At 70.0% G+C, this 55,718-nt stretch carries 57 protein-coding genes and 1 pseudogene (1 of these 58 only partly in view); 42 read left to right on the top strand and 16 right to left on the bottom strand.

Annotated elements, in window-relative coordinates:
• Window positions 1-55: 55 nt before the first annotated feature.
• A complete protein-coding gene (gene trhA / locus SSP08S_RS37605) occupies window positions 56-769 on the bottom strand; it encodes a PAQR family membrane homeostasis protein TrhA (RefSeq protein ID WP_019072809.1) in 714 nt (237 codons plus the stop codon).
• 317 nt (window positions 770-1,086) lie between these two features.
• On the opposite strand from trhA, the gene SSP08S_RS37600 reads away from it, so the two are divergent.
• The 7 genes from SSP08S_RS37600 (at window position 1,087) to SSP08S_RS37570 (ending at window position 8,314) form a co-directional block, all read left to right on the top strand.
• The gene (locus SSP08S_RS37600) at window positions 1,087-2,910 is read left to right on the top strand and encodes a phosphoenolpyruvate carboxykinase (GTP) (RefSeq protein ID WP_019072808.1); all 1,824 of its coding nucleotides are present in this window, start codon (window positions 1,087-1,089) and stop codon (window positions 2,908-2,910) included.
• A gap of 213 nt (window positions 2,911-3,123) precedes the next feature.
• Window positions 3,124-4,107, top strand: coding sequence for a serine/threonine-protein kinase (locus SSP08S_RS37595; protein WP_026179170.1), 984 nt, complete (start codon window positions 3,124-3,126; stop codon window positions 4,105-4,107).
• A complete protein-coding gene (locus SSP08S_RS37590; protein ID WP_019072807.1) occupies window positions 4,094-4,555 on the top strand; it encodes a hypothetical protein in 462 nt (153 codons plus the stop codon). The genes SSP08S_RS37595 and SSP08S_RS37590 overlap by 14 nt, the downstream gene beginning before the upstream one ends.
• A gap of 80 nt (window positions 4,556-4,635) precedes the next feature.
• Entirely contained in the window at window positions 4,636-5,571 is a 936-nt protein-coding gene (locus SSP08S_RS37585; RefSeq protein ID WP_063739206.1) for a hypothetical protein, read from the top strand.
• Window positions 5,572-5,597: 26 nt separating this feature from the next.
• Complete coding sequence (locus SSP08S_RS37580) at window positions 5,598-6,359, top strand: vWA domain-containing protein (protein ID WP_019072805.1); 762 nt, start codon at window positions 5,598-5,600, stop codon at window positions 6,357-6,359.
• A 3-nt stretch (window positions 6,360-6,362) separates the two neighbouring features.
• Window positions 6,363-7,154, top strand: a complete 792-nt coding sequence (locus SSP08S_RS37575; RefSeq protein WP_019072804.1) for a PP2C family serine/threonine-protein phosphatase — start codon at window positions 6,363-6,365, stop codon at window positions 7,152-7,154.
• Entirely contained in the window at window positions 7,151-8,314 is a 1,164-nt protein-coding gene (locus SSP08S_RS37570) for a hypothetical protein (protein ID WP_026179169.1), read from the top strand. The genes SSP08S_RS37575 and SSP08S_RS37570 overlap by 4 nt, the downstream gene beginning before the upstream one ends.
• Here SSP08S_RS37570 and SSP08S_RS37565 read toward each other — a convergent pair.
• The 6 genes from SSP08S_RS37565 to SSP08S_RS37540 form a co-directional block, all read right to left on the bottom strand.
• Window positions 8,302-8,913, bottom strand: coding sequence for a hypothetical protein (locus SSP08S_RS37565; RefSeq protein ID WP_019072803.1), 612 nt, complete (start codon window positions 8,911-8,913; stop codon window positions 8,302-8,304). The genes SSP08S_RS37570 and SSP08S_RS37565 overlap by 13 nt on opposite strands.
• On the bottom strand, window positions 8,900-10,438 hold the full coding sequence (locus SSP08S_RS37560; RefSeq protein ID WP_019072802.1) for a vWA domain-containing protein: 1,539 nt from the start codon (window positions 10,436-10,438) through the stop codon (window positions 8,900-8,902). Before SSP08S_RS37560 ends, SSP08S_RS37565 begins: the two co-directional genes overlap by 14 nt.
• Window positions 10,435-11,652, bottom strand: a complete 1,218-nt coding sequence (locus SSP08S_RS37555; RefSeq protein ID WP_019072801.1) for a toxic anion resistance protein — start codon at window positions 11,650-11,652, stop codon at window positions 10,435-10,437. Before SSP08S_RS37555 ends, SSP08S_RS37560 begins: the two co-directional genes overlap by 4 nt.
• Before the next feature lie 13 nt (window positions 11,653-11,665).
• Window positions 11,666-12,745 (bottom strand): substrate-binding domain-containing protein, encoded by a 1,080-nt coding sequence (locus SSP08S_RS37550; protein ID WP_026179168.1) that lies wholly within the window; start codon window positions 12,743-12,745, stop codon window positions 11,666-11,668.
• Between the two features lie 174 nt (window positions 12,746-12,919).
• The gene (locus SSP08S_RS37545; RefSeq protein WP_019072799.1) at window positions 12,920-13,315 is read right to left on the bottom strand and encodes an SCO4983 family protein; all 396 of its coding nucleotides are present in this window, start codon (window positions 13,313-13,315) and stop codon (window positions 12,920-12,922) included.
• Window positions 13,316-13,417: 102 nt separating this feature from the next.
• The gene (locus SSP08S_RS37540) at window positions 13,418-14,629 is read right to left on the bottom strand and encodes a pyridoxal phosphate-dependent aminotransferase (RefSeq protein ID WP_019072798.1); all 1,212 of its coding nucleotides are present in this window, start codon (window positions 14,627-14,629) and stop codon (window positions 13,418-13,420) included.
• A gap of 126 nt (window positions 14,630-14,755) precedes the next feature.
• On the opposite strand from SSP08S_RS37540, the gene SSP08S_RS60825 reads away from it, so the two are divergent.
• The gene (locus tag SSP08S_RS60825; RefSeq protein WP_019072797.1) at window positions 14,756-15,400 is read left to right on the top strand and encodes a hypothetical protein; all 645 of its coding nucleotides are present in this window, start codon (window positions 14,756-14,758) and stop codon (window positions 15,398-15,400) included.
• 162 nt (window positions 15,401-15,562) lie between these two features.
• The gene (locus tag SSP08S_RS37530) at window positions 15,563-16,399 is read left to right on the top strand and encodes a trypsin-like serine peptidase (protein ID WP_019072796.1); all 837 of its coding nucleotides are present in this window, start codon (window positions 15,563-15,565) and stop codon (window positions 16,397-16,399) included.
• A 1-nt stretch (window position 16,400) separates the two neighbouring features.
• On the opposite strand, the gene SSP08S_RS37525 is transcribed toward SSP08S_RS37530, so the two are convergent.
• Window positions 16,401-18,008: an N-acyl-D-amino-acid deacylase family protein gene (locus SSP08S_RS37525; protein ID WP_019072795.1), complete on the bottom strand. Its 1,608-nt coding sequence runs from the start codon at window positions 18,006-18,008 to the stop codon at window positions 16,401-16,403.
• An 8-nt stretch (window positions 18,009-18,016) separates the two neighbouring features.
• Window positions 18,017-19,294 carry an amino acid deaminase gene (locus SSP08S_RS37520; protein ID WP_019072794.1) on the bottom strand — a complete coding sequence of 426 codons (1,278 nt, stop codon included), beginning with the start codon at window positions 19,292-19,294 and terminating at the stop codon, window positions 18,017-18,019.
• Window positions 19,295-19,432: 138 nt separating this feature from the next.
• Here SSP08S_RS37520 and SSP08S_RS37515 point away from each other — a divergent pair, with 138 nt between their 5' ends.
• The 5 genes from SSP08S_RS37515 to SSP08S_RS37495 all read left to right on the top strand — a co-directional run bounded on the left by SSP08S_RS37515 (window position 19,433) and on the right by SSP08S_RS37495 (window position 23,996).
• On the top strand, window positions 19,433-20,479 hold the full coding sequence (locus SSP08S_RS37515) for a sugar kinase (protein WP_019072793.1): 1,047 nt from the start codon (window positions 19,433-19,435) through the stop codon (window positions 20,477-20,479).
• Window positions 20,476-21,249 carry an IclR family transcriptional regulator gene (locus SSP08S_RS37510; protein WP_019072792.1) on the top strand — a complete coding sequence of 258 codons (774 nt, stop codon included), beginning with the start codon at window positions 20,476-20,478 and terminating at the stop codon, window positions 21,247-21,249. The genes SSP08S_RS37515 and SSP08S_RS37510 overlap by 4 nt, the downstream gene beginning before the upstream one ends.
• Window positions 21,242-21,646 carry a RidA family protein gene (locus SSP08S_RS37505; RefSeq protein ID WP_019072791.1) on the top strand — a complete coding sequence of 135 codons (405 nt, stop codon included), beginning with the start codon at window positions 21,242-21,244 and terminating at the stop codon, window positions 21,644-21,646. The genes SSP08S_RS37510 and SSP08S_RS37505 overlap by 8 nt, the downstream gene beginning before the upstream one ends.
• Window positions 21,647-21,760: 114 nt before the next feature.
• On the top strand, window positions 21,761-23,236 hold the full coding sequence (locus SSP08S_RS37500) for a GntP family permease (RefSeq protein ID WP_019072790.1): 1,476 nt from the start codon (window positions 21,761-21,763) through the stop codon (window positions 23,234-23,236).
• Between the two features lie 76 nt (window positions 23,237-23,312).
• Entirely contained in the window at window positions 23,313-23,996 is a 684-nt protein-coding gene (locus SSP08S_RS37495; RefSeq protein ID WP_019072789.1) for a hypothetical protein, read from the top strand.
• 16 nt (window positions 23,997-24,012) lie between these two features.
• Here the strand turns inward: SSP08S_RS37495 and SSP08S_RS37490 are convergent, their stop codons facing one another.
• Window positions 24,013-25,344 (bottom strand): M14 family metallopeptidase, encoded by a 1,332-nt coding sequence (locus tag SSP08S_RS37490; protein ID WP_019072788.1) that lies wholly within the window; start codon window positions 25,342-25,344, stop codon window positions 24,013-24,015.
• Between the two features lie 303 nt (window positions 25,345-25,647).
• On the opposite strand from SSP08S_RS37490, the gene SSP08S_RS62045 reads away from it, so the two are divergent.
• Complete coding sequence (locus tag SSP08S_RS62045; protein WP_019072787.1) at window positions 25,648-26,043, top strand: hypothetical protein; 396 nt, start codon at window positions 25,648-25,650, stop codon at window positions 26,041-26,043.
• A 1-nt stretch (window position 26,044) separates the two neighbouring features.
• Here the strand turns inward: SSP08S_RS62045 and SSP08S_RS37480 are convergent, their stop codons facing one another.
• Complete coding sequence (locus SSP08S_RS37480) at window positions 26,045-27,286, bottom strand: hypothetical protein (protein ID WP_019072786.1); 1,242 nt, start codon at window positions 27,284-27,286, stop codon at window positions 26,045-26,047.
• A 53-nt stretch (window positions 27,287-27,339) separates the two neighbouring features.
• Window positions 27,340-27,858: a SigE family RNA polymerase sigma factor gene (locus SSP08S_RS37475; RefSeq protein WP_019072785.1), complete on the bottom strand. Its 519-nt coding sequence runs from the start codon at window positions 27,856-27,858 to the stop codon at window positions 27,340-27,342.
• Window positions 27,859-28,006: 148 nt separating this feature from the next.
• On the opposite strand from SSP08S_RS37475, the gene SSP08S_RS56655 reads away from it, so the two are divergent.
• Both SSP08S_RS56655 and SSP08S_RS56650 read left to right on the top strand, forming a co-directional pair.
• Complete coding sequence (locus SSP08S_RS56655; protein ID WP_019072784.1) at window positions 28,007-28,507, top strand: hypothetical protein; 501 nt, start codon at window positions 28,007-28,009, stop codon at window positions 28,505-28,507.
• 144 nt (window positions 28,508-28,651) lie between these two features.
• On the top strand, window positions 28,652-28,915 hold the full coding sequence (locus tag SSP08S_RS56650; RefSeq protein ID WP_019072783.1) for an antitoxin: 264 nt from the start codon (window positions 28,652-28,654) through the stop codon (window positions 28,913-28,915).
• 63 nt (window positions 28,916-28,978) lie between these two features.
• Here SSP08S_RS56650 and SSP08S_RS37460 read toward each other — a convergent pair whose 3' ends face one another.
• Entirely contained in the window at window positions 28,979-30,667 is a 1,689-nt protein-coding gene (locus SSP08S_RS37460) for a chitinase (RefSeq protein ID WP_174479429.1), read from the bottom strand.
• A 378-nt stretch (window positions 30,668-31,045) separates the two neighbouring features.
• On the opposite strand from SSP08S_RS37460, the gene SSP08S_RS37455 reads away from it, so the two are divergent.
• The 8 genes from SSP08S_RS37455 (at window position 31,046) to SSP08S_RS37420 (ending at window position 37,977) form a co-directional block, all read left to right on the top strand.
• Window positions 31,046-31,855, top strand: coding sequence for a hypothetical protein (locus tag SSP08S_RS37455; protein WP_439654587.1), 810 nt, complete (start codon window positions 31,046-31,048; stop codon window positions 31,853-31,855).
• Window positions 31,856-31,958: 103 nt separating this feature from the next.
• Window positions 31,959-32,672: a Flp pilus assembly protein CpaB gene (gene cpaB / locus SSP08S_RS37450; RefSeq protein WP_019072780.1), complete on the top strand. Its 714-nt coding sequence runs from the start codon at window positions 31,959-31,961 to the stop codon at window positions 32,670-32,672.
• 9 nt (window positions 32,673-32,681) lie between these two features.
• A complete protein-coding gene (locus tag SSP08S_RS37445) occupies window positions 32,682-33,932 on the top strand; it encodes a CpaE/TadZ family protein (protein ID WP_019072779.1) in 1,251 nt (416 codons plus the stop codon).
• 5 nt (window positions 33,933-33,937) lie between these two features.
• Window positions 33,938-34,321, top strand: a complete 384-nt coding sequence (locus SSP08S_RS37440; RefSeq protein ID WP_019072778.1) for a TadE/TadG family type IV pilus assembly protein — start codon at window positions 33,938-33,940, stop codon at window positions 34,319-34,321.
• Window positions 34,322-34,343: 22 nt separating this feature from the next.
• The gene (locus tag SSP08S_RS37435; RefSeq protein WP_019072777.1) at window positions 34,344-34,721 is read left to right on the top strand and encodes a TadE/TadG family type IV pilus assembly protein; all 378 of its coding nucleotides are present in this window, start codon (window positions 34,344-34,346) and stop codon (window positions 34,719-34,721) included.
• A 57-nt stretch (window positions 34,722-34,778) separates the two neighbouring features.
• Window positions 34,779-36,119 carry a TadA family conjugal transfer-associated ATPase gene (locus tag SSP08S_RS37430; RefSeq protein WP_019072776.1) on the top strand — a complete coding sequence of 447 codons (1,341 nt, stop codon included), beginning with the start codon at window positions 34,779-34,781 and terminating at the stop codon, window positions 36,117-36,119.
• Between the two features lie 11 nt (window positions 36,120-36,130).
• The gene (locus SSP08S_RS37425; protein ID WP_019072775.1) at window positions 36,131-37,072 is read left to right on the top strand and encodes a type II secretion system F family protein; all 942 of its coding nucleotides are present in this window, start codon (window positions 36,131-36,133) and stop codon (window positions 37,070-37,072) included.
• Window positions 37,073-37,086: 14 nt separating this feature from the next.
• Window positions 37,087-37,977: a DUF5936 domain-containing protein gene (locus tag SSP08S_RS37420; RefSeq protein WP_019072774.1), complete on the top strand. Its 891-nt coding sequence runs from the start codon at window positions 37,087-37,089 to the stop codon at window positions 37,975-37,977.
• On the opposite strand, the gene SSP08S_RS56645 is transcribed toward SSP08S_RS37420, so the two are convergent.
• Window positions 37,964-38,434: a hypothetical protein gene (locus tag SSP08S_RS56645; RefSeq protein ID WP_043259963.1), complete on the bottom strand. Its 471-nt coding sequence runs from the start codon at window positions 38,432-38,434 to the stop codon at window positions 37,964-37,966. The two genes, SSP08S_RS37420 and SSP08S_RS56645, sit on opposite strands and share 14 nt — an antisense overlap.
• A 91-nt stretch (window positions 38,435-38,525) precedes the next feature.
• On the opposite strand from SSP08S_RS56645, the gene SSP08S_RS56640 reads away from it, so the two are divergent.
• The 9 genes from SSP08S_RS56640 to SSP08S_RS37375 all read left to right on the top strand — a co-directional run bounded on the left by SSP08S_RS56640 (window position 38,526) and on the right by SSP08S_RS37375 (window position 46,500).
• Window positions 38,526-39,716 (top strand): sensor histidine kinase, encoded by a 1,191-nt coding sequence (locus tag SSP08S_RS56640; RefSeq protein ID WP_043259976.1) that lies wholly within the window; start codon window positions 38,526-38,528, stop codon window positions 39,714-39,716.
• A gap of 57 nt (window positions 39,717-39,773) precedes the next feature.
• The gene (locus SSP08S_RS37410) at window positions 39,774-40,643 is read left to right on the top strand and encodes a response regulator transcription factor (protein WP_019072772.1); all 870 of its coding nucleotides are present in this window, start codon (window positions 39,774-39,776) and stop codon (window positions 40,641-40,643) included.
• A gap of 148 nt (window positions 40,644-40,791) precedes the next feature.
• Window positions 40,792-41,025, top strand: coding sequence for a Flp family type IVb pilin (locus SSP08S_RS37405; protein ID WP_019072771.1), 234 nt, complete (start codon window positions 40,792-40,794; stop codon window positions 41,023-41,025).
• Window positions 41,022-41,624 carry a pilus assembly protein TadG-related protein gene (locus SSP08S_RS37400; protein ID WP_026179183.1) on the top strand — a complete coding sequence of 201 codons (603 nt, stop codon included), beginning with the start codon at window positions 41,022-41,024 and terminating at the stop codon, window positions 41,622-41,624. Before SSP08S_RS37405 ends, SSP08S_RS37400 begins: the two co-directional genes overlap by 4 nt.
• A gap of 34 nt (window positions 41,625-41,658) precedes the next feature.
• On the top strand, window positions 41,659-42,240 hold the full coding sequence (locus tag SSP08S_RS37395) for a hypothetical protein (protein ID WP_026179164.1): 582 nt from the start codon (window positions 41,659-41,661) through the stop codon (window positions 42,238-42,240).
• A 55-nt stretch (window positions 42,241-42,295) separates the two neighbouring features.
• Window positions 42,296-42,880 carry an OmpA family protein gene (locus SSP08S_RS37390; RefSeq protein WP_245608033.1) on the top strand — a complete coding sequence of 195 codons (585 nt, stop codon included), beginning with the start codon at window positions 42,296-42,298 and terminating at the stop codon, window positions 42,878-42,880.
• A gap of 128 nt (window positions 42,881-43,008) precedes the next feature.
• Window positions 43,009-45,177, top strand: coding sequence for a Tox-REase-5 domain-containing protein (locus SSP08S_RS37385; protein WP_026179163.1), 2,169 nt, complete (start codon window positions 43,009-43,011; stop codon window positions 45,175-45,177).
• Between the two features lie 79 nt (window positions 45,178-45,256).
• Window positions 45,257-45,970, top strand: coding sequence for an Imm52 family immunity protein (locus SSP08S_RS37380; RefSeq protein WP_043259960.1), 714 nt, complete (start codon window positions 45,257-45,259; stop codon window positions 45,968-45,970).
• Window positions 45,967-46,500, top strand: coding sequence for a hypothetical protein (locus tag SSP08S_RS37375; RefSeq protein ID WP_019072766.1), 534 nt, complete (start codon window positions 45,967-45,969; stop codon window positions 46,498-46,500). Before SSP08S_RS37380 ends, SSP08S_RS37375 begins: the two co-directional genes overlap by 4 nt.
• Before the next feature lie 6 nt (window positions 46,501-46,506).
• On the opposite strand, the gene SSP08S_RS37370 is transcribed toward SSP08S_RS37375, so the two are convergent.
• Window positions 46,507-46,866 (bottom strand): DUF192 domain-containing protein, encoded by a 360-nt coding sequence (locus tag SSP08S_RS37370; protein WP_019072765.1) that lies wholly within the window; start codon window positions 46,864-46,866, stop codon window positions 46,507-46,509.
• Between the two features lie 144 nt (window positions 46,867-47,010).
• Here SSP08S_RS37370 and SSP08S_RS37365 point away from each other — a divergent pair, with 144 nt between their 5' ends.
• The 4 genes and pseudogenes from SSP08S_RS37365 to SSP08S_RS37350 all read left to right on the top strand — a co-directional run bounded on the left by SSP08S_RS37365 (window position 47,011) and on the right by SSP08S_RS37350 (window position 50,134).
• Window positions 47,011-47,760 carry a prepilin peptidase gene (locus SSP08S_RS37365; RefSeq protein WP_019072764.1) on the top strand — a complete coding sequence of 250 codons (750 nt, stop codon included), beginning with the start codon at window positions 47,011-47,013 and terminating at the stop codon, window positions 47,758-47,760.
• A 39-nt stretch (window positions 47,761-47,799) separates the two neighbouring features.
• A pseudogene (locus SSP08S_RS37360) lies at window positions 47,800-48,373 on the top strand (dihydrofolate reductase family protein).
• Between the two features lie 40 nt (window positions 48,374-48,413).
• On the top strand, window positions 48,414-49,286 hold the full coding sequence (locus SSP08S_RS37355; protein WP_019072762.1) for an LLM class flavin-dependent oxidoreductase: 873 nt from the start codon (window positions 48,414-48,416) through the stop codon (window positions 49,284-49,286).
• Window positions 49,287-49,348: 62 nt separating this feature from the next.
• Window positions 49,349-50,134 carry a class I SAM-dependent methyltransferase gene (locus SSP08S_RS37350; RefSeq protein ID WP_019072761.1) on the top strand — a complete coding sequence of 262 codons (786 nt, stop codon included), beginning with the start codon at window positions 49,349-49,351 and terminating at the stop codon, window positions 50,132-50,134.
• 12 nt (window positions 50,135-50,146) lie between these two features.
• Here SSP08S_RS37350 and SSP08S_RS37345 read toward each other — a convergent pair whose 3' ends face one another.
• Window positions 50,147-51,307, bottom strand: coding sequence for a winged helix DNA-binding domain-containing protein (locus tag SSP08S_RS37345; protein ID WP_019072760.1), 1,161 nt, complete (start codon window positions 51,305-51,307; stop codon window positions 50,147-50,149).
• Between the two features lie 641 nt (window positions 51,308-51,948).
• Here SSP08S_RS37345 and SSP08S_RS37340 point away from each other — a divergent pair.
• The 4 genes from SSP08S_RS37340 to SSP08S_RS56635 all read left to right on the top strand — a co-directional run.
• Window positions 51,949-52,722 (top strand): isoprenyl transferase, encoded by a 774-nt coding sequence (locus tag SSP08S_RS37340; protein WP_019072759.1) that lies wholly within the window; start codon window positions 51,949-51,951, stop codon window positions 52,720-52,722.
• Between the two features lie 310 nt (window positions 52,723-53,032).
• Complete coding sequence (gene phoH2 / locus SSP08S_RS37335) at window positions 53,033-54,358, top strand: RNA 5'-3' helicase PhoH2 (protein ID WP_019072758.1); 1,326 nt, start codon at window positions 53,033-53,035, stop codon at window positions 54,356-54,358.
• Between the two features lie 402 nt (window positions 54,359-54,760).
• Window positions 54,761-55,450, top strand: a complete 690-nt coding sequence (locus tag SSP08S_RS37330) for an aggregation-promoting factor C-terminal-like domain-containing protein (protein ID WP_019072757.1) — start codon at window positions 54,761-54,763, stop codon at window positions 55,448-55,450.
• A gap of 140 nt (window positions 55,451-55,590) precedes the next feature.
• On the top strand, window positions 55,591-55,718 hold the start of the coding sequence (locus SSP08S_RS56635; RefSeq protein ID WP_019072756.1) for an AI-2E family transporter. Its footprint extends 1,186 nt past the window's final position; only the first 128 of its 1,314 coding nucleotides appear in the window; the start codon lies at window positions 55,591-55,593; its stop codon lies off the right edge, out of view.

Here is a 55,718-nt window from a genome sequence, read left to right as displayed (position 1 = left end):
TGAAAAATGGCCACGGCTCGAAAGCCGTGGCCATGAACAGGAGGTGTCCCAGCTGCTACCCGTGCTGGTAGGCCACCAGGGAGATCCCCACGTAGTGCACGAGGAAGGCCGCCACCGTCAGGGAGTGGAAGACCTCGTGGAAGCCGAACCAGCGCGGTGACGGGTTCGGACGCTTTATGCCGTAGATCACTCCGCCCGCGCTATAGAGCAGTCCGCCGACGATGACCAGGACCAGGACGGCGATGCCGCCGGTGCGCATGAAGTCCGGCAGGAAGAAGACGGCCGCCCAGCCCATCGCGATGTAGCAGGGGGTGTAGAGCCAGCGCGGGGCGCCGACCCAGAAGACCCGGAAGGCGATGCCCGCCAGTGCCGCGCCCCAGATGCCCCACAGCAGCCACTGACCCTTGGCGCCCGGGAGCAGCAGCATCGTCAGGGGCGTGTACGTGCCCGCGATGATCAGGAAGATGTTGGCGTGATCGAGTCTGCGCAGGATGCCGTCCATGCGCGGGCTCCAGTTGCCCCGGTGGTACAGCGCGCTGACCCCGAAGAGCAGGCAGGCGGTCAGGGCGAAGATCCCGCAGGCGATGCGGCCCCGGGCCGAGTCGGCGAGAGCGGTGAGCACCAGGCCGGAGATGAGCACGGCCGGGAACATGCCGAGGTGCAGCCAGCCGCGCAGCTTCGGCTTCACATGGTCGGGGATTGAGAGCGCGGAGGGACCGTGGCCGGCGATCGGCGTGTCCGTGGGCGCGTCGGGGACGGACGCAGTCATGCGCGCAAGCGTACCTACGGAACCGTAAGTTACGTGTCAGTGCGGCGAGATGGGGGTCCAGAAGTGGCCACTCTCTCATGCGTAGCCGACGTGCGGGTACCCGGGGTGAAGCGACGGTGACGCACGGAAAACATCTCGATACGTGGCGATCCTCACGTCGCTCGTCTGTGAGGCCCTCTGGACAGATGGGCGGACGAGTCGGATGATCAAATGAGTGCGGTCGGCACCGGATGAGCGCCAAGATCGACCATCTGAAGCATCCGGGTCGCAGCCCCCACGGGGCAACAAGGACAAAATCCCTCACCATAGGAGCAATCGTGGCGCGCGACATCGCGGCTCCCCCCGTCATCCCCACCGAACACAAGGAACTGGTCTCGTGGGTGAACGAGATCGCAGAACTGACCCAGCCGGACAGCGTGGTCTGGTGTGACGGATCAGAAGCCGAGTACGAGCGGCTGAGCGAGGAGCTCGTCCGAAAGGGCACCTTCCAGAAGCTCGACCCGATCAAGCGCCCCAACTCCTACTACGCCGCCTCCGACCCGACCGATGTCGCCCGGGTCGAGGACAGGACGTTCATCTGCTCCGAGCAGGAGCAGGACGCGGGACCGACCAACCACTGGAAGGCCCCCGCCGAGATGCGGGAGATCTTCGCGGGAGAAAAGGGCATCTTCCGCGGCTCCATGAAGGGCCGGACGATGTACGTCGTCCCGTTCTGCATGGGCCCCCTCGGCTCGGACCTCTCCGCGATCGGCGTCGAGATCACCGACTCCGCCTACGTCGCCGTCTCCATGCGCACGATGACGCGCATGGGACAGCCCGTCCTCGACGAACTCGGTACCGACGGATTCTTCGTGCGTGCTGTGCACACGCTCGGAGCGCCGCTGGCCGAGGGCGAGGCGGACGTGCCGTGGCCGTGCAACTCCACCAAGTACATCTCGCACTTCCCCGAGAGCCGCGAGATCTGGTCCTACGGCTCCGGCTACGGCGGCAACGCGCTGCTCGGCAAGAAGTGCTACGCCCTGCGCATCGCCTCCGTGATGGCGCGGGACGAGGGCTGGCTGGCCGAGCACATGCTGATCCTCAAACTGACGCCCCCGCAGGGCGAGTCGAAGTACGTGGCCGCCGCCTTCCCGAGCGCCTGCGGCAAGACCAACCTCGCCATGCTGGAGCCCACCGTCTCCGGCTGGACCGTGGAGACCATCGGTGACGACATCGCCTGGATGCGGTTCGGCGAGGACGGCCGGCTCTACGCGATCAACCCCGAGGCAGGCTTCTTCGGCGTCGCGCCCGGCACCGGTGAGCACACCAACGCCAACGCGATGAAGACGCTGTGGGGCAACTCCGTCTTCACCAACGTGGCGTTGACCGACGACAACGACATCTGGTGGGAGGGCATGACGGAGGAGACTCCGGCCCACCTCACCGACTGGAAGGGCAACTCCTGGACACCGGAGTCCGGTTCGCCCGCCGCCCACCCCAACGCCCGCTTCACCGTGCCCGCTTCGCAGTGCCCGATCATCGCGCCCGAGTGGGAGGACCCCAAGGGCGTGCCGATCTCGGCGATCCTCTTCGGCGGCCGGCGCGCCTCCGCCGTACCGCTGGTGACGGAGTCCTTCGACTGGAACCACGGCGTCTTCCTCGGCGCCAACGTGGCCTCCGAGAAGACCGCCGCCGCCGAGGGCAAGGTCGGCGAACTGCGCCGCGACCCGTTCGCCATGCTGCCGTTCTGCGGCTACAACATGGGCGACTACATGGGCCACTGGATCGACGTGGCCAAGGGCAAGGACCAGGCGAAGCTCCCGAAGATCTACTACGTGAACTGGTTCCGCAAGAACGAGGCGGGCAAGTTCGTGTGGCCGGGCTTCGGCGAGAACAGCCGTGTCCTGAAATGGATCGTGGACCGCCTCGACGGCCGCGCCGAGGGCGTCGAGACCCCGATCGGCGTGCTGCCGGCCAAGGGTGCCCTCGACACCAAGGGCCTCGACCTCTCCGAGGCCGACCTCGACTTCCTGCTCACCGTCGACAAGGACGTGTGGCGCGAGGAAGCGGCCCTGGTCCCCGACCACCTCAACACCTTCGGCGACCACACCCCGAAGGAACTGTGGGACGAGTACCGCGCGCTGGTGCAGCGCCTGGGCTAGTCCCCGTAGGACTCCGCGGCCGGTCAACCGAATGTGCCCTGACCAGCAGATCGTCACGGCCGGCCGCGGTGGCAGTAGCACGGTGAGGGCCCGCACAACGGCGTGCGGGCCCTTACCCGTTGGCCTTCATTTCTCCCATCACCTCTGCCCAGACCGGCATTTCGGGGGACACTCGGGACAACCTGCAACGAACCCCGAAGTGAGGTGAGCGGGGTGCGCACTCCGGTCAGCGATCCGCTGAGCGTGGGGCCGTACCGGATCACCGGGCGGCTCGGCTCCGGCGGTATGGGATGGGTGTATCTCGGCCGTTCCCCGGCCGGCCGCGAGGTGGCGGTGAAGGTCGTACGGCCCGAACTCGCCGCCGAGCAGGAGTTCCGCGAGCGCTTCGCCCGCGAGGTCGCCGCCGCCCGGCTGGTCAGCGGCGCCTACACGGCGGCGGTCGTCGACGCGGACACCGAGGCCGAACTCCCTTGGCTGGCGACGATGTACGTGCCCGGGCCCTCCCTCGCCGAGGCCGTCCGCAGCGACGGGCCGCTGCCCGAGGCCCAGGTCCGCAGGCTCGGCGCGTTCCTCGTCGAGGCGCTCCAGGCGATCCACGCGGCCAACCTGGTCCACCGCGACCTCAAACCGGCCAACGTGCTGCTCGCCTCGGACGGCCCCCGTGTCATCGACTTCGGCATCTCCCGCGTCGAGGGCGCCCCGAGCCTCACCCAGGCCGGCATCGTGGTCGGCACCCCGCCGTTCATGTCGCCGGAGCAGATGACGGCCGCACCGGTCGGCCCGCCCACGGACGTGTTCTCCCTCGGCGGTGTCCTCGTCTACGCGCTGACCGGCCGCCCGCCGTTCGGCTCGGGCGAGGCGGTGAGCCTGCGGGTGGTGCACCGCGAACCCGACCTGGACGGCGTACCGGCGGGGCTACGGCCGCTGCTCGCGCGGTGCTTGGCGAAGCGGCCCGGTGAGCGGCCCCGACTGGACGTCCTCCTCGGTGAGTTGCTGGCGCAGCCGCGCGCCGCGGTCTGGCCGCCGCCCGCCGTGGCCCGCACGATCGAGGTCCGGCGCAGCGAGCTGGTGGCCCGGCGCGGGGGCGGTACGAGTCTGCCGGTGCCGTCCTGTCTGCTGCTGCACGCGCAGGCCCTGCTGGACGCGGGCCTCACCGACGACATGGTCACGCGGGCGGTGGTCCGTGGCGACGCCTGAGGCCTCGATCCCGCCCGGCCGGGACTACGACATCGCCTCGTCCTGGCGGCAGTTGACCCACACCTGGGGCGCCCGCCGGAATTACCACGTCGAGAGCGAGGTCGATTCCCTCTCCCTGCAATTCGATCTAGAAGGGTCGGGGCGCACGCTCACCGTGCGTTTCATGACCACGAAAAGACTTCTCGTCGCTTTTGTCACCGACGGTCATTCTCTGCGCAAGGATCAATTGGCGATCGCCGCCGCCGCGTCCAACGCGTGGAACACCGAACAGCTGAATCCCATGCTGTCGGTGTGGGACGTGCGCGGACCGAGCCCCTGCCTCGCCGGAGTCTGCGACCTCCCGCTGACCTGCCGGATCTCACAGGCCGACTTCGATGTTCTGGCCAGTGATTGGGTGGAACGGGCGCGACAGATGTTCACCCGTTGTCATCAGGTTTTCCAGCTGTAGAAGTGAATTGAGCATTCTCAGTCAACCCCTTTCGGCCACGGCCCTGTTGCCTCCACTATGGGCGCCAACGGGGGGTCGTCATGAGACGTACGTTGTGCACTGCCTTGCTGTTCGGTCTGTTGATCGCGGTGATTCCGGCGGGGACGCCGGCTGCCGCCGATGATCCCTGCGGCAAGGATTTCCCGACGCGGCTGGAGTGCTGGAACGACGCGCTCGACGACGGGGTCGTGGTCACCGTCAGGCTGAACAAGTCCCTGGACCTGGAGGGCAGTCGGCGGATCGGCCAGGCCGCCGTCCGTCAGAACCTCAAGAACCTTCAGGTACAGGTACCGGCCGGCGTCCACACCGGCCAGGGCGGCACCTTGCTGTTCATCCTGGCCGGCCAGCGGCTCGTCGACCCGGACGCCACGATCGACCGGCTGGACAAAGAGACGCTGAAAGCCCTCGGCAGCTGCGGCGACGACGAGGTGTGCACGGCGCTTCAGGGATCCTCGCGGACCGGCAGCCAGCTGATCGGCAAGCAGGGCGTCGCCGAACTCGGCAAACACACCTTCACCGTCGGAGAACCGAAGTCCAAGGGCTACCCGCTGCCCCTCCTCCTCGCCCTGACCGCCGTACTCCTCCTCCTGCTCCTCGGCCTCTTCCTGGCCGTCCGCCGCTCCCGCGCCCCGGCGACAGCCATGGCCACCGCCGCAGCGGACGCAGGCCCGGAACCCGCCGAGACCACCGCCAGGCTCCGGCCCGTCCCGCCCGCCCCCGCACCGCCCCCGTCCCCCGGCCGCCGGGTCGGTCCCCGCACCGGTCCGTCCCGAACGGCCGTAGTCCGTACGGCACTTCACCCGCAGGGCTACGTCGAACTCGACCACGTCCTCTACCGGGCGGTGTGGGCCGAGCCCGACCGCACCCCGCCCGAGCCCGGCGCGCAGGTCGAGGTCACCGACGCCCGCGAACCCGACTCCGACGTCCTGTACGCCTTCCCACCCGCCGCCCGGCACCACGCCCGCGGCAGCTCGTGATCCCCGTACTACCGCCAGGAGAAGTCATGCACAGCGAATACCCGCCCACGCTGCCGGCGGAGTACGCCGACATCGAGTTCGAGAACAACGCGCAACGGCTGCCGCTGGTGCTGTGCCTCGACACGTCGAGTTCCATGGCGGGGGCGCCGATCCAGACCCTCAACGACGCGCTCGCCGACTGGACCCGCGAACTCCACGACGACGTCTCCCTCAGCTACAGCGTCGAGGTCGCCGTGATCACCTTCGGCGGCCGGGGCGTCGGCGCCTGGCGCGGACCCCAACTCCTCGACCCGCGCACCCCGATGAGCCCCTTCGTGCCCGCGCACGCCTTCCAGGCACCCCGCTTCACCGCGTCCGGCGTGACGCTGATGACGGAGGCGCTGGAGCTGGCCATGCAGGTCGTGGCGGCCCGCAAGGCGGAGCTGCGCGCCTCCGGACTCCAGTACTACCGCCCGCAGATCTGCCTGGTCACCGACGGCCTCCCCACCGACGGCACCGGCCATATGACCGACTCCTGGCACCGGCTGCTGCCCGTCCTCGCCGAGGAGCAGCAGGCCCGCCGCTTCCGGCTCTACGCGATCGGCGTCGGCGGCATCACCGACCGCGGCGAGCAGGTGCTCCAGGCGTTCGCGCCGAAGTTCAACGCCCGCATCCAGGGCTTCCCGTTCCGCGAGCTGCTCCAGATGATGTCGGCCAGCGCCAACGCCGAGCAGAAGGGCGCGGGCGACGAGGTCTTCGAGAAGATCTTCAGCCAGTTCAAGACCCAGCGCCCGGCCTGGGAGAGCTGAGCGGTGGCCGCGTCGCCCTGGCGCATCCACGGCCTCAGCGTCGAGGGCTACCGCCACCGCCGCACCGGCACCCCCTGCCAGGACGCCTGCACCTATGTGGCGTCCGCGCCGGTGACCGTGCTCGCCGTCGCGGACGGCGCGGGCAGCCGCCCGCACTCCGACCAAGGGGCCCTGCACGCCGTCGAGTTGGCGGCCGAGCACTTCCGGCGCCGGGCCGCCGCCGCGTCCGGCTGCCCGCCCGGCATCGAGGTCCACGACCTGCTCGCCGACGCCTTCCACGACGTAGCGAAGATCTTCCTGGACACCTACGGCGCCGCCGCCCCCGACTACGCCACCACCCTCACCGTCGTCGTCCTCACCCCCGGCTGGCTCGGCCATCTCAGCGTCGGCGACGGTTTCGTCGTCGTACGCGCCGGAACCGAGGACGGACAACGGCAGTTCCACCTCCTGCCGCAGCCGCCCGCCGTCAGCGAGTACAGCAACGAGACCGTCTTCCTCACCTCGCCCGACGCGCCCCGCCGACTGCACACCGACTGCGTGGCGGACCCGCGCGTCGACGGAGTGCTCCTGTCCACCGACGGCCTCGCCCAGGCCGCGCTCTCCACCCCCGGCGGCGGCCCGCAGCAGCCCAACACCTCTTTCGTGGAAGCCGTGTTGCGCTCCCTGGACACCCCGGGACCGGTGACCGACAGCGCCAGCGAGAACATCGCCGCACTCCTCCGCTCCGACCGGCTGACCAGTCTCAACGGCGACGACAAGACGCTCCTGCGGGCCGTGCGCGCGGTGACCCCGTGACCGGCCGCACCGTCCACCTGGACGGCAAGCCAGTAGTCCTCGCCGAACTCCCGCTCAAGGGCGGCGGCCAGGCGGCCGTCTTCCCCGTCGAGGGCGACGACACGATCGTCGTCAAGCTCTACCGCGACCGCCCGGGCCCGGACCTGGAGCGCCGCCTCGCCCGCATGCTGACCATGTCACCGCTCGCGGCCCGCCCCACCGACGCCAACCAGTCGCCCGAACTCGCCTGGCCCACCGCCATCGCCCGCGGCCCCGACGACGCCTTCCTCGGCTACGCCATGCGCCGCTTCGGCGAACCCCAACACGTCCAGCTGGTCGGCCTGTTCACCCGCGCCCAGCGCCTGCGCCTCTTCCCCGACCGCGCGGACTGGCGCTTCCTGCTCGGCGTCTCCTGGAACCTGGCCTTCATGACGGCCCGCATGCACTACGACGGTCTCGTCATCGGCGACTTCTCGTCGAGCAACGTCGTCGTCGACGCCAACGGCTTCGTCACGTTCCTCGACTGCGACTCCATCGCCTTCACCGACCCGGGGACCGGCGAGCACTTCCCGTGCCTGATGCACACCACCGACTACTCCTCACCGGAACGCCAGTCGGGTGCGGCGGCCACCCCGGAGAGCGACAACTTCGCGCTGGCGGTGCTCATTTACCAGCTCCTGACGGCCGGCAACCACCCCTTCGGCGGTGTCCCGCACGACAGCACCTCCGAGTCGACGGTCAAGGACAACATCGCCGCGAGCGTCTCCTACGTCGTCCGCCCCGAGGCGGTCGTCATCCCGCGCGGCACCGTGGACCCCTCGGTCCTCCCGCCCGGCCTCCTCACCCTGGCCCACACGGCCTTCGGCCCGGGCGTCCACGCCCCCGCCGCCCGCCCCACCCCGGAGGTCTGGCTGCGCGCCCTCGACCAGGAACGCTCCCACGTCCAGGCCTGCCCGACCCGCCCCCTGCACACCTACGGCTCCCACCTCCCGACCTGCCCGTGGTGCACCCGCGCGGCGGTGACGGGACACGACGTGTTCAACCCGCCTGTACGACAGCCGGTGCCGGTCCCGGTGGCACCGCCGGAGGACACGCGTGGCTCCCGGTTCGGCCCCCTGAAGGTGGTCGGCGTACTGCTCCTGGTCGTCCTGCTGCTGATCCTGTTGGATCACCTGTCCTGAGTACGCCCGCGCTCCTCCAGGAACCGGGTGTGCGTCTCCTGCCGCCGCTCCTCAGCCTCACGAAGCCCTCTCGCCAGCCCCTGAGCCTCCTCCTGAAGCACCGTCAACTGCCGTTCCAGATGGCGTTCCGGCGGTTCGGCGCCGGGCGCCAGCCGCGTCCACCACCGCGTCCGTACGAAGGTGTCGACCGCCTCCGGTACGTCCTGCCGGATCGCCCGCGACAGGATGTGCACGCCCTCCGGGTCCTGCGCGAGATCCTGGGTGACCTGCGGATCGAGCAGCCCGGCGAGGAGCTGGTTCAGCTCGGTGAGCCGTCCGTCGGCGGCCGGCGGCAGCTCGATCGCGCCGAGGTATCCGCCCAGCCTCTCGAAGTCGTCGCGCAGTTCCGCCAGTTGGGCCGACGGATCGGGGAAGTCGGGCAGCGGCGGCCGTTCCGGCGGCGCGATCAGCGCGCCCGCGCCGTACAGCCCGACGACCACGACCGGCCAGTACGGCCCCGCCACCCCCACGAACGTCAGCACCAGCCCGACGAGCCCGCACGCGCTGCCGGTGAGGTTCTTGCGGGACTCCAAGTAGCCGAGGAACTTACTGGTAGCCACGGATCTCCTCGAAGGCGCCGTCCAGCGAGCCCTTCTGGGCGTCGAAGAGCCGGCCGCCGGTCAGGTCGGCGATGTGCTGGAGCTCCGCCTTGTCCGAGTCGCCGAAGAGGATGGGAAAGACGGGGATCTCCCGCTGGGCGGCGGGCAGTTGGCCGTAGAAGCCGTCGAACTCCTTCGCCTTCGCGCCGGTCGTGTTCTCGCCGTCCGTCATCAGCACGATCGACGTGAATGTGTCGCCGCCGCTCCCGAGATGCTCGTACGCCTTCTCCAGCGAGGTGTAGATCGCGGTGTTCCCGTCGGCGCCGAGCGCCTTGGTGTCCGCGCGGATGGCGTCCAGCCCGGCCTGCGGATCACCCGGGCTCACCACATGCGTCCTCACGCTCTTCACGCCCGACCCGAACGGCATCAGCGTGACTTCTTCCCGCTGCCGGAAGTCGCCGGTCAGAGCGGTGAGGGCCTTCTTCAGCCGGGACAGCCGGTCGCCCGCCATCGACCCCGAGGTGTCCAGGACGTACACGGTCCGCGAGGGCCGGCGCAGCTTGTTCTCGTACGACTCGAGCAGCCCGTCGGCGACGGACCGGCTGCCGGGGAACGGGAGTTCACGCCGTCGGCTGGTGTCCAGGCCGGACGCGGGAGGTACGGAGGTGACGACCGGGCGGCGGTGCGTGCGGGTGGTGATCAGCTTCTGGAGGGCGGCCGTGCGCAGGTCGGTCGTCACCCGGCGGACATTGTCGCGGGTCGTGGTGTCCGTCGAGGCGAGGGAGGTCAGCGGGTAGTCGGCGGTCACGACCCCGTCGCTCGGGCGGATCACGGTCAGCCCTGGGATGCCCTTGAGGACGGACTCGTAGTTGAGCAACGCGTCGACGTTCCCCCGGCGTTGGTACGCCTCCGCGAGCCAGCCCGACGAACCCGACGTCAGCTTCTGCCCCTTGAAGAACTCCTTCAGCCGGGGAGTCGCCTTGGTGACGTCCGCGTCGGTGAGCGCCGACTGGGCGCCGGAGAGCGCGGAGGCCACCGAGATCAGCGTGGAGAAACCGGAGTTGGAGCGGGCCGGGTCGGTCATGCCGTAGGTCAACCTGCCGTCCTGGACGGCCTGTTCGATCTGGGACCAGGTCACCTTGTCCGGCTGCCAGCCCAGTGCCGTGACGGTGGCCGTCTTCACCCCGATCGCGACCGGGCTCGACATGATCGACGTCTCCGAGACGACCTTCTTCGCCGCGTCGGGCCGCAGCCGCAGATAGTCGTTCGACGACAGCCACAGCGCGTCGTACTGACCGTCGACCTTGCCCTTCGCCAGCAGGTCCACCGCGTCCAGGGTGCCCATGTAGGTGGGGCGGATCGTGATGCCGGTGTCCTTGCGGACCTGGTCGAACACCGGGGTCATGTCGCTGAGTTCGCTGGAGGCGAGGACACGGAGGGTGCCGGGGCGGGGTGCGTTGTCGGTCTCGGTCTTCGTGTCCTGCGTCGACGTGCAGGCGGTCAGCAGCGCGGCCGTGCCGAGGGCGAGGGCGAGGAGGCGTCTCATCCGAGACCCCCTTCCAGCGCGCTCTGCGAGCGGCTCCGCTCCAAGTACGAGCTGGCGTTCTGGAGTTCGGAGGTCAGGGACTCCACGGTCGCCGCCATCACCTCGGTCGCCTGGACCTTGTAGGTGTCGATGGCGTCGAGGGTGCGGTAGATCTGCTGGAAGGCGGTGCGCAGTGTCTCCGCGCCCACCGCGGGGTCGGCCGCGATGCGCTGGATCTCGCCGCTCTGGGTGGCGAGCATCTCCGCGTTGCCCCGGATGAGGTCCTCGGTGGTGCCCCGCAGGGCGTTGACCTGGTCGACGACCTTGCGCTGGTTCTCCAGGGCGGAGGCGAGCATGACCGAGATCCGCAGCGCCGAGACGGTCGTGGTCGCCGCCCGGTCCACGCCCTTGATGAGTTCGTCGTTGTTGCGCCGTACGACGTCCATCGCCAAGTAGCCCTGCGCGCACACCGCGAGCTGGGTCAGCAGGTCCTGGTGCTTCTGCCGGACCGGGAAGAGGACGTCCGCGCGCAGGGTGTCGGCCTGGCTCGGGTCGGCGGCCTCGACGCCGGTGATGTGGTGCTCGACGGCCGAGTCGAGGGCCTGGGTGAGGACCACGTACTCCTGGAGCTTGCCCATGGTCTCCCAGAGGCGGACCCGCTCGGTCTGCAACGCGGCGTTGTCGCGCCGGAGTTCGTCCTGGCCGCCGCGCAGCGAGCCCACGATCTTGTTCAACGTGCCCTGCGCGGAGGCGTACTTGGCGACGTGGTCGCGCAGCTTGTTGCCGCCGGGCAGCCGGGACAGGAACTTCCGCCCCTTGGAGGCGGGCAGGTCACGCGGGTCCAAGTCCTCGACCACGCGCCGGAGTTCGACGAGCGATCCGGCGACCTGCGACTGGGCGTCCCCGCCCTTCGAGGGCAGACTGCGTACCGTCCGCTCCAGCATCCGGTTGGACTGCGCGGTGGCGCTGCGCATCTCCCCGGCGCCGAGCGCGGTGATCTCGCCGACCTTGCCCGCGAACTCGGGCGACCGGGCGTCCAGCGCCGCAAGCCCCTCGACATAGGCACTGGCCTTGCGCTCCATGTCCGTACGGACGGAGTCGTCGACGGGCACGAGCCCGCCGGCCTTCTCTCTCGGCACGGGCTTCACGGCCTCCGGCGGAGTGAGCGTGAAGACGTCGTCGCCGCTGAGCGTGTTCTCACTGCTGTTCTGGCTGGTGTTGAAGCTGCTGCTCATGTGGTCCCCCCGATCAACCGCGCGCCCGGCGCGCCATGTCGTGCAGCACCGTGGAGGTGGGCACGGGCGCCTGCCGGACGCCGGTCAGCGTCTGGTTGAGATAGCTGGAGTGGGCGGCCGTGGCCGCGACGAACTCGGCGGTGTCGCCCTGCGGCCGGAACCCGTGCCGTACGGCGAGCTTCCGCAACGTCGGTTCGGAGCTGAGGAGTTCACCCAGCGCCCGGCCCTCCGGAGTGAGCGGTACGACGGTGTGGTCGCTGTTGGCCGTGGTGTCCGGGTAGAGGACGACGAGATCGCCGACCGGCTGCTTCTCGAGGAGCAGCGAGGCCACCTGCGACTCGTACACCAGGACCAGCGGATTGCCGGCGCCACTGATGAAGTCCCTGAACGGCCCGTCCGAGCTGGACTGTTGGGCACCCTGCACACTGATCAGCTTGTGCATCAGGGGCGCGGTGCGAGCGACATCGGCGCTACTGGCGGCCACCCGACCGCCGTTGGCGACGTAGGAGGCCGCGGCGAGATAGAGCGCACCCGAGTTGGAGGTCTCAGGGTCGGTGGTCGCGATGTAGAGGGTGCCGGTCAACTCCCCGTGTTTGTCGGCCCCTTTGAGCTGCTGCCAGGTCCGGTCGGCCTTGGCCGCGTCCAGATACGCACCCATCTTCAGGGTGCCGCGGTCCTGGCTCTTGTCCAGCGTGGCGAGCCCGTTGTCCGCGAGGACCTGGGCGGCGCTGCGATGGGCCACGACGACGAGCGGCGAGTAGAAGGGCCGCGGCAGCGGCTGCCGCACCTTGTACTTGGCGGCGAGCGCGTCCGCGGGCGCCTGGCTGGAGGGGAAGGCGAAGTCGTACCCCTTGAGGTCGCGCCCCTCCATGGCCCAGGACCCGGAGGTCTCCGTCTTCACGGTGAAGCCCTTGGCGGCGAGGGCCTTCACCACATCGGGATCGGCGAAGAAGTCCGCCTTCTCCGAACCGATCACTCCACGCACGGTCTTCGTTGCCGTGCCCTTGTCCCCGTTGTCCCGGCCCGCTACGACGGCTGCCACCACTCCGCCGATCAGCAACACCGCGAGGACGATTCCTGCGATACGTCTCACGAGGGGCAGCGTGCTCGCGGAACCCAACATTCCCCGCGTAAAGGGATGAACGGAGGGTGTCGGACGGGTCCCGGATCAACACGGTTGAGGAAAGCGCCCCTTCAGGGGCGCGGGGAACTGCGCGATCAGCCACAACGGGCGCGCACTCGCAGGAAGTCAGAACCCCTACGGCGATCAGGCGACCGCAGTCCCCGCATGCGCGTCCATCCGCTCGGCAGACAGAATCGCCGCAGCCGTATCCGCCCGGGACGCCGCAACAACCAACGCCCGCCCGGCAAGCGCATGCGCCCGCTGATGCAGCGCATCCAGTCGGGACGTGGGCGCGGTCGCAGCTACACGAACCGGCGAAGCCCCCCGCAACCGCGTCAACTGCCCGGCAAGCCGCTCGGCGGCAACATCCAGCTCGGCCGAAGGCTCAAGCGCCCGCAGCTCATCGGTCACCGCAAGCAGTGCGGCGAGGTGCCCCGCCAGCTGAATGTCCAGCTCCTCCTCACGCGACCGATGCGGAAAGTCGGAGGAGGGGCGGGCCACCGTGCTGTGGACCGACTTCGTGCGGATCGGTTCGTACATGGCATGGTCTCCTGTGCTCAGACAGGAAACCATCCTAGCTTAGATTGCGTCTAAAGTTGTGCTGGCCGAAAAATTGGCCGGAAGAAATCAGGTCCACGAGGTTTACGGCTGGCTGTACCCGTCCAGGAAGTTCCCGATTCGCGTCACCGCGTCCCGCAGATCCCCGACCGTCGGCAGGGTCACGACCCGGAAGTGGTCGGGCTCGGACCAGTTGAACCCGGTGCCGTGAACGACCATGATCTTCTCGCGGCGCAGCAGGTCGAGCACCATCTGCCGGTCGTCCTTGACCTTGAAGACCTGCGGATCGAGCCGCGGGAACAGATACAGCGCCCCCTTCGGCTTCACGCAGGTCACACCCGGGATCTGGGTCAGCAGGTCGTACGCGACATCCCGCTGTTCCTTCAGTCGGCCACCCGGAAGCACCAGGTCGTTGATGGTCTGCCGCCCGCTGAGCGCGGCGACGACCCCGTGCTGGCCGGGCATGTTGGCGCACAGCCGCATGTTCGCCAGGATCGTCAGACCCTCGATGTACGACTCGGCGTGCGCGCGCGGCCCGGAGATCGACACCCACCCGACCCGGTAACCGGCCACCCGGTACGCCTTCGACATCCCGTTGAACGTGAGCGTCAGCAGGTCCGGGGCGATCTTCGCGGTCGGGGTGTGCGTGGCGCCGTCGTAGAGGATCTTGTCGTAGATCTCGTCGGAGCAGACGAGGAGGTTGTGGCGGCGCGCGATGTCGGTAAGGCCGCGCAGCATCGCCTCGTCGTAGACGGCGCCGGTCGGGTTGTTCGGGTTGATGATGACGAGCGCCTTGGTGCGGTCGGTGATCTTCCGCTCCACGTCGGCGAGGTCGGGCATCCAGTCGGACTGCTCGTCGCAGCGGTAGTGGACGGCGGTCCCGCCGGAGAGCGAGACGGCGGCGGTCCACAGCGGGTAGTCCGGGGACGGTACGAGCACCTCGTCGCCGTCGTCGAGGAGCCCCTGCATCGCCATGACGATCAGCTCGGAGACGCCGTTGCCGATGAAGACGTGCTCGACGTCCGTCTCGATGCCGAGGGTCTGGTTGTGCATGACGACCGCGCGGCGGGCGGCCAGCAGGCCCTTCGCGTCGCCGTACCCGTGCGCCGACGACACGTTCCGGAGGATGTCCTCGAGGATCTCGGGCGGGCACTCGAACCCGAACGCGGCCGGGTTGCCCGTGTTGAGCTTCAGGATGCGGTGGCCGGCCGCCTCCAGACGCATCGCCTCTTCGAGAACCGGGCCCCGGATCTCGTAACAGACGTTGGAGAGCTTGGTCGACTGGATCACCTGCATGTCCGTGAGCTTACGGCCCGGTAACGCGGTGCGGGCCGTGTTTTCCACCACGTGAGACGCATCGGTTTGGGCCGTTATCGTCGGTAGCTGTCTCCGGCGCAGGTCCTGTCTCTACACTCTGCCGCCATGTCCAGCCCGCTCCACGACGAGAACGGCGCGTTCGGCGAGTCCGACGCTCCGCCGAACGTGTACCTCCCGCGCGTCGACGCGACGGTTCCGTCGTACGACGGCTACGTCGATCCGGCGGCCGCCCACGGCTGGCAGAACGCGTACGACGAGACCCGCGAGCTGCCGCCGGTACGGGACGACGACGGCGTCGCGGGTGCGGGTGCGGGTTCGGGCGTGGGTTCGGGCGTGGGCCGGGCCGAGCTGCGGAGGCAGGGGACCCGGCGGTCGCGCCGGGTCGTGGTCGCCGTCGGAGCCCTGGGAGCCGTGTCTGTCGCCGTCCTCGTCGTCGGCTTCGCCGTCTCCGGTACTTCCTCGGACGGATCGCCGGGCAAGGGCGACCGGGCGAGTGCCACGACGGGTTCGACGGCCGGTAGGTCGACGGCGGGGGAGTCCGCCACCCGTTCGCCCGGGGGGTCCGTGACCGGTGCGCCCGCCGTCGGTTCGTCGGTGTCCGCGCGATCCTCGGCCTCCGCCGCGACCGTCCCCACGACTGCGGGGTCCACGACCACCGCTCCGGCCGCCACGTCGGCCGCGCCCACCACCGCCACCCCCGCGCACGGCAACGCCGGTCACGGCCGCGGAGCAACCAAGCACCCCAAGTAAGCCATCTACCAAGCCGCGTCGCCGAGTTGGGCGCGCGGCCGTGACCTGCGGCCGGAAACAGTTCCTTGCCCCTCGTGCATCCACGCCATCACAATGCACATGACAAGACAAGAAGCGACCGGAAGATCTCCGTTCGCTCACGTCTCCAGAGGGGACCCCCACATGAACAAGCCTCTCCTTGCCGCACTCTCGGGCCTGGCCATCGCCGGGGCGGGTGTGGTACCCGCCGTCGCCGCGCCGCAGGCGGCACCGAAGGCGGCGGCCGTGACCGTCGACTTCGCCGGCACCGTCTCGCTCAGCAACTGCTCCGGGTCGGTCATCCGCTTCCCGAACTCGACCGACACCTCGCCGGCCCTCGTGCTGACCAACGGCCACTGCCTGGAGACCGGCTTCCCGGCGGCCGGCCAGGTCATCACCGGTCAGTCCTCCACCCGCACCTTCGGGCTGCTGAACTCGGCCGGCACCAAGGTCGCCACGCTCCGCGCCAACCAGGTCGTCTACTCGACGATGACCGACACGGACGTGACGATCTACCGCACCACCACCACGTACGCGGCCATCAAGAGCGCCTACGGCATCAGCCCGCTCACCGTGAGCGCCACGCACCCGACCGCCGGCACCGCCATCAAGGTCGTCTCCGGCTACTGGAAGACGATCTACAGCTGCAACATCGACGGGTTCGTGTACCGGCTGAAGGAGGGCTCCTGGACCTGGAAGGACTCGGTCCGCTACACCTCCGCGTGCAACACCATCGGCGGGACGTCCGGCTCCCCGGTCATCGACACCAGCACCGGGCAGGTCGTCGCCGTCAACAACACGGGCAACGAGGACGGGGAGACCTGCACGGTCGACAACCCGTGCGAGGTCGACGAGAACGGCACGGTGACGGTCCGCGAGGGCATCAACTACGCCGAGGAGACGTACAACATCCCGGCGTGCTTCACCTCGGCGAACGTGCTGAACCTGAGCGCGAGCGCTTGCACTCTGCCCAAGCCGTAAGTCAGGTAAGGGGGTTGGCGTTCCGTCGCACGGGACTGCGACGGACCGACCGGCCCGCCAGTACGTCCGTCCGCCGGCCGTCCTCGATCACGAAACGGCCGTCGATCAGGACGTGGGGGATGCCGGTCGGCAGCCGGCGCGGTTCCTCGAAGGTCGAACCCGCTGCCACCGTCTCCGGGTCGAACAGGACCAGGTCCGCCTTGTAGCCCTCCTTGACCAGGCCCCGGTCCGGCAGGCGCAGGCGGGCCGCCGGGCGGGAGGTCAGATGGGCCACGCACTCCTCCAGGGAGAGCACGCCCAACTCCCTTGTGTACCGGCCCAGATACTGCGGGAACGTGCCGTACGCCCGCGGATGCGGCTTGGCGCCCTGGAGGATGCCGTCCGAGCCGCCCGTGTGGACGCGGTGCCGCATGATCTGCCGGACGTTCTCCTCGTGGCCCACGTGCTGGAGGATCGAGGGGGCCAGACGGTCGGCCAGGAGTAGCTGCCGGGCCGTGGCCCAGCCGTCGAGGCGGCGGCCGACGTGCTCCGCCAGCGCGGGGTCCGCGACCCCCGAGATCTCGATCGTGTCCCAGTCCATCGGCACCCCGTGACAGCCGTCCGAGCCGATCACCTCCAGGTGGTGGCGGATACGGTCGGCCGTGTCGTCGTCCGCGAGCCGCTTCAGGATCGCCTCCGGGCCGCCCTCGCTCGCCCAACTCGGCAGCATCGCCACGAGAGTTGTGCAGCCGGGCGTGTAGGGGTAGGTGTCGAGGCTGATGTCCGCGCCGGTGGCCAGGGCCTCGTCCAGGAGGGTCAGCAGCTCCGGTGCCCGGCCCTCGTTCACGCCGAAGTTCATGGTGGCGTGGGCGAGATGGAGAGAACAGTCGGCCTCCCTCGTCAGCTCCACCATCTCCGCGTAGGCCTCCAGCGCGCCCGCGCCGTAGGAGCGGTGGTGCGGGCAGTAGTAGCCGTCGTACGAGGCCACCACCCGGCAGAGTTCGGTGAGTTCGGCGTCCTTGGCGTACATGCCGGGCGTGTAGGTGAGCCCGGACGACATGCCGACCGCGCCCTGCTTCATGCCCTCCGCGACCAACTGCCGCATCCGGTCCAGCTCTTGGGGCGTCGCCTCCCGGTCCTCCCAGCCGACGGCGAGCATCCGGACCGTGCCCTGCGGGATCAAGTAGGCCGCGTTCACGGCGATCCCGCGATCCAGGCGGTCCAAGTACTCGCCCACCGACCGCCAGTCGAAGTCGATGTCGTCGCCGTACCCGTTCCACCCGGCGATCGCCCGGCGCACCTCCGCGAGCGTGCGGTCGTCGACGGGGGCGTACGACAGCCCGTCCTGGCCGATGACTTCGAGGGTCACCCCCTGCGCGGCCTTGGCGCTGTGGTCCGGGTCGCGGAGCAGGGCAAGGTCGCTGTGCGCGTGCATGTCGATGAAGCCGGGGGAGAGGACAAGACCCTCCGCGTCCAACTCCCGCCGCGCCTTGGGCCGTTGACAGCCCGCCTGCGCCGCCTCCCGCACGATCGAGACGATCCGGCCGCCGTCCACGACCACATCGGCGCGGTACGACGGTCCACCGCTGCCGTCGACGACGTCCGCGTCCCGGATGACGAGCTGCTCCACGACTCCTCCTAGAAGAACGTACGGATGTAGTCGACGACCGTCCCGTCCGCCTCCGCCACCGGGATCAACTGCCACTTGTCGAAGGACGTGCAGGGGTGGGACAGGCCCATCCCGATCCAGTCGCCCACCTCGAGGTCCGCCTCGGCCGTCGTCCGCAGCCAGGCGTGCTGGTCCGACAGGCCGGTGATCTCGACGCCGGTCGCCGGACGTTCGGCGCCGTCCCGGCGGACCACCTGGGCGAAGGGGAGGTCGAGGTCGTAGGCCGCGTCCCGCTTGCCCGCGTTGGCGAAGGCCTGCTCCGGGGAGGGGCGGGAGACGATCTGCGCCCAGAGCCTGAACGCGGGCTCCAGGGCGCCCTCTTCGGGGACGCGGGTGAAGGGGGTCAGCTTGCGGTAGTGGCCGTCGTCGTGCGAGACGTAGGCCCCCGAGCGCAGCAACTTCAGCGCGGGGAGCGAGAGTTCGGGCAGTTCGGCGAAGACGTCGGCCACCGCGTCGAACCAGGCGCTGCCACCCGCGCTGACGACGATCTCGTCAACTCCCTTGAAACGCCCGCCCTTGTCGAACTCCACGGCCAGCGCGGTCAGTCGGCGCAGCCACGCGTGCACCCGCTCCGGGTCCGCCTGCGGCACCTCCCCCTCGTACCCGGCGACCCCGACCAGCCGCAGTGTCTCTACGGCGGCCACCGCGTCCGCGACGGCCGCGCACTCCGCCTCCGTGCGGGCGCCGGTGCGGGCGCTCTCGCCGGCGGCCAGCTCCACGACGACGTCCAGCGGGCGGGCGGCGCCGCGCAGGGCCGCGTCCATCAACTCGACCCCGCGCACGGAGTCGACGTAGCAGACGAAGCGGAAGCCGTCGTCGGCGTCGAGCTGGGACGAGATCCACTTCAGGGCCGCCGCGTCGATGAGTTCGTTCGCCAGGAAGATCCGGTCGATTCCGAACTCCCTTGCCACGCGCACCTGGTGGGGGACGGCGAGGGTGATGCCCCAGGCGCCGTGGGCGAGTTGGCGGTGGAAGAGCTGGGGGGCCATGGAGGTCTTGCCGTGCGGGGCGAAGGCGAGGCCGTGGCGGGTCGCGTAGGTCTCCATGAGGCGGAGGTTGTGCTCCAGGCGCTCGGCGGAGAGGGCGAGGACGGGGGTGGTGAAGCCGCCGGTGAAGAGGTTGCGGCGCTGGGCGGACAGTTCGGCGACGGTGAGGCCGTCGGCGTCCGGGGGGAGGCCCTTGAAACGGTGGTCGACGCGTTCCCCGGCGAGCCGGGCGAGCGCTTCGGTACCGGTGTCGCGGACCATGAGGCCTCCCTGAGCTGGAGTGTTGCAATCTCTGCAACCTTCATTGCGTATATCGCTTACCGCTGTCTAACATCTCGCCCAACACCGGGTCAACGGAGCCGCCGCAAACCGGTGCACCGACGAGGAGCCATCACCATCGTGACCGCCGACGGACAGTCCACCGCCGCCCGTGACGTCGTCGACGTCGTAGCGCTGGGCGAGTCCATGGTCACCTTCCTACCCGGCCGCCCCGGCCGCCTCGCCGACGTGCCGTCCTTCGACCGCGCCATCGGCGGCGCCGAGTCGAACGTCGCCTGTGCGCTGGCCGCCGCCGGGCACAGCGTCCGCTGGGTCAGCCGGGTCGGGGCCGACGGCTTCGGGGACCATCTCGTCGAGACCATCGGCGGGTACGGGGTGGACGTGTCCGCCGTGGAGCGCGATCCCGTGCGCCCCACCGGCATCTACTTCCGCACCGCCGGGGACCGGGCCACCGACGCGCACGAGGTGGCGTACTACCGGGCCGGATCCGCCGCCTCCGCGATGGCCGCGACGAACGTGGACCTGGCCGCCGTACGGGCCGGGCGGGTGCTGCACCTGTCAGGGATCACCCCGATGCTCTCCGACGGCTGTCTCGGCCTGGTCCGTGAGCTGACCGCGCTGCGCGCGCACCGCCCGCTGATCTCCTTCGACGTCAACCACCGCCCCGCGCTGGGGCGTTCGGCCGACGGGCCTGGCGTGCTGCTGGAGCTGGCGCGCGGCGCGGACCTCGTCTTCGTCGGCGAGGACGAGGCGGCCGAAGTGTGGGGGCTGGTCGGGGCCGACGCCGTACGGGCCGCGTTCCCCGACCCCGAGACGCTCGTCGTCAAGCAGGGCGGGCGCGGGGCCACCGTCTTCCACAAGAAGCACGTCACCTTCGTGCCCGCGCCGCACGTCGACGTCGTCGCCGAGGTGGGTGCCGGGGACGCCTTCGCCGCCGGGTTCCTCTCCGCGACCCTGCGGGGACTGCCCGTACGGGACCGGCTGCGGCACGGCCATCTCACGGCCGCCGCGGCCCTCACCGTCCCCGGCGACCTCGCCGCACCCCCGGCCCGCGACCACGCCGACCGCCTGGTCGCCCTCGACGACACCGCGTGGGGGAGACTTCGACTCGGCCCCGGCTGGACCGACGCCGCCGACTGGGCCGACGAGGAGGTATGTACGCCATGAGTCAGACCGTCGACCGCGCGCTCAGCATCCTGCCGCTGCTCGCCGAGGGCCCCGCCGACCTCGGCCAGGTCGCCGAGCGCCTCGACGTCCACAAGTCGACGGCCCTGCGCCTCCTGCGCACCCTGCACGAACACGGCCTCGTCTACCGCCAGTCCGACCAGCGCTACCGCCTCGGCGCCCGCCTCATCGCCCTCGCCCAGGAGGCGATGGAGAACCTCGACATCCGCGAGATCGCCCACCCCCATCTCGTACGCCTCAACGAACAGTGCGGTCATACCGTCCACCTCGCGGTGTACGAGGAGAACGAGGTCCTCTACATCGACAAGGTGGAGAGCCGGTATCCGGTGCGCATGTACTCGCGGATCGGGAAGCCGGTCGCGATCACGGTCGCGGGGGTCGCGAAACTGCTGCTCGCCGACCTTCCGGAGGCCGAGCGGCGGGTCCTCGCCGACAAGCTCGACTACCCCATGTACACCGCCCGCTCCACCCCCAACGCCCCGGCATTCCTAAGGGAGTTGGAGAAGGTGCGGGAACAGGGCTGGGCCACCGACCTCGGCGGCCACGAAGAGTCCATCAACTGCGTCGCCGCGCCGATCCGGGGCGCCGACGGACGCGTGGTCGCCGCGATGTCGGTCTCCGCGCCCAACGTCGTCGTCACCGCCGACGAACTCCTCACCCTGCTCCCGCTGGTCCGTCGTACGGCGGACGCCATCAGCGGGGAGTACTCCGGCAGGACCCCAGTGCCATCATCAAAGGACCCGCATGACTGACAAGACCGCGCTCACGCCCAAGACCCACACCGCCCCGCCCGCGAAGTTCTCGCACGGCGTCCGCAAGGGGAACATCCTGCAGGTCGCCGGGCAGGTCGGCTTCCTCCCCGCCGAGGAGGGCAGGCCGCCGACGCCGGCCGGCCCGACCCTGCGCGAGCAGACCCTCCAGACCCTCGCCAACGTCCGGGCGATCCTTGAGGAGGGCGGCGCGAGCTGGGAGGACGTGATGATGATCCGCGTCTATCTGACGGACGTGGACCACTTCGCCGAGATGAACGCGATCTACAACGAGTACTTCGAGGGCCTCGTCGAGGTCCCCGCCGCGCGCACGACGGTCTACGTCGGCCTCCCCGCCGGCCTGCTCATCGAGATCGACGCGCTGGCCGTTCTGGGCTAGTTCCCCTGCAACTCCCGCACACCGTACGACGGTTCGGCGCCCCCAGGGGTGCCGCGCCGCGATCCCCCCTGCCCGAAAGCCCCATGCTCTTACGACGATCAAGAGGACCCCCACATGTCGCTACCGCTCGCCGCAACCGCCCCCGCGACACCACCCCACACCGGAGGACTGCTCCTCCTACTCGACGGCACGGCAGGCCTGTTGACGGTCGCCGCCATCGGGATCGCGCTCCTGCTCTTCCTGATCATCAAGGTCAGACTCCAGCCCTTCGTGGCCCTCCTCGCGGTCTCGATAACCGTCGGCCTGCTGGCCGGCCTGTCCGTCACCGAACTCTTCGGCACCGTCCAGCGCTCCGACGCCGTCTCCACCATCGAGTCCGGCATGGGCGGCATCCTCGGCCATGTCGCGATCATCATCGGCCTCGGCACGATGCTCGGTGCGATCCTCGAAGTCAGCGGCGGGGCGGAGGTGTTGGCGTCGAGGCTGCTCGGGTTGTTCGGCGAGAAGCGGGCGCCCCTCGCCATGGGCCTGACCGGCCTGATCTTCGGCATCCCGGTCTTCTTCGACGTCGGCATCTTCGTCCTCGCGCCGATCGTGTACGCGGCCGCCAAGCGCGGTGGCAAGTCGATCCTGCTCTACTGCCTGCCGCTGCTCGCGGGCCTGTCGATGACCCACGCGTTCCTGCCGCCGCATCCCGGCCCGGTGGCGGCCGCGGGTCTCCTCCACGTCCAGCTCGGCTGGGTCATCCTCATGGGCATCGTGGTCGGCATCCCCGCCGTGCTCGCCGCGTGGGCCTACGCGGCCTGGATCGGCAAGCGGATCTTCGTCGCCGTACCGCAGGACATGGTCGAGGCGGCGGCCGAGGCGAAGCAGGCGGTCATCGAGGAACAGCGCGCCTCCGGTGTCGTACCCCAGGAGCAGCCGGTGGCGCTGGGCACGGTCCTCGCGATCATCGGCACGCCCCTGGTCCTCATCCTCGCGGCCACCTTCTCGTCGATCGCCTTCGACCCGTCCACCGGCCGCTCGGTGGTGGAGTTCTTCGGCAGCCCGTTCGTGGCGCTGACCATCGCGCTCCTCCTCGCGTACTACCTCCTGGGCATAAGGCGAGGCTGGTCGCGCAAGTCCCTGGAGACCGTCTCCACCGCGTCCCTCAAGCCGGTCGGCAACATCATCCTGGTCGTCGGCGCGGGCGGGGTCTTCGGCGCCGTCCTCAAGGCGAGCGGCGTCGCCCAGGCCCTCTCGGACACCTTCCACGACGTAGGCCTGCCGGTGGTCGTCCTGGCGTACCTGATCTCGCTGGTACTACGGGTCGCACAGGGCTCGGCGACGGTCGCGATCGTGACGACGGCAGGCATCGTGGCCCCCCTCCTCGCCGAGGGCGACCACTCCCAGGCCTTCGTCGCGCTCGTCATCATGGCCATCTCGGCGGGCTCCATCTTCGCCTCGCACGTCAACGACGGGGGCTTCTGGATGGTGGCGAAGTACTTCGGGATCACCGAGCGGGACACGCTGAAGACGTGGACGGTGCTGGAGTCGGTCTTGTCGGTCGCGGGGTTCGCGGTGGCGGCCGTATTGAGCGTCTTCGTCTAGAAGTTCGTGTAGGCGTCTGATAACGAAGTAGGGGCTGGCTGTGTCCGACACAGGATCGTCGACCATACTTCGCGCTGTGGAGCAGCGCATAGGTTCGAGCAGCCAGCCCCTGGAGGGCGCCGGATTCGACCCGGCCTTCGTCCCCGGGCTCACCGCACCCGCCGTGTCCTCCGACGCACCGGAGGACACGAAGTCGCGGGACGCGGAGCCCGAGGACGCGACGGCCGAGGCGGCGGAGCCGGAGGAGTCGTCTGCCGAGAAGGCGGACGTCGAGAAGGCGGACGTCGAGAAGGCGGACGTCGAGAAGGCGGACGTCGAGAAGGCGGATGCCGGGGAGGCGGAGGTCGAGCAGGCCGTCGCTGAGGACGACGACGCCGAGGAAGCCGGTGACGACGAGTCCGACGGGCCCGTCTTCGAGGCCTCCGACCGGCGCGCGGAGATCGTCGCGGACGAGAAGGGCGTACGACTGCGCCTGGACGACCAGAGCTGCGAGTTCCGCTGGGACGAGATCGGCGCCGTCGAGACCGAGACCCCGCGCTTCGGCAAGCGGTTCACCATCACGGTGCACACTCCCGACCGCCGCTGGTACCCGATCGAGATCGAGGCGGCGGCCAGGAGCCGGTTCGCCGAGTGGGAGACGCAGCTCGACGCCGTCCTCGACGCGTACTTCGAGGACGGCGACGAGGACGCCGACGACGAGTCCGCCGAGGTGGACGAGGCGGCGCTCGCCGAGGCGGAGGCCGAGGTCCGCAAGGACTAGCCGGCCGGAAAGGCAGCTAGCTGCAGTACTGGGCCTGCTTGCCGATGGACCGGTACATGCAGTCCGCGTTCTCCAGCAGTTGGAACACCGCGTCCCGGTTCCGCGAGGTCTCCCGCTCGATGACCTCGTCGGGCGGGTAGAACCCGCCCGCGGAACTGGACGTCGGATACATCTCGAAGGTGTAGTCGAAGATCTTCTGGGTGCCCCAGAGGTAGTCGTCGATCGAACCGTCCGTGATGTACAGGTCGCTGGACTGCTCGGCCGTGTACCCGTTGCTCGCGGCCATCTTCTGCCCGACCGCCTTGAACGCGGCGGCGTCGTCCGCGGTCATCCCGGTGGCGGTGTCGGAGTACGTGTAGCCGAAGGGCCACAGCACCAGTTCGCTGTACGTGTGGAAGTCGATCCCCGCGGTGATCTGCTGCTTCCCGCCGACGACCCGGCTCCGCACGAAGTCCGCGACCACCTTCACCTCGGGCGCCGACTCGGCGGACGCGCCCCGGTAGGTCTCGGACGAGGTCGAGCCCGAAGAGCCGCCGCAGCAGCCCCACTTGTAGTTCCAGTTCCGGTTGAGGTCCGTACCGACGTAGGAGGAACCGGAGTTGGGCTGCCGGTTCTTGCGCCAGGACCGGTAGGCGCCGGTCGCGATGTCGTACTCGCCGCCGTCCGGGTTGAGGTCGGGCACGATCCAGATCTCGCGGCTGTTGACGATGCTCGTGACCCGGGAGTCGGTGCCGTAGCCCGCGCCCAGCTCGCGCAGCAGGTACAACGCCATCTCCACCGTGAGGTGTTCGCGCGCGTGCTGGTGGAAGGTGAGGAGGACCTCGGGCTCGTTCTCGTCGGTGGCCACGTTGTCGCTGACCTTGATGGCGACGATGTCGCGGCCCTGGTACGACTTGCCGATCACCTTCTTGCTCATGATTCCGGGGTAGGCGGCGAGCCGCTGGTCGATCTCCGCGTTCGCCTCGGCGTAGTTGTGGTACTTCGAGTCGGCCGAGGGGAAGTCGAGGAGCCGCGGGGCGTCCGCCGCCGAGGACCGGTCGGGCGCCGAGCCCAACAGCGAGACGTCGTAGCCCAGTTGGCGCAGCTGCTTGATCTGGGCGGCGCGGCCGGAGACGACCACGGTCTCCTCGTCGGACTCGTCCACGGTGACACCGGCCGCCGCGATGGCCGTACGGGTGACCGGGGTGTTGTGGTCGACGTGGATCTCGTACTGGCGGATGTCGTCCGCGGCCGGGGAGGCCTGGTGCGCGCTGTCGGCGGTGGCGTTCGCCGTGACGGGTGCCGCGAGGGCGAGGGCCATCAGGGCGGCGAACGCGGCGGTGCGTCTGCCGCGTATACGAAGTCGCATGAAATCTCCTTGCTGGAGTTGGGGGGTGTTTCAGTGCGACGTGCGTGAAGTACCGCGTGCGGGTGGGGTGTTCCTGTGTGGCGCCTATGTTGATGTGTTGGCATGGTCAGGTCAAGGGTGTCCAAAGTCGGTGGCCGGATTACCGCCACTTCGGGCTCAGGACGACAGGACCTCGGCGAGGTCCCACACCACGGCCACCCCGACTCGGTGCCCCCGGACGGATGCGCGGTCCCTGCCGTGAGGGCGGGGGAGGCCGTCCCGGACGGCTGCCCGGAGGCGGCGTAGGCGGCGGAGGACGGGGCGGTGGATGTCGCGCCGCTCGTGGCCGGCGTGGCGGTCGTGGTCTGCCGGGCGGGCCGGGCGCTGCTGCTGGCCTGGTCGGACCGGGTCGCCGCGGCCGATCCGGGTGCGACGGGCGCCGGGTGGACCGAGGCCGCACTCGCCTCGGTCTGCGGGCTGCCAGCGATACCCGTGGTGCTGTGGGCCGGAATGCGGCTCCTCGGCGAGCGGCGGAGTCATCTCCTCGTGCCGGCCGGGGTGACCGTCTGGTGGCTGATCGGCGGGCATGTCGTCGAGGACGCCGGCGTCGGCCCCGCGGCCACGGCCCTGTGGCTGGTCCTGTTCGTGCTGCTGTGCGGAGTGCTGTCCCTCGTCGAGGTGCCGTCCGGCCGACCGGGGAGTGCCGCCGACTCCGGTTGAATCAGAGCCAGTTGGGGCTGAGGGCGATCGCCCGGAGCTGCTTCATCGTCAGGGCCGGGGCGGTACGGGTCGAAGGGGTGTCCTGGGCGCCGGAGTTGAAGGCGCTGATCACCACGCGCGAGCCGTCGGTGCGGATGGTGTCGACCGTCCACATCACGACACCCGAGCCGCCCTTCTCGCCGGGACCCTGGTGCGTGGCGACCTTCGTACCGTCCGACAGGACCTCGGCGTCCGAGCCGAAGAGGTCGCCCTCGACGTCCGACATGTTCGCCTGGACGTTGACCTGGACGAGGCTCTTGCCCTTGCCGTCGTCGACGACGAGATAGCCGAACCCGGTGTCGTCACCGCTGCTGTCGGAGACGGTGAGTCCCTTCGGCAGCAGGCTCTTGAGGGTCGGGGCGACGGGAGCGCCGAAGGCTGTGTCGCCCGGTGCCGGGGTCGCTGCCGGCGTCTGCTCGGGAATCGCGTCGATGACCTTCCGCCACGCCTTCGAAGCCACGAATTTCGTCAACCGGGCGGGGGACAGCGGCGGTTGGGGCCTGGTGATCGGTGAGTCCTTCTCGGCGGCGGCGTTCCACTCGCTCAAGCTCACGTGCTGCCCCTCGGGGGTGACGAGTTCCGCGCTCCACAACTTGGTGTCCACCCGGCGGTCGGGATACTCGTACCCCTGAAGGACCATGACCAGCGACCCGTCCGCCAGCCGGCTCGTGCGGCACGCGTCGTAGTGCGTGAACACCTTCGCCGGGCACGTGGTGGCCTGCCGCGCCTCGTCGCTCCCCGGCTCCAACCGGCCCAGGCTCAGCTCGACGGCCGACTTGCCCTTCCCGTCGTCGTAGACGGCATGGACGTACGGCGCCGGTCCCTCGTCCGTCCCACGGGTCTCGATCTTGGTGTACGAGCCGTCGCCCATCAGGTGTCCGAACGTCATGAACAGGTCCTTGCCGGAGACGGGAGCGGGGGCGGAGGAGGTGGCGGAGGCGTGGGTGGAGGTGGCCGGGGAAGCCTGTGTGCCGGAGCCGCTCGGCAGGAGCACCGCCGTGCCGACGCCGACGAGGGCGATACCGGCGGCGCCGCTCATGACGGCCGCGTTCCGGCGGCGTAGCAGCCGCCGGCGGCCCTTGAGGGCACCCGCGGTGACGAGTGCGGCCCGGTCGGTCTCGAAGGCACCGCCCGCGTCCCGGAGACCGGCCGCGAGCCGTGTCTCGAAGGGGTCGGCGCTGTCGCTGGAGTGTGCGTCGGGCATGGCGAACCACCGTTTCGCATAGGGGGTGTTGGCGAGATGGATGGGCGGGGCGGTCAGGGGCGGGCGTACTCGTCGAGGTTCTCGCCGAGGAGTTCCCGCAGCCGGCCCAGCGCGCGGACGCAGCGGGTGCGTACGGCGGCGGAGCTGACGTGCATGACGTCGGCGGTCTCCTCGACGGACCGGTCCTCCCAGTAGCGCAGGACGACCACGGCCCGGTCCTTCGCGGGCAGCCGGGACAGGGCCTGGAGCAGGGTCAGTCGCAGGGGGGTGTCACCGCCGGAGCCGCCCGGGTCGGGCCGGTCGGGCAGGACGTCGGTGGCGCGCTCGGTGCTGCTGCGGCGCCGCTGGTGCGCGAGGAACGTACGGGTGAGCACGGTCTGCGCGTACCCGGCGGGGTTCCCGATCCGGGACATCCGCCCCCACCCGACGTACAGCTTTCCGAGGGTCTCCTGCACCAGGTCCTCGGCCAGATGCGTGTCCCCTGCGGTCAGCAGACAGGCGGACCGATAGAGATGCCCGGCGCGCGCGGCGGCGAACTCCGCGTACTCGTCGGCGCGTCCCTGTCGTCTCATACCGTCTCCCCCTGCCCCCGCGGGCTGTTGCCCGTGCCACCCTCACTTCATTGATGCGGTGGACCCACAGGAATGTTTCAGACCGGGTCGGCCAGGCGTACGGTCGGCTCGCCCTTCATTGTCAGTGGCGGCTGCTACGCATGCCGCTATGACGGAGGACGAGATCATCCAGGCGGTACGAGAGCGGTATCCGGCAGGTGAACGGCCGCCGACCGCCCCGCCGGAGGCCGTGGCCGAGTTGGAGGCCGCGGTCGGGTATCCCATGCCGCCGCTTCTCAAACGGATCCATCTCGAAGTCGCCGACGGTGGGTTCGGTCGCTGGGGCGAGGCCCTGTCCCTCACCGAAACGGAGTTCAGGTACAGCGACGGCGAACGGCTGGTGGAGGAGTACCTGGGCTGGCGCGGGGCACCGGGCCACCCGCCTTCCGTCGTGCCGCTGTTGACATGGGGCTGTGCGATCTGGTCCCTCGTCGACTTCAGCACCCCGGAGGGCCGGATGTGGGGCTGGGACCCCAACGCCCGGTGCCCGGAGCACGGAGAGGCGCTGTTTCCCGAAGACCTCACCCTGGCCGAGCGGCTTCAAGGGTGGCTGGACGGGACCGCGGCCTTTCCGAGGGCACCCGCCGGGCCGTACTGCACGGAGCGCTGACGCGGGACGAACGCGCCCCGAACACGCCCGCCCCGCGCCTCCGACCGCCGGGGCGGTTGCGCGGGGGCCACCTTGTTCTGTGGGGGCTGTCGTGAGGACCATGTCCCTGACCGCGTACGGGCGTTGCAGCGAGGGGGATCTGCCGTGTTCGACAACCTGGGGGACCTGGGGAAGCTCAAGGACAAGGCCGAGGAGATCGCCGAGGAGCACGGGGACGCGATCTCCGACGGGCTGGAGAAGGCCGGTGAGCTCGTCGACGAGAAGACCGGCGGCAAGCACAGCGAGCAGATCGACGGCGCGGTCGACAAGGCGCAGGCACTGCTGGACAGGCTCGCCGAAAACGCGGGGAACCCGGGGAACCCGGGGAACGCGGGGAACGCCGACGGCAACGACCGGCCGGCGGAGTAGGCACAACGCGGAGGAGTGCGACCGGGCGGCAGTCCGGTCGCACTCCTTGTTCAGCAGGATCCGCTACGGCAGCGCGTGCACATGCGCCCCCACCGAGTTCGACCACGAACTGCCCGCCGCCGCGTCCCAGTTCGTCGACCAGGTCATCGCGCCCCGGAGGTCGGGGTAGGTCTTCGACGGCTTGAAGGTGCCGCAGTTGGTGCCGGCGGTCAGGCAGTCGAGGGCGTTGTTGACGATGGTGGGGGAGACGTAGCCGCTGCCGGCCGCGCTCGTGGAGGCCGGGAGGCCGAGGCCCACCTGGGACGGGGAGAGGCCGCCCTGGAGCTGGATGCAGGCGAGGGCCGTGAGGAAGTCGACCGTGCCCTGGCCGTAGACCTTGCCGTCGCAGCCCAGCATCGTGCCGCTGTTGTAGTACTGCATGTTGACGACCGTGAGGATGTCCTTCACGTTCAGCGCGGTCTGGAAGTACGCGTTCGACGTCGACTGCATGTCGATGGTCTGGGGCGCCATCGTGATGATGAGGGACGAGCCCGCCTTCGACGACAGTGACCTCAACGCCTGTGTCATGTAGGTCGCGTTGATGCCGTTCTCCAGGTCGATGTCGACGCCGTCGAAGCCGTACGTCTGCATCAGGGAGTAGACCGAGTTGGCGAAGTTCGCGGCCGACGTCGAGTCGCTGACCGAGATCGTGCCGTTCTGGCCGCCGATCGAGATGATCACCTTCTTGCCGGCCGCGTGCTTGGCCGCGATGTCCGCCTTGAACTGGTCGACCGTGTAGCCGCCGAGGCCCGACGAGTCGAGCGTGAAGGAGACCGCGCCCGGGGTCGAGGTCGCGTCCGCGAAGGCCACCGCGATGATGTCGTACGGCGAGGAGACGGCCGAGAGCTTCTGGACGGTCGCGCCGTTGTTGAAGTTCTGCCAGTAGCCGGTCACCGCGTGCTTCGGCAGGGTGCCGCCGCCACCCCCGCCGGTCGCCGTCGTCGTGCCCGTCACCGCCGTCGACTTCCCGGACTCACCGGCCGAGTTGGTCGCCGTGACCTGGAAGGAGTACGAGGTCGAAGCCGCAAGTCCCGTCACCGTGGCGGAGGTTCCCGTCACCGCCGTGATCTTCGTGCCGTTCTGGTAGACGTTGTAGCCCGTGGCTCCCGACACCGCGCTCCACGCGAGGGAGACCGAGGAGGACGTCGTCGAGGACACGGACACGCCCGTCGGGGTCGCCGGGACCGTCGGGGCCGGGTCGCTGCCACCGCCGCCGTCGGGGCCGTAGACCGAGATGTCGTCGGCGTAGTAGGCGGCCTGTCCGTACCAGCCGTGGGTGTAGACCGAGACGGAGGTCGTCGAGGCGCCCGTCGTGAACGTCGTCGACAGCTGCTTCCAAGCAGTCGTGTCGGGGGTCCAGGTCGAGACGTCCGTCGTGCCCGTGCCCGTCACGCCCAGGTAGGAGTAGCCGCCCTGCACCCACGCGCTCAGCGTGTACGTCGAGTTGGGCTTGACCGCGACCGACTCGCTGCACTGGGCGTTGTCCTGGCCGGCGGGTGTGGCCTTGAGGGCCGCCGCGCCGCTGTGCACCGGGGAGGAGACGGTCGTGCCGCTGCCCGCCGTACAGGTCCAGTTGGTCAGGCCCGATTCGAAGCCGGCGTTCTTGGCGTTGTTGATGTCGGCGGCGGACGCCTGGCCGGTGCCCGCGAAGGAGAGAGCGAGGGCGGCCATGGCGACCCCGGCCCACAGACGTCTGTTCCTGAGTACGGGCATGCCTGGTGCGCGGTCCACTGATGCCTCCGGTGGGGGAGTTGGAGGGGACTGTGACGAACGGCGGTGGCCACCGCTGGAGTTCAAGAGTTGGTCCAGACCAATCCGCTGTCAAGAGGTCCAGACCAACTTCCCCGGCAGTGGATTCGGGGCCCCGGCCACGATCAGCTGCTCGACCTGCCCCGATTTGGCGTGTTGTGCGCAATGACAGTTGCGGGACAGCTACCGAAACGCTGTTCTCCGGTCACAGGGGCGTGGATACAGTGCTGAGGTAGTCACGCAGTGAAGTCGACTCGGCGTACCGGAGTAATGCCGGGAAGCCGACAGGCGTGAGACGGGGAGCCGCGCGTGCCAACTGCCATTGCCGTGACCAGCGCCGACATGGCGCTGCCGCCACAGGACGAACGAACCGTGCCCGCCGTCGTGCTGCGGGACCTGGATCAACGGCCGCTGGACCAGGCGCTGTCGGAGATGCAGACCCTCATCGACCAGCACGGGCATGTCGTCGTCGTGTCCTCGCAGGCGGTGTCCGAGGGCGTCGACCGGCGGCTGCACACCATCCGGTCCATCCTGGAGACCGACCGGATCGCCCTGTTCCGTCCGAATCTCCCCCCACTCGGACTCGCGGTCCTGGCCCGTCAGTTGAGGCAGCTCGCGTCCTGCGACCTCAGCCCCGGAGTGCTCGCCTCGGCGGGCCGGCTGCTCACCCACTACATCCACGCCGGCGCCGTCCTCGGCTCCGTCACCAGGCTCGACCGGGTCCCCGTCGGCCTCAAGTCGCACGCCAAGTCCTGGGTGCCCGGCAGCCAGTTCGCGGTGATCGCCCACCCGGAACCGCAGCTCATCAGGGTCGGACCCGGAGTCGCCCTCGCCGGGCCGGAGTTCGGCACCTGGATGCTGGTCGCCAAGGGCCAGCTCCAGTCCGACTGGATCGGCACCACCCTCGCCCCGGCCTGGAACGCGATGGGGCTGCGCGAGGCCACCCTGCCCGCCGAGTCGGCGAGTTGGTGGGGCACGGGCAAGCTGATCGAGTTCTGTACATATCTGCCCGACCTGTCGGTGCTGTACCAACTGGTCACCTCGGTACGGCAGTCCGTGTGCCATTGGTGCGGTATCGACGTCATCGGCGACCGTTGTGTCTTCTGCTCGGCAACACCGCCCGTTCACGAGAACCAAACGCCCAGCGGATAAGTCATCCCTTCACAGGACACGCTTACAGCACCTGGTCCCGCTCGACCCGGCTCGATCCGCTCATTTCCGCTCGACCGATATCCCCAATGAGGTTGTACGGTTCATGAACTCCCGTCAGCGCCGCGGCGTGATACTCCTGCTCCTGTCGGTCCTCTGCGCCCTCGGCGCGTTCGCCGGCGTCCTCTCCGTCATCAGTGACGTGAAGTCCAAGGTCGGCCCCGAAGTCGCGGCCTACCAGGTCAGGGACGACGTGGCGCCCTACACGACGCTCACCGCGGCCCAGTTCAAGAAGATCGAGATGCCCAAGCGGTGGCTGTCGGACAACGCCGTGACCGATCTCGGCCAGATCAAGGGCAAGATCGCGGTGACCACCCTGCGGAGCGGCTCCCTGCTGCAGACCGACATGATCGTCGACCAGCCGGCGCTGCGGCCCGGCCAGCAGGAGGTCGCGATCATGATCGACGCGGCCACCGGTGTCGCGGGCAAGATCTACCCGGGCTCCACGGTCAACGTGTACGCCACCTTCGCGGGCGCCAAAGAGGGCGACCCCGACCAGTCGAAGATCATCGTGACCAACGCGAAGGTCATCGACGTCGGCCACATCACCGCCCTCGACCCGGGCAGCAACAGCGACAAGAACCAGCAGCAGTCCACCAACGCCGTCCCCATCACCTTCGCGCTGTCCACGCTGGACGCCCAGCGCATCACCTACGCCGAGTCGTTCGCCGAGCGGGTGCGGCTGGCCCTGGTGGCGCCCGGCACCGATACGACCGTGCCCGAGCAGGACCGGACGTACGAACTCGCGAAGGACAAGTGAGAGGCCCGCATGCCCACCAGGATTCTCCCGGCGGTCGGAGACGCGGACGCCATCCGCGCCATCACGACCCTGCTCAGCCAGCTCCCGGACGCCGACCCGGTGGCCCCGGTGGCCGACTCGACGCAGCTCATCGACACCCTGGCCCGGCTCGCCGCCGAGTCCGTCGACGAGCTGCCCGAGGTCGTGGTGGTGCATGAACGCATCGGTCCCGTCCCGGCGTTGGAGCTGGTCCGCGAAGTCGCCCTGCGCTTCCCGGCCGTCGGCGTCATCCTCATCACCACCGACGCCAGCCCCGGCCTCTTCCAGGCCGCCATGGACGCCGGCGCCCGCGGCCTCATCGCCCTCCCGCTGAGCTACGAGGAGTTGGCCACCCGGGTCCAGGCCGTCGCCGCCTGGTCCGTGGGCGTACGGCGCCATCTCGGCCACGGCGGCGATGTGTTCACCGGCGTCGGCGGCACCGTCGTCACGGTCAGCGGCGCCAAGGGCGGGGTCGGCGCCACCCTCGCCGCGATCCAACTCGCCCTCGCCGCCCAGACCTCGGGCCGTACCACCGCGCTCGTCGACATGGACCTCCAGACCGGCGACATCGCCTCCTACCTGGACGTCCAGTTCCGCCGCTCGGTCGTCGACCTCGCCGCGATCACCGACATCTCACCGCGCGTCCTGGCCGACGCCGTGTTCCGCCACGACACCGGGATGGCCCTGCTGCTCGCCCCCGGCGAGGGCGAACGCGGCGAGGAGGTCACCGACCGGGCCGCCCGCCAGATCGTCAGCGCCCTGCGCTCCCGCTACGAGGTCGTCGTCATCGACTGCGGCGCCCAGATGAGCGGCGCGAGCGCGGCGGCCGTCGAAATGGCCGACACCGCCCTGCTGTTCACCACCCCGGACGTGGTCGCCGTACGCGCCGCGAAGCGCACCGTCCGCATGTGGGACCGGCTGCAGATCCGCAAGGCGGAGGAGACGACCATCGTCGTCAACCGGTACACGCGCGGTACGGAGATCCAGCCGGCCCTCATCCAGCGCATCACCGGCACGGCCGTCGCCGCCACCGCGATCCCCGCCAACTTCAAGGAACTCCAGGGCGCGGTCGACGCGGGCCGCCTGCACGAACTCGACAACAAGAGCGTGGTCAAACAGGCCCTGTGGGGTCTCGCGGGCGAACTCGGACTGGTCAAGGTCCCCGAAGTCGCCCAGAAGGGCGGCCGGACCCGGGGCGGCGGCGACCGCGGCTCGGTGAGCTTCCGGCGCCGTAGGGAGTGAGGGGGATGCGGATGTCCGTCCTGAGGAGAGACCGGGGCCAGGTCACCATCGAGTTCCTCGGCATGACCCCGCTGATCATTCTGACGCTGGTGCTGATGTGGCAGTTCGTGCTGGTGGGGTACACCTACACGCTCGCGGGGAATGCTGCCGACGAGGCGGTACGGGCGGCCACCGCGGCCACGCGCGGCGAACGCCAGGCCGCCTGCGAACAGGCGGGCCTCAGCAAGCTGTCCGCCGCGTGGAGGGGGGACGCCAAGGTGACCTGCCAGGGCGAGGGCTACGTCACGGCCGACGTCAGGCTCCAGGTGCCCGTCCTCTTCCCCGGCTCGATCGCCTTCCCCTTCACGGTCCACGCCCACGCGGGCGCCGTAGAGGAGGCGACGAACTGAGATGTCCTCCAGACGAATCGAGATGCCCTACGGACGAACTGGCCTGTCCTACGGCCGTGAAGCGCGCGACCGCGGTCAAGTCGCCATCGAATACCTCGGGTTCATCCCGATCCTGATCCTCGTGACCCTGGCCGCCGTGCAGTTGGGCCTGATCGCCTACACCGCCGAACAGGCGGGAACTGCGGCCCGGGCGGGAGCGCGCAGCGCCTCGCTCCGGCAGGGCGCCCAGCCGGCGTGCAGCGACGCGGTCAGCTCCGGGCTCACGGTCGTCGGCTGTCCTGCCTCGTTCGGCAGCGACACCGTCACCGTGACCGCCTCCATCCACATCCCGTCCGTCATCCCCGGCTACGACGGCTTCGGCAACGCCAGCAAGACCGCCACCATGCCGCTCGACCACTGACACACCACGACTGAACGACACGGCTCGACTGAACAAGGAGCGAGGAGCACAGCACTCATGGGTCTGCGGGAACGCGTCAACCATCCTGAGGAGAACGGCCATCGGGGCGAGGAAGGCCACATGGTCGCCTCGTACCGCGCCAAACTCCTGGAGGAGATCGACCTCGCGGAGATGAGCGCGCTGGCCGCCGCCGAGCGACGGGCCCGCCTGGAACGGGTGCTCGGGCACATCATCAGCCGGGAGGGCCCGGTCCTCTCGACCGTCGAGCGCTCGCAGCTGATCCGCCGGGTCGTCGACGAGGCGCTCGGCCTCGGCATCCTCGAACCGCTCCTCGAAGACGCGTCGATCACCGAGATCATGGTGAACGGACCGGACGCGATCTTCGTCGAACGCGGCGGCCGCGTCGAGCAGTTGCCGCTGCGCTTCCCCTCCCACGACCAGCTGATGCAGACCATCGAGCGGATCGTGTCGACCGTCAACCGCCGCGTGGACGAGTCGAATCCGATGGTCGACGCGCGCCTGCCGTCCGGCGAACGCGTCAACGTCATCATCCCGCCGCTGTCGTTGACCGGCGCCACGCTCACCATCCGCCGCTTCCCGCGCTCCTTCACGCTCCAGGAGATGGTCGGCTTCGGCTCGCTGGACGAGCACATGCTGTACCTGCTCGCGGGTTTGGTGCACGCGAAGTTCAACATCATCGTGTCGGGCGCCACGGGCACCGGTAAGACGACCCTCCTCAACGCCCTCTCCGGCCTGATCCCGGAGACGGAACGCATCATCACCATCGAGGACTCCGCCGAACTCCAGCTCCAGCAGTCGCACGTGATCCGGCTGGAGGCCCGCCCGCCGAACGTCGAGGGCAAGGGCCAGGTCACCATCCGCGACCTGGTCCGCAACTCGCTGCGCATGCGCCCCGACCGGATCGTGGTCGGTGAGGTCCGCGGCGGTGAGTCCCTCGACATGCTCCAGGCGATGTCCACCGGCCACGACGGCTCCCTCGCGACCGTCCACGCCAACAGCGCGGAGGACGCGCTGATGCGCCTCAAGACGCTGGCGTCCATGTCCGAGGTAGAGATCCCCTTCGAGGCGCTGCACGACCAGATCAACAGCGCGATCGACGTCATCATCCAGCTCACCCGCTTCGCCGACGGCGCGCGCCGGATCACCGAGATCGCCCTCCTCGACAGCCACGGCAGCGAGCCGTACCGCCTGGCGACGGTCGCCCGCTTCAGCCCGCAGCCCATCGCCGCCGACGGCCGGATCTACGGCGTCTTCGAGTACTTCCCGCTCTCGCGCCGCACCGCCGACCGCCTCTACATGGCGAGCCAGCCCCTGCCGCAGGCCTTCGGCGTCGCCCAGAGCACGGAACACCTAGCCCTCAGAGAAGCCAGTAGGTAGGGACCGACCCCATGGATCTCCAGACGATCGTCACGCTCACCACCGGCATCACCCTGCTGACCTGCGTCCTGGGTGTCGCCGGCGTGCACGCCTACGCCACGGGCAGGGCACAGCGCGCGGCCCTGGTCGACCGGCTGTCGTCGACCGGACAGCTCCCGCTCGGCCGCGCCCGCCGCTTCCGCGGCCTGGACCGCAGACTGCGCCGCACCCGCCTCGGCCGCAAGCTCGAACTGCGGCTGGCGGCAACCGGGTTGGACATGACCCCGGGCGAGTTCTTCGTCTACATGCTGGCCACGGTGGCCGCCCTCTGGCTGATCGGCCAGGCCTCCCTGGCGCCCTTCTTCGGCCCGATCGCGGGGCTGTTGGGCATCGGCGTGGCGATCCAGTTCCTCAACTGGCAGCGCCAGAAACGCATCGAGAAGTTCATCAACCAACTCCCCGAACTGGCCCGCATCATGGCCAACGCCACCCACGCGGGCCTCGCCCTGCGCACCTCGATCAGCATGGCGGCGGAGGAGCTGGAGGCGCCGGCCGGGGAGGAACTCGCCAAGGTGGCCAACCAGTTGGCGGTCGGCGCCTCCATGGACGACGCGCTGAGCGAACTGGCGGACCGCCTCCCGTCCCGCGAACTGGTCGTACTGGTAACGACATTGGTGCTCTCGAATCGCGCCGGCGGCCAGGTGGTCAGCGCCCTGCGCAACCTCACCGAGACCCTGGAGGAGCGCAAGGAGACCCGCCGCGAGGTCCGCACCCAGCTCTCCCAGGTCAACATGACCTCGTACGCCGTTCCGGTGATGGGCGTGGGCGCCCTCTTCCTGATGAACGGCGTCAAACCCGGCGCCCTGGACCGGATGACCGGCTCCCCGATCGGCCAGGCCTGCGTGATCATCGCGTTCGGGCTGTACGCGGTCGGCTTCGTCCTCATCCGCCGCCTGTCCCGCATCGACGTCTGAGAGGGGGGAACCTGATGACGGCACTCGTCCTCGGACTGGTCATGGGCCTCAGCGTGTGGGGCATCTTCGCTGGCGTCCGCATGTACCGCGCGGACGCGAAACTCCCCACCGACCTGGTCCTCGCACTGGAGGTCGGCGCGACCCGCACCGGCGCGGTCGACTCCCTCGTCGACCGACTCGGCATGCGCTACGCCCCGACGGTCCTGCGCCTGATGGGCCCCAAGCAGGTGGCCAAGTACCGCCGCAAGATCGACCTCGCGGGCAACCCCGGCGGCCTGACCATCGACCGCTACGCGGCCCGCCGCGCGGTCTACGGCTTCCTGGGCGGCTTCGGCGGCCTGATCTTCCTCCTCAAGGGCAACTACCTCCTCGCCATCATCCTGTTCGCCTTCGGCGCGTTCTGGACGGAGGTCGGCATCTGGTCGGCGATCCGCATCCGCAAGGACGTGATCGAACGGACCCTGCCGGACTTCCTCGACGTACTGGCGGTGGTGGTGAGCGCGGGGCTGGGCTTCCGCCAGGCGCTCGACCGGGTGGCGTCGAAGTACGAGGGGCCCTGGGCGGACGAACTCCGCATCACGCTCCGCCAGATGGACCTGGGCATGAGCCGCCGCGCGGCCTTCACGGAGCTGCGCCGGCGCAACGACAGCGAGCAAGTCGCCATGTTCGTCACGGCGTTGCAGCAGGGCGAGGAGCTGGGCGCGCCGATCGTCGACACGCTGGTCGCCCTCGCGAAGGACATGCGGCGCACGGACGCGCAGAACGCGCGGAGGAAGGCGGCCAGGGCGGTGCCCAAGGCCACCATGATGATCACCACGTTCATGGTCCCGGCCACGATGCTCCTCCTCGGCGCGGGCCTTCTCCTCGGCTCCGGCACGGACTTCAGCACGATCACGGGCAAGTAGGGGACGGGGGCGAGGAGCGGATGGCGACGACGGAGGAACGAACGGGACGACTACGACGGCGCTCGAAGCCGACGGAGATCACGACTCCACCGGCGGGAACCGTCCTGCCCGACCATGTGCGGTCCGGGGCGACGGACATCCCGGTGACGACGGTGACGCCGGCGCTGCCGCCGGGGTGGACGCCGGCGGGGCCGGGGGGACCGGTTGGCTCGGCGAGCTCGGGGGGACCGTTTGGCTCGGCGGGTTCGGCGGGTTCGGCGGGTTCCGCGGGCTCGGGGGCGAGGCTGCCCGGGGTGCCGACGCAACCGGGGCCGGCGGGGTCGGTGGGACCGGCGGGGTCGGTGGTGTCGGCGGTGCCGGCTGCGTCGGGGATGCCGAAGGCGGCCCGTCCGGCCGACGGCGTACGGCCGGCCGCCGACGGCGAGGGCGCCCCGCAGGGGCCACCCGCACCCGACAACGAAAGTAGTACGGGCGGTGCGGGTGGGAGCAGGATCCCGGCCGAAGGCCGGGTCGTGGCCCTCCCCATCCAGATCAGCGCCCTACAGGCAATGTGCAGGCAGGTCTTCGGCTTCCGCCTCGCGATGATCGCCCTCGCCGCCCCCTCCGCCCTCCTCAACGCCAACCCCGGCGTAGCCACCCGCCTCGTAGGCGCAGCAGTCGTCGTCACCTTCATGGCCTCCTACGTCCTGTTCAGGGACTGGGAACGCTTCGGCCCCCTCCTCCTCCGCCACCCCTCCCTCCTCGCCCTGGACACCCTCTTCGCCGCCCTGCTCCTCATCTCCGCCGGCCCCACCAGCACCCTCGCCTACGTCAGCGTCTGCACCCCCCTGCTCGCCGGCATCGTCTACGGCTGGCGAGGCGCCGGCTGCTTCGCCGGTCTCCAGGCGGTCATCCTGCTCCTGGCACAGACGGCAGCGGCCGACGCCCACCGGGGCGTAGCGGAAGCCTCGTTGCTCCCTGGACTGTGCGTGATCGCGGGCGCGGTGGGAGTGACCCTGCGCAACCTGATGCTCCGCTTCGGCGAAGCGACGACGGCGTTGACGACGGTCCAGGCGAGGCTGGCCGTAACGGAGGCGGTAGGAGCCGAACGGGCCCGCCTGGCCCGCGAGTTGCACGACTCGGTGGCGAAGACCCTGCACGGCGTGGCCCTCGCGGCGGACGGCCTGGTGGGCTCGGCCGGCGCGGACCGCATGGACCCGACCCTGGTGAAACAGCAGGCGGAACTGGTGGCCCGCTCCGCCCGCCGGGCCGCCGCGGAGTCCCGCGAACTCCTGGCGGACCTGCGCCGCGAGTCCGACCCCGACGAGGGCACGGACGTACTCGTCGAACTGGCCGCCCGCACAAGGGACTTCAGCACCAGAACCGGCCTGCCCACGACCTACCGCCCCACCGGCGAACACGGCGTACCACCCGTCCCGCCCGCCGTCGCCCGCCAACTCCTCACCATCGCGACGGAGGCGATGGAGAACGCCCACCGCCACGCGACCCCCACCAAGGTCGACGTACGGGCCGGAGTCCACGACAGCCTGCTCCGTATCAGCGTCTACGACGACGGCCGCGGCCTCCCTCCCGGCACAACCCTCGAACAGCTGCGCAGGGCAGGCCATTTCGGCCTTGTCGGCATGGTGGAGCGGGCGGCATCGGTGGGCGCCCGCATCCGCATAGGCCGGGGCGGCCACCCCAAAGGCACGGAAGTCCGCCTGGAACTCCCGCTGGAAGCCCTGACGGCGAAGACGTAACCACAACGCACGCATACGACGCTCACGACCACGACGACGACCCGAGAGGAGGCAGCCATGCCGGACCACACGACGCCCCACCCCGGCGCGCCGCAGCCGAACCCGTTCCCGAACTTCCCGCAACCCGCGCCGACTTCACCCCTTCGGGTGGTGGTGGCCGACGACAACCCGGTGGTCCGGGCCGGCCTCACGGCACTCCTCTCGGGCCGCGCGGACATCACGGTCGTGGCGGAGACGACGGACGGCCGCGAGGCCTACGAGGCGGCCCGGCTGCACCGCCCCGACGTGGTCCTCCTGGACGTACGCATGCCGGGAGTGGACGGCATCTCCGCGCTCCCGTACCTGGTGGGGATCGCCCCGGTCGTGATGCTCACGTACAGCAGGGAGTCGGAGATCGTCCAGGAGGCGCTGCGCCGAGGGGCGGGCGGCTACCTGGTCCACGGCGAGTTCACGGCCGACGAACTGGTCGCCGCCGTAAGGGACATCAAACAGGGCAGGGCCCACTTCACCCCGTCGGCGGCGGGCGCCCTCCTGGCCCAGCTGCGCCAGGAACGGACTGGCCCCGCACTACCTGAAGGCCTGGGCTCATACGAGCCTCAACTAAGTGCAACTGCACACGCGATGGAACGGTCAACACCCTTGCCGTCACCCACTTCACCCAAAGGGCTTTCGCAACTGCAACCGAATGTGCGACAGTTGACACCGGACAGGTCACGGTTCCAACTGAGCGCGAGGGAGGCGGAGATCATGGACCACATAGCGTCCGGCATGACCAACCAGCAGATCGCCGCCACCTGCTTCATCTCCGAGAAGACCGTCAAGAACCACATCAACCGCATCTTCGCCAAACTCCACAGCACAAGCCGCTCCGAGGCCGCCGCCAAGTGGCTCGGCACGGCACCGGGTTCGACGCGAGGGCTGGGGTGAACCGCGGTGAACGGCTGGGACTCCGATTGGGCCCGGAATTGGGCCCTGGGACCCTCTGACACGGGTGCCGTTCAGGCATACCGTTCTTCTGTCGAAAGCGCCGCCGGCGACGAGGAAGCCGGTAACGCGTCACTCGGAGGGGAACACCATGAGCGACCTGATGCTGAAGACCGCCGTCGCGACCAAGGTCCGCGTGAACAACTGGAAGAACACGACCGTCGCGGCCGTCCGGCGCCGCACGGGCGACGAGGGGCAGACCGCGGTGGAGTACCTGGGCATCATCGCGGTGGTCGTGGCGATCGTGCTGGCCATCACGGGTACCAGCATCGGTACGACGATCATGACGAAGATCACCGGTCTGATCAACCAGGTCGGCGGCTGACACGACCGCGCCGATACGGAGACGCAGGGCAGGCCTTCCCCATCTACATCACGGTGGTGGGGGGTCTGCTCTTCCTTGCGTTGGCGTACTTCGCGGTCGGCCAGGCCACCGTGAACCGGAGTGGCGCCCAGACGGCCGCCGACGCGGCGGCGCTCGCGGCGGCACAGGACACCCGCAAGCAACTCGCGGACTTGTGGGTGACCGACGTACTCGACCCCACCAAGTGGCAGGACGTCTTCGACGGCAAGGGCGTGGACTTCGGCGGGTGCGGACGGGCCGCCCAGCTCGCGGCCCAGAACGACGCCGATGTGACGGGGTGCGACCCGAACGCCTTCAGCATGCGCTACGACGTCACTGTGCAGACCAGGAAGACGATGGGAAAGTCGATCGTCCCCGTCACGGAGGGCAAGAAGTCGAACGCCTCCGCCGCGGCGGTCATCGAGCCGCTCTGCACCTTCGAACCCCCCGGCGCCGGTACCGGGGACACCGTGCTGCCGGAACTCACCTGCAAGGACGGCAGGAAGTGGGACCCCGACCCGACCGACCCCACCGGTCTCCCGGGACCCGAGGACCTCTTCGACGTCCATCTGGCCGACTGACAAGCGAACGACGAGTGACGAAGGAAGCAGAGTGATGAGCATTCGGTTCACTGCGCAGGCCCGCAGGGGGATGGTGGCGTTGACCGTTGCGGCGGGTCTGGCCCTCGGGGTGGCCGGCTGCGGCGGGAGCGGGAACGACGCCAAGAAGCCTGATACTTCGGCGTCCCCCTCGAAGACCAGTGGATCCCAGCCGAGTGCTCAGGAGGGGCAGTCCCAGGCACCCCTGGCCGAACTCACCGGCCCGGACGGGCTGTTGCTCCAGATCACCTCCGCCGTTCGCGATTCGGGCGGTTTCCTCACCGTGAACGGCGTCATCAAGAACGACGGCGACAAGTCCGTTGCGATTCCTGTGGCGTTGCGGGGCGACGAGACCGAGATCCTGCGGCACGGTACGTCGCTCGGTGGCGCGACCCTCGTGGACTCCACGGCGAAGAAGCGCTACTACGTGCTGCGTGACACGGACGGACGGCCGCTGACGACGACGGACTTCGGGTCCCTCAACGCGGGTCAGACCCTCCCGGTCTTCATGCAGTTCCCGGCGCCGCCGTCGACCACCACCGAACTCACCCTGCAACTGCCCACCTTCGCCAGCGGCACCATCAAGATCTCCGGGTGAGGCCACAGTGACCACCACTCTCCGCCTCCCCCTCGTCGTCACCGCCGCCACCCTCATGGTCGCCGCGAACCTCGTCGGCGCGGTGACGGCCCACGCCGACACCCCGAGCCCCAGCGTTCCCCCGGGCACCGAGGCCTCCGCCTCCGCCCCCGTGCAGGTCGACCCGAACGACCCAGACCTGAAGCTCCCCGAAGGCGCCACGCTCGCCGCCCCGAAGGTCCTGGACATCAAGTCCGTCGTGGAGGACCAGGGCGGCGAGGAACGCCGCGAGGACACCAACTCGGACGTCACCTTCGCCCTCCAGGCCGAGGTCCTCTTCAGCAAGGACAGCGCGAAACTGAGCGCCGCGTCGAAGTCCCGTATCGACGCGATCGCCGCGGAGATCAAGAAGCAGAACGCGACCACGGTCCGCGTCTTCGGCTTCACCGACAACCTCGGCTCCTCGGCCCACGGCGACGTCCTCTCCAAGCAGCGCGCCGACGCCGTACAGGCCGTCCTGGACGCGGACCTGAACGACCCGAACATCACCTTCGAAGTACGCGGCTACGGCGAGCAGTACCCGATCGCCGACAACTCCACGGAGGCCGGCCGCAAGAAGAACCGCAGGGTCGAGGTGACCTTCCCGCGCACGGAGAGCTGAACACCACGGGCCCACCCGTTACTTGGGTACCGATTTGGGCCCACGGGCCCATCTCGGGCACCCGCCCCGTCCCTAACCTCTGGAAGCTCCAGTGGAGTTGAGCGACAGACGACGGGGGACGGGGAGACATGACCTCGATCGGGGGAACGGGCGGGGGAGTCGGCGGGCCGAGCGGGCGGCGCGAGATGCCCGCCCCGCTCGCCACCGCACTGGTACTGGTCCACGCACTCTTCGCCGTCACCGTCGTCGGCGGCCTCGGCGTCCTCCTGACCGCCGCGTCGTACGACACGCTCGACGGCCAGGTAGTCGCCCTCGTCGCCTACGCCGCCGCGCCGGGCGTCCTCGGCTGGTGGCTGGCCCGCCGCAGCTGGGAGGGCGGGACCCGGGTCCGGCTCGGACTCCTCGCCGTACAGGGCTGGTTGATCCTCGGCGCCGTCGTCAACGTCACCTCCGGATCCGCCCGCGGCAGCCTCCAGCTCTTCCTCCCGATCGTCATCGCGTTCCTCCTGTTCCGCCCGGAGAGCCGCGAGTGGTACGGCCTCGCCGGACTGGAACGCGTCGAGCGCCGTCCCTTCTCCCTTGCCCGGCTGATCCGTTGGCGCCGGGACGAGGGCCAGACGGCGATCGAGTACGCCGGCTTCATCGCGATCGTCGCCGCCATCATCACGGCCCTGCTGGTCACCGGCCTCGGCACCCAGATCTTCAGCGGCATCCAGTCGGAGGTCTGCAAGGTAACCGGCATGTCCTGCGGCACAGCCACAGCCACAGCCACAGGCACCAGCACCACAACCACCGAGACCGACACAACGGGAGCCGACAAGCCCACCCCAGCCGCCGACAAGAAGGACGACAAGGGCGACGGAAGCAACGGAGATGGCGACGACGGCTGCTTCTCCGGCGTGGGCGCCTTCTTCGGCTGCGCCGGCGACCAGGTCAAACAAGTCGGCCAGGGCCTCTTCGTGGACGGCGTCTGGGGTGACCTCACCGGTATCTACGACATGGTCCGCCACCCCATCGACACCGTGAAGGGCATCGGCGACTACGGCAAACAGCTCGGCGACGACTGGTCCAAGAACTCCAAGGACGCCGGAAAGAAGTGGTCCGACGGCGACTACGGCGGCGCCCTGTGGGACTGGACGAGCGCTTCCGCGAAGACGGGCGGCACGGTCCTCTACGACCTGTTCATCGGCGACGACGTGGCCAAGGACTGGAAGAACGGCGACAAGACCCGCGCCGTCACCCACGTCCTGTGGAACGTCGGCTCCCTCTTCATCCCGGGCTATGACGGCGCCAAGATCGTCGAAAAGGTCGGCGACCTCGGCAAGATCGGCAAGTTGGGCAAGCTCGGCGAACTCGCCGAAAAGGCGGCCAAGGCAGCGGAGGACGCGAAGAAGGCGGCCAAGGCCGGGGACGTGGCGGGCGCCGAGAAGGCGGCGAAAGACGCCGACGACGCGGCGGACGCGGCCGAGAAGAAGGCCCGCGAGTCCGGCTGTGTCATCGGCGCCCCGACGCGCCGGATCCCCTACGGCGGCAGCGGTGGCCCCGCGCTCGGCGGCACCGGCACCGGCACCACGGTCCTGGCCGCCGGCAGCTCGCCCTACGTCGTACTCGCTCAGGGCAAGAACTGCGACGAGGACGCCGAGAAGGAGGCGGAGGAGGCCCGCAAGGAGGAGCGGGAGGCCTATCTGGCGAAGAAGCGGGCGGAGGAGCCCGGGCGCGCGGCGAAGGCCGCGGAGAGCAAGAAGCAGTACCCCGACCCCAGGCACAACGACACCTCCGACCCGCGCAACTACAACCCGCCGGACTGGGCCGCCGACCTGAAGAACCGCACGCTCGGCGACGCCGACAGCGGCGACGGCTACTGGGCGAGCCGCGACCGCAACCCCGCGCCCAACTGGAAGAACGAGTCGTGGCTCCGCTACCAGGAGCAGGTCACCGGCACGGTCCGCGGCGAGGAGTACGTGGTCCCGTACCCCAAGGAGGGGGTGCCCGACGTCGAGTTCGACGGCTGGGACGCGGGCAGGCAGACGTACCTGGAGGCCAAGAACGGCTATGAGGGCTACCTCTCCAAGTCCAGCCAGGGGGAGTTGACCCAGTCCGGGAAGACCGAGTTCGTCACCGAGGCGCGGCGGCAGATCGCCGCGGCGGGCGGCAAGACCGTCGAATGGCACTTCTCCAACGCGGACGTGGCCAAGGCGGCCAGGCGGGCGTTCCGCGACGAGGGGCTCGACGTCACGGTCGTCTATGAGAAGCAGAAGCCGGTCGGCGGAACACGCAAGCCGGGCGCGTTCGACTAGCTCGACTAGGGTGACGGCAGCCGGCGGACGGCAGCCGGACCCGCTACGACACCTGACTACGACGGAGGCGGAGAAGGAGATGCGACGTCTGGTGCGGGGCTTCTGGGGCCCCAGGGAGGAGTCGGTCGAGGAGCTGGCCGATCGCTGGGCGGCGACGCTGGACCGGCTCGCCCTGCTCCTCCCGGAAGCCGCTCTGCCCGGGGAATGGAACGTGGTCCGCGCGTCGGGCGGCCCGGCCACACCGCTGTCCACGGACGCGGACACGCACAGTCTGCGTGCCGTCCTCCAGGCCGCCCGCGCCGCCGACGACTGGGCGAAGGGAACCGGCACGGCGCTCCGGCTCACCGCCGCGGGCGCACCGGGTTGGACGGTCGAGGTGAGCGGACTGGCGGGCGGAGACTCCGAGTTCCTGCTCCAGTCGCTGGTGATCGGCATCCGCCCGCCGGCCGGCGCGGCACTCCCCGCCACCGAACTCCTCACCGCCGTGGCCGAGTTCTGGGCGCCCGACTTCGGCGACGTGACCGACGACGACGTACTGGACGCCCTGGAGGACGAGGCCGAGTACCGCGTCGGTGAGCCGTGCGTCGGCCGGGTCGGCTATCTCTCCCCGGCGCGCGGCGAGTTGGTGCCGGACGATCTGACCGCGGCGCGCACGGCGGTGCCGGGCGGCGGCCTGCTGCTCGACATCGCGGCGGAGGGCCACGTGGACACCGTCGTCCGGGCCTTCGAACGGCTGCGGGAGACCGGGGCGCTACGGCCCCTGCCGCGCCCCATGGACCGGGCCACGCTGTGACCGCCGGCGCCGGAGAGCCGAGGCTGCCCGACCGGGCGCTCTCGCACCTCGACGCGCTGCTCACCGGACCCCTTCCGGCGACCGGGCCGACAGTGAGCGAGGGCGATCCGGCCACGGGGGAGTGGACCAGGACCGGAGGCGAGGGTTTCGTGATCGCCCCCCTCCTGGTCGGCAAGCCCCTCACCGGCGTGTACGCACCCGAGTGGAATGCGGCGGAGGAGACGGCCGAGGCCCAACTGACTGTCCTCATCGGCGAATTGGACCGCCGCTTCGGCCCGCACCGCGAAGTAGCCATGCGCGTACCGCTGTTCCGCAAGATCACGGGAGACCCGATGCCCGCACTCTTCCAAGCGCTGTGCGACGAGGACCTGCTGGGCGACCTGACGGTCTGGGGACCACTGCCGAACGCCCCGCGATCGACCGCACGCTGGCTGGCCGTCTCCCTCAACCAGTCCGACGCCGACGCACCCATGATCCTCTGCGCCGCCGTCACCGACCACCCGATCACCGAGCTGCGGGAAACAGGGTGACGATGCCTACTCCGTCTCCACCGTCACCCGAACCCCCACCCCCCACCCCGCCATGACCCCCGCCTCCGCCTCCAGCACATGTCGGGACCGGAGCCGCGGCAGGCCCAGGCGTCCCGGCTTCATCGTGTGGACGGCGACGATCTCCAACTTCCGGTTCAGGTACGCCACATCGATCGGGAAGCGCATCCGGAACGTGTGCACGCTGCTCGCCGGTGAGAGCAGCATCGCCCCGTCGATCCCGTCCCGGCCGAGCAGACCCTTCGTGCGGGCCCGGTAGGAGGTCGCGAGCTCCAGCGGAACGGTGACCGCGCCCGCGGCCCCCCGCACGATCAGCGTTCCCCGCCCGTCACTCCACCGTCGTCCCATACCGGGCCACCTTTCCACGTCACCGCCACTCCGGATCCATATCCGTCCCATCCGGTGTCGGCCGACCGTATCCGTCCCCGACTGGGCCCCACATGGGCCCACGGACCCATGTCCCGCCCGCCGCCACCCGGATATCGTCCCCGCGTGCGCCTGATTCTGATCGTCGTGGGTGCCCTGTGGGGCGCGTGGTCGGGCATCCTGCTGCCCCGCGCCGCCCACCGCCTCTCCGTCGAGGCCGAGGAACCCTGGCAGGGACACTGCCCCGACGGCCACCCGATCAAGGGCCCGTTCGACGGCTGGCTGGGCCGCGCCCGCTGCGAGGGGACCGGCGGCATCGGCATCAGCACTTACGGCCCCAGCACCCCCGCCGTATCCACCGTCACCGCCCTCGTCTGCGCGGGCCTCGCCGCGGCCACCGGCCCCCACCCCGAACTCGCCGTCTGGCTGCTCGCAGCGCCCGTCGCCGTTCTCCTCGCGCTCGTCGACTACCGCGTGCACCGCCTCCCCGACGTCCTCACCCTCCCCCTCGCCGCCGCGACCCTCGCTCTCCTCGGCGTCGCGGCCCTGCTGCCCGCCGACGCCGGCTCCTGGCTCACCGCCCTGCTCGGTGGACTCGCCCTCGGCGCCGGGTACTTGGTGCTGTATCTCATCAACCCCGCCGGCATGGGCTTCGGCGATGTGAAGCTCGCCCTCGCCCTCGGCACGGCCCTCGGCTGGTACGGCTGGCCGGTGCTCGTGACGGGGGCCTTCGCGGGGGTGCTGTACGGCGCGCTGTACGGCCTCGGCATGGTCGCGCTGCGCCGGGCGGGCCGTAGGACGGCGATTCCGCTGGGGCCGTTCATGCTCGGCGGCGCGTTCACGGGCGTGGTGCTGGGAGCGTTGGCGGTGGCGTGAGACGGTGATGGACCCGGTTCTGAACGAGGTGACGTACCCGTGCGGAAGATCTCCTACATGATGTCCGTGTCCCTCGACGGTTTCCTGGAGGGCCCCCGACCGGGACATCAGCTGGCATCTGGTCGACGACGAACTCCACCAGCACATGAACGACACCCTCCGGCCCATGGGCGCCTTCCTCGACGGCCGGGTCACCCACGAACTGATGGCCGCCTACTGGCCCACCGCCGACGCCGACCCGGACGCCTCCGCCGTCACCGCCGAGTTCGCCGCGATCTGGCGGGACAAGCCGAAGACCGTGTACTCGCGGACCTTGCCCGCCGGTCCCGCCGAGTGGAACACGACCATCGTGTCCGAGGTCCTCCCCGAGGAACTGCGCGCCCTCAAGGAACAGCCCGGCGGCGACCTCTGCCTCGGCGGCGCCGACCTCGCCGCCACCTTCCTCCGGCTCGGCCTCGTCGACGAGATCAAGGTGTACGTCCACCCGGTCCTCATCGGCCGCGGGAAGCGGATGTTCCCCAAGGCCGACACCCACACCGCGCTCCGCCTCGTCGAGAACCGCGCCTTCGGCAACGGGGTCGTCCTGCTGCGCTACGAGCGGGTCGCCCCGTAAATCCGTTGTCCGCCGTGCTCCCACCGGATAGGAAGAACCCATGACTGGACTCGGCGCTGTGTTCCGTCCCCAACTTCCCCCCGAGCGACTCCGTGCGGTGGTCGAACTCGCCGACGCCTCGGGCCTCGAAGAGCTCTGGCTGTGGGAGGACTGCTTCCGCGAGGGCGGGATCTCGGCCGCGGCGGCGGCGCTCGCCTGGAGTGAGCGGGTGCGGATCGGCGTCGGACTGCTCCCGGTCCCGCTGCGGAACGTCGCGATCACCGCGATGGAGGCCGCCACGCTGTACCGGCTGTTCCCGGGGCGCCCGATCCTCGCCGTCGGCCACGGCGTCCAGGACTGGATGGGCCAGGTCGGCGCGCGCGCCGAGTCCCCGGTGACCCTGCTGCGCGAGCATCTCGACGCGCTGCGCGCCCTGTTGCGCGGAGAACGGCTCACGGTCCAGGGACGCTACGTCAAGCTCGACGACGTAGGCCTCGACTGGCCGCCGGCCGGTCCCGTCGAGATCCTCGCCGGCGCCGGCGGCCCACGCACCCTCCGCCTCTCCGGAGCCTCGGCGGACGGTACGGTCCTCACCGCCTCCACCGCACCGGACGGCGTCCGACGGGCCCGCCAACTCATCGACGAGGGACGGGAGTCGGCGGGCCGTACCGACACGCACAAGGTCGTCGTCTATCTCCTCACCGCCACCGGGCCCGGCGCCGCCGCCCGACTCCGCGCCGAACTCGCCGAAGAGGGCCTGGAGTCGGTCCCCGACCTCGGTGTCGCCGGCGACGCGGACGCCGTCGCGAAGGCCGTCCAACGCCTCGCCGAGGCCGGCGCCGACACGGTCGTCCTCCAGCCCACCGGCGACGAACCCGACCCGGAGGCCTTCGTACGCTTCGCGGCGGAGGAGGTCAGGGCACTCGTCCCCTGACCGTTCCGCGCTGCTTCGAAAATCGGCAGCGCCCACGGACACCGCCCTGCGACCATCGCCCCATGGGCAACAGCAGGAGCTTTGAGGATCTTGTCGCGGAAGGGGCCGCCGTCCCCACCGAGGGCTGGGACTTCTCGTGGTTCGAGGGGCGGGCCACCGAGGCACGTCCGTCGTGGGGGTACGCGCGCACGGCCGGGGACCGGCTCACCTGGGCGAACACCGCCCTGGACGTCCAGACCGGGGGAGGGGAGGTCTTCGACTTCGCCCTGAGCCGGGCCGCCGTCCAGCCCCCGATGATGGTCGCCGCCACCGAGGGCTGGCCGCCGAACGTCGCCAAGGCCACCGCCCTGCTCCGCTCGCGCGGGGTCGTGGTGGTCGCGGCGGCCGAGGACGCCCCGCTGCCCTTCGCCGACGCCGCCTTCGACCTCGTCCTGAGCCGTCACCCGGTCCGCGCCCACTGGCCCGAGATCGCCCGCGTCCTGCGCCCCGGCGGCACCTACTTCGCCCAACACGTGGGCCCCCGCAGCGCGTTCGAACTCGTGGAGCACTTCCTCGGCCCCCAGCCGGAGGCCGTGAGCGGTGCCCGCGACCCCGAGCGCGAGCGGGCCGGCGCCGAGGCCGCGGGGCTCGAGGTCGTCGGCCTGCGGGCCGAGCGGCTGCGCATGGAGTTCTACGACATCGCGGCCGTCGTGCACTTCCTGCGCAAGGTGATCTGGATGGTCCCGGACTTCACGGTCGAGGCCTACGAGCCCCAACTCCGGTCCCTGCACGAGCAGATCGAGGCCACGGGCCCGTTCGTGACCCACAGCACCCGGCACCTCTTCGACGTACGCAAGCCGCTCGCGTGACGCGCGGCTGATTCAGGCATGCGGTCCGGAGGTCACCTTCCCGATCACCAACTCCGCCCGCGCCTCCAGCACGTCGCCCACCCGTTCCGCCCGCTCGCCCAACTCCCGTTCCTGGCGCGCCGAGAGCTTCCCCAGCGGCTCCACGGTGACGGTCGTACGCCGTCCGCGTCTGCGCTGGTGCCAGACCCCGGCCACCACCCCGTCGACCAGCAGCACGGGGTAGTTGCCGGCCTGCCCGCCCGCCAGCGCCCGCCGGTACGCGGCACCCGGGAACAGCGTCTCGCGGGGCTGGGCGGCGATGACGTAGGCGTCGAAGTAGGGGAGGAGGCGCACGCCCCGGACGGGTTCCTCGGGGAACGACGTGTCGCCCGCCGCCAGCCACGCGCGCGTGCCCTCGAAGTCGACGTCCTCGATTCCGCCCTCGGCGGCGCAGGTCTCGAAGAGCGCCGTCGCCCAACCTCCGGGCGCCGCGAGCCATTTGGCGAAATCCGGTGGGGTCGCCGGGCCGTAGGCGCGCAGATATCGCCGTACGAGGGTGCGCAGGGCCTCGGCCGTGGAGAGGGGGGTGAAGCGGGGCGGGCGGGTGTAGGTGACTTTGCGCCCGCGGTTCGGGCCGAAGCACAGGGCGCCGGACTGGCCGGCCCGGTGCAGGACCTGGCGCCAGCGCGGCCACAGGTCCTGGAAGGCCGGCATCACCCGGTCGCCGGCCCACGGGCCGGTGCGGGCGACGACCGCCTCGTCGAGTTCGTCGATGGTCAGGGTCCGGCCGTCCAGGGCGTCGGCGACGGCCGCGACCACCTCGGTGGCCCGTGTCTCGGTGAGCCGGATGTCGGGGGCGAACCGGCCCGTGCCCGGGATCGCGGTCAACGCGGCGCTCCACAGCGGGAGTTCGGCGGTGGGCAGCAGATGGACGGTCCCGCGCGGGCCGTGGGTCTTGACGAGGGAGGCGGGCGAGCCGTCGGCCTGCCACAACGCCGTTCGCACGTCCGTCCGGGTCCGCCCGGCGGCCCGTACCCCCACCGACACCTCGGCCGCCGACAGCACCTGCGCGTGGGCGGCGAGCATCGACGCCACGACGTCGGCGACCGGTGTGCCGGTCCCGGCCGGCCTGTCCAGGAACTGCCGTTCGAGACGGCGGGCGCTCGCCATGGTCCAAGTGATCTTCACGGTCATGGCGCGACGCTAGGCCCGAAGTAGGTCACCGGACGTCCTCCACTCCTTCACGCGGTTTCCACATCGTTATCGAGATCGACTCGCGTTCCGGCCATCTCCTCACGTAAGTTCGGACCAAGGTAATTCGCGTGAGCAAAGCTGCGCGGTCGGCACCGCGCGGTGGAGGGGGCTGCGCGGTGCCCCTGCCCCGTCAAGCGGATGTTCGCCGGCGGTGTCACCCCTGCGAGCGACACGCCGGGGGGTGGCGGAAAACCTCCACGTCCTCCTCTGAATCCGCTGTGAACCGGCCATGATCAGGGCTGGAATCAGGGCTTCCGGACCCCTCGACGTGTTGTCGGCCGACTTCGGAGAGTAGTTGTGGCACGCCGATGCACGCAGCATCACTTACGAAGGGTTATGGTGGAAACCCCCCCTCGGGCCGGTCCGTATCCCCCCCACGGACCGGCCCGATTTTTTGTGCCCCGCGGTGACGACCCCCCGCGCCTCCTGCACCCCCCCGGCACCGTCCCCGCACCGGCCGACGCCGAGCCCGACCTTCGTGCCGAACCGGGATGAGCCCAGACACCCCTTGGGGGAACCGGGCTCCGGCGGGGGTAGGCTTCGACGCCGGGGACTGCCATCCACGGAGGGGCTGACAACACGTGAACGTGCGCGACACCCTGCGCCGCCTGCTGGTCAGGTTCTACGCACGCAGGGTGGGAGGCCATCTCGACCACGCGTCGGTGCCCAAGCACATCGGCGTCATCATGGACGGCAACCGGCGCTGGGCGAAGGCCGCGGGTTCCACCACCGTCCAGGGGCACCAGGCCGGCGGCGACAAGATCGAGGAGTTCCTCGGCTGGTGCAGCGAGACGGACGTCGAGGTCGTCACCCTCTGGCTGCTGTCGACGGACAACTTCGACCGCCCGCAGGAGGAGCTCGGCCCGCTGCTCGGCATCATCGAGAACGTCGTCAGTTCCCTTGCCGCGGACGGCCGTTGGCGCGTCCACCACGTCGGCACCCTCGACCTGCTGCCGTCCGGGATGCAGTCCGTCCTCAAGGAGGCGGAGGAGTCCACCGCGCACATCGACGGGATACTCGTCAACGTCGCCATCGGCTACGGCGGCCGGCAGGAGATCGCCGACGCGGTCCGCTCGATGATCCTGGACGCCGCCGACAAGGGCACCTCGCTGGAGGAGCTCGCCGACCACGTGGACGTCGAACTCATCGGCAAGCACCTCTATACGGGCGATCAGCCCGACCCCGATCTGGTGATCCGTACCAGTGGGGAGCAGCGGCTGTCCGGATTCATGCTCTGGCAGACGGCCCACTCCGAGTACTACTTCTGCGAAGTCTTCTGGCCCGCCTTCCGCAAGGTCGACTTCCTGCGCGCGATGCGCGACTACGCGGCGCGACACCGACGTTACGGCGGATGACCGGCAAGGCGCCCCGAGTACCCCGTTTGGTGCACAAGTAACAAGGAGTTCACCAGGGCGTCGTCATATGCCGTGGCATGGCGGCGCATGTTCGAGGGCATAAGCCAAGCAGGTCGACGCCCGAACCACGGGTGTCGTATCTCAGCGGACGGCACGGGGCCGTCCGCCCGGGAGGCCCTTTGCACCAGCCCGACCGTGCGGTCAGTACGGACGAGACGGAGGGCCGGTCCCCGGCCCGCGCACTGCGGTCCGGACCGGTCCAGCTCCTCTCCGTCGCTCCCCGACCTCTTCCGAGGGGGTACGTCCTTCCGTGGTGACCAGCACAAAGCGCCGCCTGCCTGACCGGCGCACCTATGTTCTCGACACCAGCGTTCTGCTGGCCGACCCGAACGCACTGAACCGCTTCGACGAGCACGAAGTCGTGCTGCCGATCGTCGTGGTCACAGAGCTGGAGGCCAAGCGGCACCATCCCGAACTCGGCTACTTCGCCCGGCAGGCCCTGCGCCTGCTCGACGAGTTCCGGGTCCGGCACGGTCGCCTCGACGCCCCCATCCCGATCGGGGAACTCGGCGGCACCGTCAGGGTCGAGCTCAACCACTCGGACCCCAGCGTGCTGCCCAGCGGGTACCGCCTGGGGGACAACGACTCCCGCATCCTCGCGGTCGCCCGCAATCTGCAGGCCGAGGGGTACGACGTCACCGTCGTGTCGAAGGACCTTCCGCTCAGGATCAAGGCCTCGTCCGTCGGACTCCTCGCCGAGGAGTACCGCGCGGAACTGGCCATCACGGGCTCCTCCGGCTGGACCGGAATGTCCGAACTGACCCTGCCGGGCGAACAGGTGGACATCCTCTTCGAGGAGGGCCACGTCTACGTCCCGGAAGCGGCCGACCTTCCCGTGCACACCGGACTGACCATCCAGTCCGAGCGCGGCAAGGCACTGGGCCGTGTCACCGCCGACGGCAACGTCCGGCTGGTGCGCGGCGACCGGGAGGCCTTCGGCATCAAGGGCCGCAGCGCGGAACAGCGCATCGCGCTGGATCTGCTGCTCGACCCGGACATCGGGATCCTGTCCATGGGAGGCCGGGCCGGCACCGGCAAGTCCGCGCTCGCGCTCTGCGCGGGCCTGGAGGCGGTCCTGGAGCGCCGCCAGCACAAGAAGGTCATGGTCTTCCGGCCGCTGTACGCGGTGGGCGGACAGGAACTGGGCTATCTGCCCGGCTCCGAGGCCGACAAGATGGGCCCCTGGGCCCAGGCGGTCTTCGACACGCTGTCCGCGGTCACCAGCCGCGAGGTCATCGAGGAGGTCACCGCCCGCGGGATGCTCGAGGTCCTGCCCCTCACCCACATCCGCGGACGCTCGCTGCACGACGCGTTCGTGATCGTGGACGAGGCGCAGTCCCTGGAGCGGAACGTCCTGCTGACCGTTCTGTCCCGAATCGGTGCCAATTCACGGGTGGTTCTCACCCATGACGTGGCCCAGCGGGACAATCTGAGGGTCGGCCGCTACGACGGTGTCGTCGCCGTGGTGGAGAAGCTGAAGGGCCACCCGCTCTTCGCGCATGTGACCCTCACGAGGTCCGAGAGGTCCCAGATCGCGGCGCTTGTGACCGAAATGCTGGAGGACGGCCAAATCTGAGGTAGTTGCAGGTCAGTTGGCGCCGCCCCGCAAAGCCAAGGAGCTTAGCGGGGCGGCGCTTTGGCGTCCTGCTGTTTCTCCAAATCCCCTGGGGCAAACGGGATGTGAGCTTTCACACGCAACTCAGAATTGCCACCCGGCGTCCGGTTACGGCAGAGTCTCACTCCTGTCAGGCCCCGCATACGACACACGTGTACCCCCAGCGGTACGCACCAACTTGAGCATCACAGCCAACTCCACAGCGAAGTCGTATGCCGCCCGCTTCTTCACGCGGCACTCCCCGAGCGGGAGTTGCCCACCGGGCCCGTGCCTCCCGTGACCCCGTAGGTGGGAGGCCAGCGTTCAGGGGCACGATTGCGTCCGCCAGGGTCACCGAAGCGGACGATGCTGGAAGGAAACCGTGTGAGCCGGATTTCGGTCCGGGGATTCGCAGTGGCCTCGGCCACCGCGGTCACCGCCGTCGGAAGCGTCGTGGGCGTTGCCTCTGGCAGCGTCGCTCAGGCGCAGAACAATGACGCCGAGACGACGGCAGCCGACACCACGCTCCTGGCGGACATCCCCACGGGCCAGCAGGCCCAGGTGCAGACCGCCTCCTTGACGCAGCAGGCCGACGCCCAGGCGATCCAGGCCGACGCGAGCGCCAAGAAGGACGCCGAGGAGTCGGCCCGCCTGGCCGCCGCGAAGACCGCGGTCGCCAAGAAGGCCGCAGCCGAAAAGGCGGAGAAGGACGCGAAGGAGCGCGCCGCGGCGAAGTCCGCGGCCAGCCGTTCCTCCTCCAGCTTCCCCGTGCAGAGCTCGTACACGGTCTCGCAGATCCAGGCCATGGCCGCCCAGATGGTGCCGAGCGGCCAGTTCCAGTGCTTCAGCAACATCGTGTCGCACGAGTCCGGCTGGAACTACCACGCCGTCAACGCCTCCTCCGGCGCCTACGGTCTCTTCCAGGCACTCCCCGCCTCCAAGTACTCCTCGGCGGGCTCCGACTGGCAGACCAACCCCGCCACCCAGATCAAGTGGGGCCTCAACTACATGGACAGCCGCTACGGCAGCCCGTGCGAGGCCTGGTCGTTCTGGCAGGCGAACAGCTGGTACTAGTCGTACGCCCGGTTCCGGGCCGCTCAACCTCTGAAGGCCCCTCCCCGTCCTAGGGGGAGGGGCCTTCGCCCTGTACGGTCGGACACGCAACGGCTCCAAGGGGGAGTGGGGTGGGGACAGACGGGGGAAGAGGGCGGATCATGTCGCGAGTGCCAGGGTGGCTCGGCCGGCTCGGCAACGGGCTGAGCGAGATGGGGGAGCGCTTGGACGAGCGCCGTGCCGAGGTGGAGAAGGAACACTCCGACGCCGGGCCCGAGTTGCCGGCCGC

It is taken from the genome of Streptomyces hokutonensis (assembly GCF_000376565.1).
GTDB lineage: Bacteria > Actinomycetota > Actinomycetes > Streptomycetales > Streptomycetaceae > Streptomyces > Streptomyces hokutonensis.
Note: the sequence above shows the minus strand (reverse complement) of the source record. Positions and strands in the feature narration are given on the sequence as shown.

Bases quoted from the DNA above. Each gene is read 5' to 3' on its own strand.
- SSP08S_RS56640 (WP_043259976.1), top strand. From the start codon at position 38,526: ATGTGCAGGCAGGTCTTCGGCTTCCGCCTCGCGATGATCGCCCTCGCC.
- SSP08S_RS37440 (WP_019072778.1), top strand. From the start codon at position 33,938: ATGCGGATGTCCGTCCTGAGGAGAGACCGGGGCCAGGTCACCATCGAG.
- SSP08S_RS37410 (WP_019072772.1), top strand. From the start codon at position 39,774: ATGCCGGACCACACGACGCCCCACCCCGGCGCGCCGCAGCCGAACCCG.
- SSP08S_RS37530 (WP_019072796.1), top strand. From the start codon at position 15,563: ATGAACAAGCCTCTCCTTGCCGCACTCTCGGGCCTGGCCATCGCCGGG.
- SSP08S_RS37355 (WP_019072762.1), top strand. From the start codon at position 48,414: ATGACTGGACTCGGCGCTGTGTTCCGTCCCCAACTTCCCCCCGAGCGA.
- SSP08S_RS37350 (WP_019072761.1), top strand. From the start codon at position 49,349: ATGGGCAACAGCAGGAGCTTTGAGGATCTTGTCGCGGAAGGGGCCGCC.
- SSP08S_RS37555 (WP_019072801.1), bottom strand. From the start codon at position 11,652: ATGAGCAGCAGCTTCAACACCAGCCAGAACAGCAGTGAGAACACGCTC.
- SSP08S_RS37585 (WP_063739206.1), top strand. From the start codon at position 4,636: ATGAGACGTACGTTGTGCACTGCCTTGCTGTTCGGTCTGTTGATCGCG.
- SSP08S_RS37385 (WP_026179163.1), top strand. From the start codon at position 43,009: ATGACCTCGATCGGGGGAACGGGCGGGGGAGTCGGCGGGCCGAGCGGG.
- SSP08S_RS37425 (WP_019072775.1), top strand. From the start codon at position 36,131: ATGGATCTCCAGACGATCGTCACGCTCACCACCGGCATCACCCTGCTG.
- SSP08S_RS56655 (WP_019072784.1), top strand. From the start codon at position 28,007: ATGACGGAGGACGAGATCATCCAGGCGGTACGAGAGCGGTATCCGGCA.
- SSP08S_RS37475 (WP_019072785.1), bottom strand. From the start codon at position 27,858: ATGAGACGACAGGGACGCGCCGACGAGTACGCGGAGTTCGCCGCCGCG.
- SSP08S_RS60825 (WP_019072797.1), top strand. From the start codon at position 14,756: ATGTCCAGCCCGCTCCACGACGAGAACGGCGCGTTCGGCGAGTCCGAC.
- SSP08S_RS37430 (WP_019072776.1), top strand. From the start codon at position 34,779: ATGGGTCTGCGGGAACGCGTCAACCATCCTGAGGAGAACGGCCATCGG.
- SSP08S_RS37480 (WP_019072786.1), bottom strand. From the start codon at position 27,286: ATGCCCGACGCACACTCCAGCGACAGCGCCGACCCCTTCGAGACACGG.
- SSP08S_RS37500 (WP_019072790.1), top strand. From the start codon at position 21,761: ATGTCGCTACCGCTCGCCGCAACCGCCCCCGCGACACCACCCCACACC.
- SSP08S_RS37460 (WP_174479429.1), bottom strand. From the start codon at position 30,667: ATGCCCGTACTCAGGAACAGACGTCTGTGGGCCGGGGTCGCCATGGCC.
- SSP08S_RS37560 (WP_019072802.1), bottom strand. From the start codon at position 10,438: ATGAGACGCCTCCTCGCCCTCGCCCTCGGCACGGCCGCGCTGCTGACC.
- SSP08S_RS37490 (WP_019072788.1), bottom strand. From the start codon at position 25,344: ATGCGACTTCGTATACGCGGCAGACGCACCGCCGCGTTCGCCGCCCTG.
- trhA (WP_019072809.1), bottom strand. From the start codon at position 769: ATGACTGCGTCCGTCCCCGACGCGCCCACGGACACGCCGATCGCCGGC.
- SSP08S_RS37580 (WP_019072805.1), top strand. From the start codon at position 5,598: ATGCACAGCGAATACCCGCCCACGCTGCCGGCGGAGTACGCCGACATC.
- SSP08S_RS37420 (WP_019072774.1), top strand. From the start codon at position 37,087: ATGACGGCACTCGTCCTCGGACTGGTCATGGGCCTCAGCGTGTGGGGC.
- SSP08S_RS37405 (WP_019072771.1), top strand. From the start codon at position 40,792: ATGAGCGACCTGATGCTGAAGACCGCCGTCGCGACCAAGGTCCGCGTG.
- SSP08S_RS37505 (WP_019072791.1), top strand. From the start codon at position 21,242: ATGACTGACAAGACCGCGCTCACGCCCAAGACCCACACCGCCCCGCCC.
- SSP08S_RS37445 (WP_019072779.1), top strand. From the start codon at position 32,682: ATGCCCACCAGGATTCTCCCGGCGGTCGGAGACGCGGACGCCATCCGC.
- SSP08S_RS37435 (WP_019072777.1), top strand. From the start codon at position 34,344: ATGCCCTACGGACGAACTGGCCTGTCCTACGGCCGTGAAGCGCGCGAC.
- SSP08S_RS37345 (WP_019072760.1), bottom strand. From the start codon at position 51,307: ATGACCGTGAAGATCACTTGGACCATGGCGAGCGCCCGCCGTCTCGAA.
- SSP08S_RS37390 (WP_245608033.1), top strand. From the start codon at position 42,296: ATGGTCGCCGCGAACCTCGTCGGCGCGGTGACGGCCCACGCCGACACC.
- SSP08S_RS37510 (WP_019072792.1), top strand. From the start codon at position 20,476: ATGAGTCAGACCGTCGACCGCGCGCTCAGCATCCTGCCGCTGCTCGCC.
- cpaB (WP_019072780.1), top strand. From the start codon at position 31,959: ATGAACTCCCGTCAGCGCCGCGGCGTGATACTCCTGCTCCTGTCGGTC.
- SSP08S_RS37380 (WP_043259960.1), top strand. From the start codon at position 45,257: ATGCGACGTCTGGTGCGGGGCTTCTGGGGCCCCAGGGAGGAGTCGGTC.
- SSP08S_RS37395 (WP_026179164.1), top strand. From the start codon at position 41,659: ATGAGCATTCGGTTCACTGCGCAGGCCCGCAGGGGGATGGTGGCGTTG.
- SSP08S_RS37370 (WP_019072765.1), bottom strand. From the start codon at position 46,866: ATGGGACGACGGTGGAGTGACGGGCGGGGAACGCTGATCGTGCGGGGG.
- SSP08S_RS37455 (WP_439654587.1), top strand. From the start codon at position 31,046: ATGGCGCTGCCGCCACAGGACGAACGAACCGTGCCCGCCGTCGTGCTG.
- SSP08S_RS37545 (WP_019072799.1), bottom strand. From the start codon at position 13,315: ATGTACGAACCGATCCGCACGAAGTCGGTCCACAGCACGGTGGCCCGC.
- SSP08S_RS37520 (WP_019072794.1), bottom strand. From the start codon at position 19,294: ATGGTCCGCGACACCGGTACCGAAGCGCTCGCCCGGCTCGCCGGGGAA.
- SSP08S_RS37540 (WP_019072798.1), bottom strand. From the start codon at position 14,629: ATGCAGGTGATCCAGTCGACCAAGCTCTCCAACGTCTGTTACGAGATC.